Genomic DNA, 57,671 nt, shown 5'->3' with positions numbered 1-57,671 from the left:
GCTGGCATACTGGCTCGCCCGCGACGGCAAGGACATCGACTACGATTATCTGGACCATCTCCACCGGACCACCGCCCAGCGCAAGCGCTGGGACGAATTGAACGTGCTGGCGTTTGACCACCGGCAGCAATTCATGGACCTCGCGCAGGCCCATGGCGCAGGCCTGGCCGAAGTGCAGCGCCTGAAGCAAATGCTGGTCACCGCCGTGGAGCACGCCGAGGAAAAATACCAGTTGCAGGGGCGCGTCGGCGTCCTGCTGGACGGGGGCGAGCAAGGCGGCGACACGCTGTGCGCCATCACCGGCCGGGGCTGGTGGCTGGGCCGGCCCGTCGAAAAACAAATGTCCCGTCCGCTCAAATTCGACCATGCGACCTCTGTGGCCTCCCTGCTGGCGGACTGGCCGCTGGAGCAGACCGTCAAGTGCCTGGTCAGCTACCACCCCGGCGATGCCGCCCCCCTGCTTGAAGCCCAGGAAGAAAGACTGCAGGAACTCTGGGAGGCGACACGCCGGAGCGGGCACGAACTGCTGCTGGAAATCATCCCCCCTGCGGACCGGATCACGGCGGAAACCCACGACGACGTCGTGCTGGACAGCCTCGCGCGGATTTATTCTCTGGGGATCAAGCCCGACTGGTGGAAGCTCACCCCCATGGCCGCATCGGCATGGTCGAAGGTCGATGCCTTGATCCAGTCCCAGGACCCGTACTGCCGCGGCGTCGTGCTGCTGGGCCTGAACCAGCCTCTGGAACACCTCGCGACCTCATTCAGGCACGCCGCACACCCCATCGTCAAAGGTTTCATGGTGGGGCGCTCCATCTGGCAGTCGCCCGGCGCCGACTGGCTGGACAAGCGGATCGACGACCAGGGCTTCATCGAAGCCGCCAGTGCGAACTTCGCGCGCTTGATCGAAGCCTGGCACAACCGACGCTCAACCAAGGAAAACTGAGATGAAGTCACTCCTGCACAAAGCGACCCGGACCGGAAAGGACATCGTCGCGATCACCCCGGAAGAGGCCGGCTGGAAATACGTCGGCTTCCAGGCGCAACGGCTGTCGCCCGGCGAATCAACCCTGGCCGACGCGGGCGCCGGGGAGCTCTGCATCGTCGTGCTGACCGGCACCGTCGACATTCAGGTCGGCGCCGAACACTTCACGGGCCTGGGGCGGCGCGCTTCGGTCTTCGAGGAAATCCCGCCTGCGGCGGTCTATGTCACCACCGGGGCAAGCGCCCGGATCACGGCCGCCACCTCCGCGGAGGTCGCCTTCTGCCGCTCCACCCGCGGCAACCCTGCGAAGAAGACCCAGTGCCTGGACCCGGCGGCCATGCGGCGCAGCGTGCGGGGCGAAGGCTCGAACCAACGCTTCGTGTGCGATATCCTGCCTCAGGACGACCCCAGGGCCGAAAGCCTGCTGGTGGTCGAGGTGGTCACCCCTGCGGGCCATTCCTCGAGCTATCCGCCCCACAAACATGACACCGACAACGTTCCCCACGAAACCCGGCTGGAAGAAACCTACTATCACCGGATCAATCCGTCCCAGGGTTTCGCCTTCCAAAGAGTCTATACGGATGACCGGTCCCTGGACGAAACCATGTCGATCGAGAACCACGATCTGGTCGCCGTCCCGCGCGGATATCATCCCTGCGTGGCGCCCCATGGGTACGACCTGTATTACCTGAACGTAATGGCGGGTTCCGAGCGTCACTGGGTCTTCAAGAACGATCCCGCCCATGAATGGATGATCGCGCCTGCCAAGGTCTGATCCCTGGCGGTCACACAATGGGGCGGCTCGATGCCGCCCCATTCGTTGAAGCCCTCGCCGAAGACTCAATCCACCGTCTTCAGCACCTCGGCCAAGGTGCCGAAAATCTGCCCGATCTGGGCCTCGTCGATGATGAGCGGCGGCGAAATCGCGATGATGTCGCCGGTATAGCGAACCAGCACGCCTTGATCGAAGCACTTGCCGAACACCTCGGCCGCCCGGGCGCCGGGCGCGCCCGGACGGGGGGCCAGCTCGATGCCGGCCACCAGCCCCAGATTGCGCACGTCGATGACGTGAGGGCTGCCCTTGAGCGCATGCGCGGCATTTTCGAAGGCGGGCGACAGTGACTTCGCCCGATCGAACAGGCCCTCGTCACGATAAATGCCCAGGGTGGCGCGGATGGCCGCCGTCGCCAGCGGGTGGGCGGAATAGGTATAGCCGTGGAAGAACTCGATGCCGGCGGCGCTGGCCTCGATGATGGTGTCGTGCACGCTGCGGCGCACGGCGACCGCGCCGGCCGGCACCGCCGCGTTGCTGATCCCCTTGGCCAGGGTCATCAGGTCAGGCGTCACGCCGAAGAATTCGCTGCCGGTGGCTGCGCCCAGGCGGCCGAAACCGGTGATGACTTCGTCGAAGATCAGCAGAATGCCGTGCTTTTCAGTGATGGCCCGCAGCCGTTCCAGGTAGCCCTTGGGCGGCAGCAGCACACCGGTGGAGCCGGCCAGCGGCTCGACGATGACCGCCGCGATCGTCGAGGCGTCGTGCAGCGCGATGATGCGTTCGAGCGCATCCGCATAGGCTTCGCCGCCCCAGGCCGGCTGGCCCCGCGAAAAGGCATTGTGCTCCAGATCGTGCGTGTGCGGCAGGTGGTCCACCCCCGGCAGCAGCACCCCGGAAAACGCCTTGCGGTTGGGCGAGATGCCGCCCACCGAGATGCCGCCGAAACCGACGCCGTGATAGCCGCGCTCGCGGCCGATCAGGCGGGTCCGCTGGCCCTCGCCGCGCGCCCGGTGATAGGCCAGCGCGATCTTGAGCGCCGTATCGACCGATTCGGAACCCGAGTTGGTGAAGAACACCCGGTCCAGGCCGGCGGGCATCAGGGCGGCCACGTCGGAGGCCGCCCGGAAAGAGTCTTCGTGGCCGATCTGGAAGCTGGGCGCGTAGTCCAGATGCGCGGCCTGCCGGCTGATCGCGTCGATGATGGGCTGGCGGCCGTGCCCGGCGTTGACGCACCAGAGCCCGGAGGTGCCGTCCAGCACCTGATGGCCGTCCGCCGCGGTGTAGTGCATGCCCTGGGCGGCGGCAAGCATGCGGGGATGCGCCTTGAATTGCCGGTTTGCGGTAAAGGGCATCCACAGATTGGACATATCAGGGGAACGTACGGCGTCGCTTGGCATGGCAGCCTCTCAATCCAGGGTTCAGGGGGGCAGAGTGAATGGGTTCATTCTGGTCCGGCCCCCGCACGAAGGCCATAGACGGTGACAGAACAGTCGGATAACTGTATTGTTCAGATTAAGATCACTGTATTGAAAGCATGAGGATTGAACGCTTCACCATGATCCTGTTCGAGCCGGACCGCCGTCGCAATGCCGCCCCGACCCTGGTGGACCAGACCGTCACCGCCCTGGAACACGCCATCCAGGCGCACCTGCTCCGTCCGGGGATGATCCTGCCCTCGGTGCGGAAGTTCGCTCGCGACCACGGACTGAGCACGTTCACCGTCATGGCGGCCTACAACCGCCTGGTCGCCCGGGGCCTGCTGCAGTCACGCCCTGGCGCCCATTTCCGCGTCAGCCGCCAGAAACAGGCCGCGCCCGCAACGGTGCCCGAATGGGTGGCGCCGCGCATCGGCGCCTCCTGGCTGCTGGCCGACGTGTTCGCCGACCATTCGATCTCGATCAAGGCAGGCTGCGGCTGGCTGCCCCCGGACTGGCACGACCAGGCCGGCCTGCCGCATGCCATGCGCCAGCTCAGCCGCGTCCCGATCAGCCAGATCTCGTCCTACGGCCATCCGCTCGGCTACCACCCCTTGCGCGAACACATCGCGCACAGCCTGCTGGAACACGGACTCGAAGCGGCGCCCGACCAGGTGCTGCTGACCCATGGCGCCACGCAGGCGCTGGACATCGTCGTGCGCACCTTGCTGCGCCCCGGGGACCACGTGGCGGTCGAATCGCCTTGCTACGCCAACCTGCTGCAAATCCTGGCCCTGAACCGCATCACGGTGCACGCGGTCCCCAGGACGGCGGAAGGCATCCACGAAGCCACGCTCCAGGCGCTGGCGCGGCAGCATCCGATCCGCGCCCTGTTCGTCACCTCGGTGCTGCAGAATCCGACCGGCGCCAGCTTCACGATGGCCGGGGCGTTCCGCCTGCTGCAACTGGCCGAACGCCATGACTTCCTGGTCGTGGACGACGACACCTCCCGCGACCTCCTGCCCGAACCCGCCCCCATGCTCGCCGCGCTGGCAGGCGCCAGCCGGGTGATCTACGTGTCCGGCTTTTCCAAGAGCGTGATGCCCTCCACCCGCGTGGGCTATCTGACCTGCGCCAAGCCGCTGGTGGATGAATGCGCGCGCACCAAGATGTCGCTGGGCCTGACCTCGACCGAAGTCATGGAACGCGCCGTCTACCACGTCCTGCGGGACGGCCGCCACAGCACCTACCTGCGCGGCATCCGCGAGCGCCTGCGCCAGGCGCACGACCAGGTCACCGCCGCCATGCACGCGCACGGCTTCGAAGTCTGGGGGGAGCCGGGCGCCGGGCTGTTCCTGTGGGCCAGACCGCCGGCGCCGCGCCCCACCGGGGACGAACTGATCCGGCTGACCGAGCAGGCGCTGAAGGCCGGCATCTGGCTCGCCCCGGGCAACTACTTCGACCCGGAGGGCCGGGATGAAGGCTGGATGCGCTTCAATGTGGCGTACTCCGGAGACCCGCGCCTGTGGCGGTTTTTTCATCGCTGGGCCGCCCCGAGATGAAAAACGCCCCCTTGGGGGATGAGTCCGGACGTAGGGCAGTCCCCTGCGGACTGGCCTACGCCTGACGAATCCGAGTGGCATGCAGGCCACGAGGTGGACAGCAAGCCGAAGGCGCAGCGTGGGGGTCATTTTCCTCAGGAAGTGCTGGGCGGACTCAAGGCGGGATCGGCGTCGAAGCCGCCGGCAAACGCCTCCAGCAAATAATCCAGCAGGACCCGCACGTTGCGGGGCGTCCGGTGTGTATACGGACGCAGCGCGAAAATGGTCCGTCCGAAGGTGCCGATCGGACGCCACTGGGGCAGGATTTCAACGAGTTCGCCCTTGCGGACCGCGTGCTGCGCGGAAAAATCCGGCAACAGCGCGATGCCCAGCCCCGCGCAGGCCATGTCGCGCAGCACCTCGCTGTTATTGGCCACGAAACGCGGCTGCACGGGGACCGTCGCCTGCCTGTCCGTCCGCCGGGACTCCACACGCTCGAACACCCAGTGGGCCGACCCCTGTTGGCGCGGATAGTGCAGGTGCCAGTGATCCACGAGTTGCGCAGGCTCCCGGGGCATGCCCTGCGCCGCCAGGTAGGCGGGGCTGGCGACCAGCAGGGTACGGGTGCGGCACAAGACCCGGGCCACATCGGTGTCGGGCGGTGACTCGACGTGGCGCAAGGCCAGGTCGAAGCCCTCTGAGATCAAGGACACCAGGCTGTCCCGCATATCCAGTTCCACCCGGATCTTCGGGTAGCGCCGCAGAAATTCCGGCAGGCGGGCGACCAGTTGCTGGCGCGCGAAGGCCACGGGCGCCGTAATGCGCAGCAGTCCGGCAGGCACGTCGGACAGGTCCCGCACCTCCGCAAAGCTGTGCGCGATGCGTGCGTAGGCGTCGCGCGTGTCCTCGACCAGGCGCTGCCCGGCGTCCGTCAGGCGCACCGAGCGCGTCGTGCGCAGGATCAGGGGCACCCCCGCCGCCCGCTCCAGTTCAGCCATCCGCTGGCTCATGGCCGCCTTGCTGACGTCCAGCCGCCGGGCGGCCGAGGTGAAACTGCCCTGCTGCGCCAGCACGATCAGCCAGTGGATATGCGGCCAGAGCCTGTCAATGTTCTTGGAATCCATAAACCTATTGTTCACTAAAACAAACAATGATTCCAGTCTTCGTGTCTATGCAGTCGCCCGGGCCGTTCTTACACTGGCTCCATCGTGCTCCATGCGCAACGACCAACCCCCTCGGGAGACCACCATGCAAGCCTACACAGACACCGCCGACGTCGGCCATTTCATCAACGGGCAACGCACCCTGGGCCAGGGCGACCGCACCCAGGCCATCTACAACCCGGCCACCGGGCAGGCCGCGCGCCAGTTGCGTCTGGCCGGCCCTGAAGACGTCGAAGCCGTCGTCGCCGCCGCCGCTGCCGCCTTTCCCGCCTGGGCCAACACCCCGGCGCCGCGCCGCGCCCGGGTCATGTTCAAATTCCTGGCGTTGATGAACGCCCACCTGGACGAACTGGCGGCCATCATCACGGCCGAACACGGCAAGGTCTTCAGCGATGCGCAGGGCGAACTGGCCCGGGGCATCGACATCATCGAATTCGCCTGCGGCATTCCGCAGTTGCTGAAGGGCGACTACACCGAGCAAGTCGCGACCGGCCTGGACAACTGGACCATGCGCCAGCCTCTGGGCGTCGTCGCCGGGATCACGCCCTTCAACTTCCCGGCCATGGTGCCGTGCTGGATGTTCCCGCTGGCGATCGCCTCGGGGAACTGCTTCATCCTCAAGCCCAGCGAGCGCGATCCCTCCGTGTCCCTGCGCATCGCCGAGCTGCTGCGCGAGGCCGGTCTGCCCGACGGCGTGTTCAACGTCCTGCAAGGCGACAAGCAGGCGGTGGACGCCTTGCTGACCCACCCCGACGTCCAGGCCGTCAGCTTCGTCGGCTCCACGCCCATCGCCCGTTCGATCTACGAGCGCGGCGCGCAGCACGGCAAGCGGGTCCAGGCCCTGGGCGGCGCCAAGAATCACATGGTCGTCATGCCCGACGCGGACCTGAATCAGGCCGTCGACGCCCTGATCGGCTCGGCCTACGGCGCCGCCGGCGAACGCTGCATGGCCGTGTCGGTGGCCGTGCTGGTGGGCGACGCCGCCGACCGCATCGTGCCCATCCTGGCGGAACGCGCCCGCACGCTCAAGGTCTCCCACGGCATGGATCCCCAGGCCGAAATGGGTCCGGTCATCACCCAGGAGGCCCTGGAGCGCATCCGCGGCTACCTGGACATCGGCCTCGCCGAAGGCGCCCAACTGGTGCACGACGGCCGCGATCTGTGCGTCCCCGGCCACGAGGACGGCTTCTTCATCGGCGGCAGCCTGTTCGACCACGTCACGCCCGACATGCGCATCTACCAGGAAGAAATCTTCGGCCCGGTCCTGGCCTGCGTCCGCGCGCCGGACATCGATGCCGCCATCCGCATCATCAACGAGCACAGCTTCGGCAACGGCGTCGCCTGCTTCACGCGCGACGGCCACGCGGCGCGCGAATTCGCGCGGCGCATCCAGGTCGGCATGGTAGGCATCAACGTGCCCATCCCCGTGCCCATGGCCTGGCACGGCTTCGGCGGCTGGAAGAACAGCCTGTTCGGCGACATGCACGTCTACGGCGAAGAAGGCGTGCGCTTCTACACGCGCCAGAAGTCCGTCATGCAGCGCTGGCCGGACAGCGAGGCCAAGGGCGCGGAATTCGCGTTTCCGACGCATTGATGCAACGGAGAGCGTTCAGCGCCTTGCAAGGCGCTCCGATTCGCCAGGCATGAAACATCTTCAACCGTAGCATCTCCCCACGTCGCGCCTTGCAAGGCGCTCCGATTCGCCAGGCATGAAATGATCCGCAGGGATCATTTCATGTCCTGTCTCATCCCATGCGCCTGTCCAGCGCGCTCCTGAGCAGCGCCGCCGAACGGAACACCCCGTGGGCGAACTTGCCGTACGGCATGGTCAGGAAGAAGGCCATCACGGCCCCCAGGTGCAGGGCCAGCCACAGGCCCATCGCACCGGTATCCCGCCAGACAAGCAAGGCCAGGCCGGTGGCGCTCACCAGCATCAGCAGCGCGATGAAGCCCCGGTCCATGGGCTGCTGGGCCGACACGGCGTGGTCGGGATGGCGGCGGAGATTCAGCCACAGCAGGCCCGCCGGCCCGATCAGCAGACCGATCCCGCCCACGATGCCGAACAGCACCGGCACGCTGACGACGGGATACGGCGCAGGGTAGTCCAGCAGATAGTGGTACAGCGTCGCCACCGAGGTGGCGATGAAACAGCACACGAAGCCGTAGAACGTCAGGTGATGGAACGCCCGGCGCCTGTGGGTGTAGCGGTCATCCTCGTCGTTGCAGCCCTCGCCATGGCCGCCATCCAGGTATTTCAGCGTCAGGGCCTGGCCCGCCGCATCGAGGCCGGCCGCGCCCAGGACGGCCCCCGGCGCCGCCGCGGGCGACAGCATGCGCCAGAACGCGGCGACCCCCAGGCCCAGGGCCACGATCGCGTACAGGAACACCGCGCCGAACATCAGCACCAGCAGGTTATGCGGGAAGATGGCGTAAAAATTCCCGGCCAGCGGCACGTGCAGCCAGGCGCCCTGGTTGAGGATCAGGACGAGGACCAGAAACAGCGCCAGGCCGCCGGCGGTCGCCAGGGCCATCGTCAATCCGGCGCGCCGGTACAGCCGGCCCAGCGCCGGCGGCCAGGCGAACTCGGCGTACGTCAGGGGCCGCACCGCCGCCAGCGCGCGCGGCACATTGACGGCGAACTCATGGGGCTCGGCGTACTGGCAGGCATGCAGGCAGGCGCCGCAGTTGTGGCAGACGTTGGCCAGGTAGTGGATGTCGGCCTTGTTGAATTCCAGCAGGCGCGTCATGGCCGGGAACACGGCGCAAAACCCTTCGCAATAGCGGCAGGCGTTGCAGATGGTCATGACGCGGTCGACTTCGGTTTCTTCGGGCGACAGCATCAGGGTGGATACCGCGTCCCGGGTCAGGGCTTGCAGGGTCTGCATGGAAATTCCTCGGTGCTATGCGACAAGCGCGGTGGCGGGCCGCTGCAGGGCGGCTGCGGCAGCCTGGGCCCCGGCGATACGGCCGAAGGCCGTGCCGATGCTCATGCCCACCCCGGCGGTATAGCCTTGCCCCAGGACGTTGCCGGCCATGACTTCGCCGGCCGCGAACAGGTTGTCGCTGGGCTGTCCGCCGAAATGCACGGCGGCGCGCGCGTCGACCCGCACGCCCAGGTAGGTAAAGGTGATGCCGGGACGCAGGGCATAGGCGTAGTAAGGCGGCGTGTCCAGGGGACGCGCCCAGTGGGTCTTGGGCGGTTCGAGCCCCTCGGTATGGCAGTCGTCCAGGACTTCGTGGTCAAAATGCCCGGCGCGGCAGGCCGCGTTGTAGTCGGCCACGGTCCGCACGAAGACGGCCTCGTCCAGGCCCAGGCGCCGGGCCAGCGCATCCAGGGTATCGGCCTGCTCGCCCTTGAACACCGGCGGCATGAAGCGGCCCACCGCCTTGGCGTCGATGATGGAATAGCCGATCTGGCCGGGCTGCCGGGCCACCAGCCGCCCCCAGATGGCATAACGCTTGGGCCAGAAATCCTCGCCTTCGTCGTAGAAGCGCCGCGCCTGGCGATTGACCACGATCCCCAGCGACACGCAATCGATGCGCGTGCAGATGCCGCCGTCGTACAGCGGCGCGCGCGCGTCGATCGCCACCGAGTGGCACTGCGTCGGATCGCCGATCCGGTCCGCCCCTTGATCCAGCAGGTCGCGCAGCAGCACGCCCTGGTTGAAGCGCGTGCCCCGGATCAGGAAATTTTCGGCAGGCCATTCCCCTGCCTCGTTGGGGCCCCAGGCCTCGCGCAGCCATTCACGATTCGACTCGAACCCGCCCGAAGCCACGACGCAGGCGCGCGCCTCGATGCGTTCATCGCCCAGCCAGGCCGCCCGAAAATGCCCCTCTTCCAGTTCCAGCCGATCCACCGTCGCGTCATAGCGCACACGCACGCCCAGCGCCTCGGCGCTGCGATAGTAGGCGTTGATCAGGGCCTTGCCCCCGCCCATGAAAAAGGCATTGGTGCGCGCCACGTGCAGCGTGCCCGACAAGGACGGCTGGAACCGCACGCCGTGGCGGCGCATCCAGTTGCGGCAGCTCGCCGAATGGCGGATCGCAATGCGCGCCAGTGCTTCATTGGTGCGCCCGCCGGTGACCTTGAGCAGGTCCTGCCAGAACTCCTCCTCGGGATACGCATCCACCAGCACATCCTGGGGCGCATCATGCATGCAGCGCAGATTGCGCGTATGCGAGGAATTCCCCCCGCGCCACGCCCGGGGGGCGGACTCCAGGACCAGCACCTCGGCGCCCGCCTCGCGCGCCATCAGCGCAGCGCACAAGGCGGCGTTTCCGCCGCCGATGACCAGGACGTCGAGCATGATCGGCTCTCGAAGGGTTGAACACCTCCGGAAGCTTAGGCGGCGCCGGCCAAGTCCGCTAGACGTCCGTCCGGCAAGCCCTCTTCACGACTCGTGAAGGCTGCGGGCGCCGATCCACTGCCCGCTTTCGACCAGCCCGCGCACCACGTCGCGCAGCGCCACGCGGACCGCCAGGCCCGCAGGCGACAGCTCATCGTCGGACAGGCTGGCCAGCAGATTGCGGCGCACCAGGCCCGGGTCCGAGATCCGCGCCATGACCAGGTCGCGCCCCGCCATGCGGGTGATGGCGGCGCCCGGCTGGATCGTGGCCGCCAGGCCGGCGGCCACGGCGTCCATCAGCATCGCCAGGGAATCGATCTCCATCGCCACCTCGGGCCCGCGCGCCTGGCGGCGCATCGCCGAAGCCAGCACGCCGCGCAGACCGTGCATGTGCGTAGGCATAGCCAGCGGCAGGCCCGCCAGGCCGGCCAGGCGCACGGTCTTGCGGCGGGGAAAGTCCTTGAACCCCCGGGCCGCGATCACGTAGAGATTTTCTTCGAGCAAAGGCATCACCGACCACTTGCGGCCTGCCTCATCATTGAACAGGATCGCCAGATCGAGCTGACGGGCATTGAGCATGGCCGCCAGATGCCCCGACAAGGACTCGACCAGATGCAGGCGCACATCGGGATAGCGTTCGCGCATCGCCAGGATCAGGGGCAAGCCAAGCACCGCCGCCGTGGTGGGCGCCAGGCCGACGCTGACATGGCCGGACAAACGCGCCTGCTGGGCGGCGCGCGCCGCCTCGTCGATGTTGCGCAGGGCAAGCTGCGCCTGCCGGAAAAAAGCGATGCCCGCGTCCGTGGGAGCGACCCCCGCCGCCGTGCGCAGCAGCAATCGGGTCGAGAGTTCGGATTCCAGGCGGCTGATCTGCTGGCTGAGGGCCGAAGTCACCACGCCCAGTTCGCGCGCGGCCTTGCCCATGCTGCCCTGCTCGATCGCGCACACGAAATAGCGCAGTTGGCGGATTTCCATGGAGCGATAGTAGCCCAATCTGCACGGGTAAAATCTGCTGTAAGGTTATGGTCGCACCCACCTCTGGACACCGAGACATGCGCCTGCCGAGATTTTCAACCGCCCTGGCCGCCCTGCTGCTGGCCACTTCCGCCCTGAGCGCCGAGACGGCCCCGCCCTCGCCGCCCGCGGCCTCCACGGCGACCGCGCAGGCCCTCCCCGCCGGCGTCCGCCAGATCGTGATGATCGAGGGCGTGACCGAATACCGCCTGGCCAACGGCCTGCAGGTGCTGCTGGCGCCGGACGATTCCCGCGCCCAGACCACGGTGAACATGAGCTACCGCGTCGGCTCGCGCAACGAAGGGCCGGGCGAGACCGGCATGGCGCACCTGCTGGAACACCTGCTGTTTCGCGGCAGTCCCAAGCACCCGGACGCGCTGGCGGAATTCGCCCGCCGGGGGCTGGCGGCCAACGGCTCGACCACGGCTGACCTGACGAACTACTACGCGACCTTCGCCGACGACCCCGGCACGCTGCGCTGGTATCTGTCCTGGCAGGCCGACGCCATGCTGAACTCACGCATCGCCCGCGCCGACCTGGACGCGGAAATGCCGGTGGTGCGTAATGAAATGGAACGCGGCGAAAACAGCCCGTTCAGCATGCTGATGCAGCAGGTCGCCTCGGCCGCCTACGTCTGGCACCCCTACGGCCGCAGCGTCATCGGCGCGCGCTCCGACGTAGAGCACGTCGGCATCGAGCCGCTGCGCGCGTTCTACCACCGCTACTACCAGCCGGACAATGCCACGCTGATCGTCACCGGCCGCTTCGACCCCCGACAGGCGCTGCAATGGATCGCCCGGGATTTCGGCGCCATCGCCAGGCCGGCCCGGACCCTGCCGCCCGAGTACACGGTCGAGCCCGTCCAGCAGGGCGCGCGCAGCGTCACGCTGAAACGCATCGGCGGCAGCCCCATCGTGCTGGCGCAGTACCACCTGCCGGAAGCCGCCAGCGACACTTACACGGCCCTGTCCATCGGCACCGCGATGCTGGCCGACACCCCAGCCGGCCCGCTCTATCAGGCCCTGGTGGCCAAGGGCCTGACCAGCAATGTGTTCGGCTTCGCCCGCGCCATGAAACAGCCCGGCTACGCCGTATTCGGCGCGCAGGTCCAGCCCGGCGCAGATGCGCAGGCCGCCCTGTCCGCCCTGGAACACGGTCTGGAAAACGAGGGCATCGCCCAACTGGATCAGGCCGCCCTGGACCGCATCCGCACCGCCTGGATGAACGACTGGAAACAGACCTTCAACCAGTCCGGCGCGCTGGCCGGCGCCCTGTCCGACGCGGTCTCCCGGGGGGACTGGCGCCTGTTCTTCATCGAACGCCTGCGAGTCCAGGCGCTGACGCTGGAAGGCGTCCGCACGCAACTGGCCGCCTGGCTGCTGCCCAGCAATCGCACCAGCGGCCTGTATCTGCCCACGCCGGATCCGAAGGACGCGCCCGCGCCCGCCGCGGCCGATCTCGCGCCCTGGATCGGGCAACTGGCCACCGGCACCGAGCGGCCCGCCGTGGCCGCCTTCGACACCCGCCCCGAGGCCATCGACGCCGCCACCCGGCGCAGCATCCTGACCTTGCCCAACGGGCCGGTGGCCCTGGCCCTGCTGCCCAAGGCCACCGCCGGGGGACAGGTCCACGCCGTGCTGCGCATGGGCTTTGGCAGCGCCGATGAATTGCGCGGCCAGGGCCTGGTGCCTCTGGCGACCAGCGCCATGCTGCTGCGCGGCGCCGACGGCATGAGCCGCCAGCAGATCGAAGACCGCCTGAATGCGCTGGATTCCGAGCTGGGGTTCAATCTGGACGGCAACGTCCTGAGCGTGTCCATGCGCAGTTCCCGTGAACACCTGCCCGACGTGCTGGACCTGGTCTTCCACCTGCTGCGCGCGCCCGCCTTCCCGGAGGACGAGCTGGAACAGATGAAGCGCAGCCTGCGGACCGACCTGGAGGACGACGCCGCCAGCCCGGGTTTCCTGGTGCGCAACACGCTGCAACGCCACGACCAGCCCTGGGCGCCGGATGACATCCGCTACACCCCCACGAACGCCGAGGTGCTGGCCCAGGCCGACACACTGAACCGCGACCAGTTGCAACGCTTCCATGACCGGTTCTATGGCGCAGGCCATCTGTCCCTGGCCGTGGTGGGCGATTTCGATCCAGTTGCCGTGGAACAGCACCTGCGCACCGGCCTGGACGGCTGGCGCGCAGCCCCGGCCTACCAGCGCCTGGCGGACCCCTGGTATGCGATGAAGCCCGAGACCTTCCGCATCCCCGCACCCGGCAAGGCCAATGCCGAATACCGCGCCGCCCTGCCCTTGAAGCTGCGCGACACCGATCCGCGCTGGCCTGCGCTGATGCTGGCCAACTACCTGCTCGGCGGATCGGAGGATTCCCGGCTGTGGCAGGGCATCCGGGTGCGCAGCGGCCTGTCCTACGGGGTGGGCAGCGCCGTCAACGCCTCGCCCTTCGAAGACTCCGGTTCCTGGACCCTGTACGCCAGCATGGCCTCCCAGAACGCCGACGCGCTGCAAACCGCGATGCGCGCCGTGCTGGACGAGACCCTGAAGACCGGCTTCACCCAGGCCGAGGTCGACCAGGGGGTCCAGTCCCTGCAAAACTACCTGGGACTGGGGCGCTCCAACGACGCCTACCTGGCCTACCGCTGGATCGATTATCTGGACACGGACCGCAGCTTTGCCTGGCAACAGCACATCATCGACCAGTTGCGCGGCCTGAAGGCGGACCAGGTCAACGCGGCAATGCGCGACCTGCTCAAGCCCGATCAGCTCAGCATCGCCATCGCCGCCGATCCGCATCCGAAGCCCTGAGGCCCGCCGCCACGGCCCGGCGCCCGTCAGGCCCGGGCCGCCAGACCGATGTGAAAAGCACGACACGAATCACCCTAATTATTACGATATGAAATAAATCATGCTAGATTGAGCAAACGGCAGCTTCCGCGGACTCCCGTGCCGACCATGATCCATTTCACCACCGACGCCATCGCCCCCGCCGACCGCTTTGATCATTGGCGCGAGGTCCGCGGGAAAAATCTGTTCGGCATCACGATCGAATTGCCCGCCGAACACCGTCTTGCTTTCCGGGGATCATTCAAGGCACACGCCGTCGGCAATGCGGTCGTTTCGGAAATGCGCGCCTCGCCTTATCGAGCCAGCCGCACCAAGACCGACATCGCCCACATCGCCGCCGACAGTCTGTGCATCGGGTTGCTGACGCGCGGCTGCACGATGCTGGATACCGGACACGACCGGTTCCAGGTCGTCGGCAGTGGCGACATGGTCATCAGCTATTCCGACCACCCCCATAAATCGGTACCGGGCGGTACCGACGAGTTTCACTACCAGTTGCTCAAAGTGCCCGTCAACAACGAGTTGATGCTCGGCCAGTCCGTATCCGACCTATCAGCCGCGCGCTGCAAAGCCGACGCCACACTCTCCCGACCATTGGAGGCATTGTTCCGGACATTGCTCGCCGAAGGCAGCGGGATCGCCGACCCGCAGGGGGCTGTGGCGCACCTTGTCCGGCTGGCGCTGGTTGCGCGCGGGCGGATCAACCCTCGCCGGCCCGAAGTCCGCGCCGCGCTTCGAGCAGGGCTGTATCACGCCGCGCGGGAAATCACGGCCCGGCGCAAACGCCAGCAGGATCTCACGCCCGCGATGGTGGCGTTCGACCTGGGCATCTCGGTGCGCCAGCTCTATGTCGTTTTCGAGAGCGCCGAACAATCCTTCACGCACACCCTGACCCGGCTCCGGCTGGAGGACGTCAAGCAGCTTCTCGACAGCGCGCCCGCCCTGTCGATCACCCAGATCGCCGGCAGCTGCGGATTCGACAGTCTCGCGACCTTCTACCGGGCGTTCAAACGCCACTACGGGATCTCGCCCAACGCGTTCCGCGAAAAAAACTTCCTTTCCAGTTCAAATACTTGCTGACCCTCTGCGCTGGATGAGAGGCGCATTCTCTGCGTCCGGCATAGACTCCCGCGAACTTCACCTTTAACACCATTGTCCGTCCTGGCCGTGCCGCCGGCCGCCCTCGGGACGGACGGGACGGGGCGGGCTACGCATGAACAAAATTTATCGACTGATCTGGGACCGGACCGCCCAAGCCTGGGTCGTGGCCTCAGAAATCACCCGCAGCCGAGGCAAGCGCCGCGCCGGTGCGGCGCTTGCCCTGAGCCTGATCGCCGCGCCCGCCGTCGCCCTCGACGGCAACGCCCTGCCCGGCGGCGGTGTGGTCGGCGCCGGCAGCGCCACCCTGGCGACGAACGGCGCGACGCTGACCGTCACCCAGCAATCGCAGAACGCCACGATCAACTGGCAGAATTTCAATATCGGGGCCAATGCGGCGGTCAACTTCGTCCAGCCCAACAGCAGCGCCATCGCGCTCAATCGCGTGGTGGGCAGCGACGGCACCCAGATCCTCGGCCGGATGAACGCCAACGGTCAGGTCTGGGTGCTCAACCCCAACGGCGTTCTCTTCGGCAGCGGAGCCCAGGTCAACGTCGGCGGCCTGGTGGCCTCCACGCTCGGCATGTCGGACGCCGACTTCATGGCCGGCAAACGCACGTTCTCAGGCAACGGCGGCAGCGTCGTCAACCAGGGGACGATCAACGCCGGATCCGTCGCGCTGCTCGGCGGGCGGGTGAGCAACGAAGGCGTCATCGTCGCCCGGCTGGGCACAGCGGCCCTCGGGGCGGGCAAGCAGGTGACGCTGGACTTCGCCGGCGACCAGTTGCTGGGCATGCAGGTCGATCAGGGCGCACTCCAGGCGCTGGCCGCGAACAAGGGCCTGATCCAGGCTGACGGCGGCACGGTGCTGATGAGCGCCAAGGCCAAGGACGCGCTGCTCGACACCGTGGTCAACAACACCGGCATCATCCAGGCGCGCACGCTGGAGAACCGCGCGGGCCGCATCGTGCTGCTGGGCGACGCGGACGGCGGCACGGTCCATGTCGGCGGCACGCTGGACGCCGGCGCGCCCGACGGCGGCAACGGCGGTTTCATCGAAACCTCCGGCGCACATGTACAGGTGGCTGACAGCGCCACCGTCACCACCAAAGCCAAAAGCGGCAAGAGCGGCGCCTACCTCATCGACCCCAACGACTTCACCATCGCCGCCAGCGGCGGCGACATGACCGGCGCGCAAATCGGCAACATGCTGGAAAACAACGGCGGCGTCACGATCGCCACCGCCACTATGGGCACGACCGGCGGCAACGGCGACATCAACGTCAACGACACGGTGACGTGGAGCCGGAACACGCTGACGCTGAGCGCCGAACGCAACATCAACATCAACGCCCAGATGAACGCCGGCGGCACCGCCGGCCTGGCGCTGGAATACGGCCAGGGCGCGGTCGCGGCGGGCAATACCTCCACTTACAACGTCAGGGCCCCGGTCAACCTCGCCAGCACCGGCAGTTTCAGCACCAGGCAGGGCAGCGACGGCGCGACCGTCGACTACACCATCATCACCGCCCTCGGTGGGCAAGGCAGCGCCACCGGCACGGACTTGCAGGGCATCCAGGGCAATCTTGCCGGCCGCTACGTGCTCGGCGCAGACATCGACGCCGGCACCACGGCAGGCTGGAGCGGGGGCGCCGGCTTCAATCCGCTGGGCAAGAGTTCGCCGTTTACGGGCGTATTTGACGGCCTGGGCCACGTCATCAACGACCTGACCATCAACTGGAGCCACAGCGATTACGTCGGCCTCTTCGGACACACCAAGGCCTCCGCACTGCGCAATGTCGGACTGGTGGGTGCGCGCGTGACCGGAAATGCGAATGTCGGCGGCCTGGTGGGCTACCAGGAGAGCGGCAGCATCGCCAATGTGTACGTGGACGGCAGCATCACCGGAAACACCAACGTCGGCGGTCTGGTGGGTTCATTTGGCGGCAGCATCACCGATGCTTATACGACCGGCAGCGTGACCGGGGCGGCTGTGACCGCCGGCGGCCTGGTGCAGAAATCCCTGGGCATCGGCGGTCTGGTCGGAATCGCTCAAGGCAGCATCGCCAATGTCTACTCGACCAGCAGCGTGACGGGGGACCAGCAGGTCGGCGGTCTGATAGGCACATCCATGGGCAGCCTCACCAATACCTACGCGACCGGCAAGGTATCGGGGGGGACCAGTGTCGGCGGTCTGGTGGGTAGATCTTATGGCAGCATTACCGCCAGCTTCTGGGACCAGACCACCACCGGACGGAGTAACGGAGTCGGCGAGGTCATCATGGGAAACCCGAGCGGGGCGATCGGCATCGCCTCGCTTGCCGATGCGTTCAGCGAGAACACCTATACCGCCCAAGGCTGGAATTTCGGCACGACGTGGTTCATGGCCGATGGGGCGACGCGGCCATTCCTGCGCTCGGAATGGTCTACCACCATCACCAACGACCATCAGCTTCAGCTCATGGCCATGGACCTGGGGGCACACTACCGCCTCGCCGCCAATCTCGATCTCGCAGCCACTCTCGCCAACCCCTCCTCGATGTGGAAGGCGGCGGCGGATGACTCGACCCGGAGCGGCTTCAGCCCCATCGGCACGGACTTGGCATCGTTCACCGGCACGTTCGACGGGCTCGGCCATACCCTTTCCAACCTCACCATCGTGTCTCCCCTGGCCAATGTCGGCCTGTTCGGCGCCCTGGGGAGCAGCGCCGTCGTCCGCGACGTAGGCCTCGACGGCGGCTCCGTGACAGGCACCGGCGAAGCCTACGACGTCCCCTACAACACCTACATCGGCAGCCTCGCCGGCACCAACGCCGGCAGCATCAGCGGCGTGCATACGAACATTGCCGTCACGGACGGCAGCGACACCCAGCCCTCCGTCATCGGCGGCCTCGTGGGGTGGAATCTCGGCGGCAGCATCGCGAACGCCCACGCCACCGGCGCGGTCAGCGGCGCCACCGCCGGCGGCCTCGTGGGTGAAAACGACGGCGGCGGCAGCATCACGGACGCCTACGCCACCGGCAAGGTGAGCAGCACTGGCGACGCCGGCGGCCTCGTCGGCTGGAACGGCGGCAACGTCGACGCAGATTCCGGCAGCATCACGAATGCCTATGCCACCGGCAACGTGACCAGCAAGAGCTCCAGCGGCTGGATCAATGTCGGCGGCCTGGTGGGCTACAACTGGGCCACGGGCACCATCACGAATGCTTACGCCACCGGCAACGTGCAAGGAAGCGGCGACCCTGTCACTACGATCGGAGGCCTGGTCGGCCACAACGAAGGCGGCAGCATCACGAACGCCTATGCGAGCGGCACGGCGACAGGCCTCAGTAGTTACGCTGAAGTGGGCGGCCTCGTAGGCTGGAACGACTACGATGGCCACATCACGAACGCCTATGCCACCGGCGCGGTAACGGGCAGCAAAAGCAACGCCTATACCGGCGGCCTCGTAGGGATGAACGGCGGCAACGTCACGAATACCTACGCAACTGGCGCTATAACGGCTACCGGTAAAAATACAGGCGGCCTGGTGGGCTACAACGACGGCGACATCACCGCCAGCTTCTGGGACATGACCAGAACCGGCAAAACAACCGCCATCGGCAGCAACGATGGCGGCACCGTCAACGCCACGGGCTTGACCACGGCGCAGTTACAGGACACCGCCGGTTTCATGGCCCGGGCCGGCAGTTGGGACTTCACCGGCGCCTGGGCGCCGTCGAGCCTGGGCTACGACCCCGTGCTCTATGCGCTGACCCCGGTGGTGTGGGTGAACAACATCAGTTCCGCCTCGACCTATGGCGACACCACCGCCACGGTCGGCGCTGTCGGGCCGGTCCACGGCGGCGCGGGGGCCTATGTCTTCGGCCACGCGGGCGACAGCGTGACGCCCGCCGCCGGCTGGACCCTGGGCGTCAACGGCGCGCTGGGCGCAGGCAGCCACAATGTCGCCTTCGACGGCGTCAACGGCGCCGCGACCAGCTCGGATGGCGTCAACTATCGAGTGCTGTACTACGGAACCAACGAAATCAGCGTCGGCCAACGCGCGCTGACCATCAAGGCCTCGAACCAGTCCAAGACCTATGGCGACACCCTCAATCTCGGCACCACGGCCTTCACGGCGAACGGCCTGGTCAACGGCGACAGCGTAGACAGCGCGGACCTCGCCAGCCTGGGGGCGGATGCAAGCGCCACGGTCGCGGACGGTCCTTATGCAATCACCGCCTCGGGCGCGCAAGGCTTGGGGCTTGCCAACTACGCCATCACTTACGGCAACGGCAAGCTGACCATCGCCAAGGCCAACGCCACCGTCACGGCGAACAGCGGCAACGGCACTTACAACGGCCAGCAACAGCACATCACCGGCTTTACCGCGACCGGCCTGGTCAACGGCGAAACAGCAAGCGTCTTGACCGGCCTGACCGAGAGCGGCGGCGTCGGCACCAACGCCGGCAGCTATGCGCACACGGTCAGCGGCAGCGCCAGCAATTACAACCTGATCTTCATCGATGGCGGTTTGACCATCGCCAAGGCCAACGCCACCGTCACGGCGAACAGCGGCAACGGCACTTACAACGGCCAGCAGCAGCACATCACCGGCTTTACCGCGACCGGCCTGGTCAACGGCGAAACAGCCAGCGTCTTGACCGGCCTGACCGAGAGCGGCGGCATCGGCACCAACGCCGGCAGCTATGCGCACACGATCAGCGGCAACAACGGCAACTATGCGTTGACCTTTGTGGATGGCGTGCTGGACATCGCCAAGGCTGCGCTGACCATCAGCACGGGCAATGTGGCCAAGACCTACGATGGCACGACCACCGCGCTCGCCGCCCATGGCGCCGCAGCCCTGGTGACGGGCGGCACGCTCTATGGCGGCGATTCGATCTCCGGCGGCCGCTTCGCCTTTACCGACAAGAACGCCGGCACCAGCAAGACGGTCACGGTCGCGGACGTCACGGTGAACGACGGCAACGGCGGCGGCAACTACGATGTGACCTACACCGCCAACACCAGCAGCACGATCCACAAGGCCAATGCCACGGTCACGGCCAACAGCGGCAGCACCACCTACAACGGCCAGCCGCAGCGCGTGACCGGCTTTACCACGGCCGGCCTGGTCAACGGTGAAACGGCAAGCGTCCTGACCGGCCTGAGCGAAACCGGCGGCGTCGGCACCGACGTCGGCAGCTATGCGCACTCGTTCAGCGGTAGCGACGGTAACTACAACCTGGCCTTCGTCGATGGCAGCCTGACCATCAGCCCCTCCCGGAACCCCGCCGATTATGTCGCGGCCAATGTCTCCGCGCAGACTTTCGACGGCAAGCCGCGCCAGATCCAGCCCACGGACGACACCGGCGCGACCGCCCTGCTGCTCAACCGGGACCAGCCCGAGTGCCAGATGAATCTGCCCGCCAACCTGATGGATGCCTGCAAGTAAATGCCACGTATTCATGACAAGAAGCGCTGTCTGCTCGCGGCGCTCTGCCTGGCGGCGAATGTATCCATTGCCCAGCAAGTCCCCACGGCGGGGCAGCTCCTGCAACAGGCCGAGCCGCCACCGCGCCTGCCTTCCGGCGACGCGCCGCCGCCTGCCACGGTCAAAGAGCATGTCGGCGCGCCGGCGGATCACGGCGTGCGCTTCGAGCTCAAGGGCATCCATTTCACGGGCAACCAGGCATTCACCACGCCTGAGTTGCTCGCACAGGTCCAGGACGGGATCGGCAAGCGCTTGAACCTGAACGGGCTCGACGCGCTGGTCCGCCGCATCACCGACTATTACCGGGCGCACGGCTACCTCGTCGCGCGCGCCTACCTGCCCGCGCAAGAGATCGCCGACGGCCATGTCACGGTTGCCGTGCTCGAGGGCCGGATCGGCAAGGTCGTCCTGAACGACACGGCGGGCATGGCGAACAATGCGCTGGCTCCCGCCCGGCGCGTCCAGGCGGGCGACCCGATTCGCACTGATGCGCTGGAGGGCGCGCTGCTGCGCCTGGCCGATCTCCCCGGCGTGGCCGTGACCTCGACCCTGCGCCCGGGCGAGACCGTGGGCACGTCCGACTTTCTGGTGAATGTGGCGCCCGGCCGGACACTGACCGGTTCCATCGATCTCAACAATTTCGGCAACCGCTATACCGCGTCCAACCTGCTGGGCGCGAGCCTCTACTGGAACAACCCGGCAGGCATCGGCGACCAGTTGAGCGCACGTGTCCAGAGCGGCGGACGCAATTTCAATTACCAACGCCTTGGCTACCAGTTGCCGGTCGGTCAATCCGCCACGCGCGTCGGGGTCGCCGTGTCGCACATGGCTTATCGCCTGGGCCAGGAGTTCGAACCCCTGGATGCGGATGGCGACGCGACCGTGGCCAGCCTATACCTGTTGCAGCCCCTGCGGCGCAGCCGCAACAGCAGTTGGTACGCCACGCTGCAATACGACGACAAGCGCCTGCGAGATCGCATCGGCGCCGCCTCGACCGACACCGACAAGCGCGTGCAGGACGTGAGCGCCGGCATCGCCGGCCATTTCACGGACGGGCTGGGCGGCGGTGCGGTCAACAACGCCAGCCTGGTCTACACCGCGGGCAGGCTGAGCCTGGATGCCGCCAGCGCCCGGCTCGATGGCGCCAGCGCGCGCAGCAACGGGGGCTACGGCAAATGGACGGGCTCTTTCCAGAGGCTGCAACGCCTGCCGGCGGGCCTGACGCTGTTCTTCAACGCCAATGGCCAATGGGCCGACAAGAACCTGGATTCGTCCGAGAAAATGTACCTGGGCGGCGCCAGCGGCGTACGCGCTTACCCGCAGGGCGAAGCCAGCGGCGACGACGGGTATCTGATCAACGTCGAGTTGCGCCACCCCCTGGGGTATGGCTGGGAAGCCTTGGGCTTCTATGACCGGGGCCAGGTACACGTCAATCATTCGGCGTGGGACGACACGGCCCGGAACCAGCGCACGCTGGCCGGCTACGGCATCGGGGTGAGCTACACGGCGCCCGCCTTCAGCCTGCGAGGCTATGTGGCGTGGAAGGCAGGCACCGGGCAGCCGACCTCGGATACCGATCGCTCACCGCGCGTCTGGGCGCAGGCGGCTTACCAGTTCTAAAGGCCATCAGGAGAAGAAGTTCTTCACCTTGTCGGTCCAGGACTCGCTTTTGGGTGAATGGCGGTCACCGCCGCTGTGCAGGGACGACTCGAACTGGCGCAGCAGCGTCTTTTGTTCGTCGTTCAGGCGCACCGGGGTTTCCACCACGATGTGGCAGTACAGATCGCCGGGATAGCTGGATCGGACGCCCTTGATGCCCTTGCCGCGCAGGCGGAAGGTCTTGCCTGTCTGAGTGCCTTCGGGGATGGTGATTTCCCCGCGCCCGGCCAGCGTCGGGACTTCCTGCACACCGCCCAGCGCCGCCTTGGTGAAGGGGATGGTCAGCTCGCAGTGCAGATCCTCGCCCTGGCGTTCGAAAATGCCGTGGGGCTTGATGCGGATTTCCACGTACAGATCGCCCGGGGGGCCGCCGTTCAGGCCCGGCTCGCCGTTGCCGGTGGAGCGGATGCGCATGCCGTCGTCGATCCCGGCGGGGATCTTGACCTGCAGGGTCTTGTTCTTGCGGATGCGGCCCACGCCGTCGCAATCGCCGCAGGGGTCGGTGATTTCCTGGCCGGTGCCGTGGCAGGTCGGGCAGGTCTGCTGCACGCTGAAAAAGCCCTGCTGCATACGCACGGCGCCGCTGCCGCCGCAGGTGTGACAGGTACGCGGCGAGGTCCCGGGCTTGGCGCCCGAGCCGTGGCAGGTCTCGCACGGATCCCAGCTGGGGATGCGGATCTCGGTATCGAACCCGTTGGCCGCCTGCTCCAGGCTGATTTCCAGGGAATATTTCAGGTCGGCGCCGCGATAGACCTGCGGACCGCCGCCGCCCCGCCGGCCGCCTGCGCCGCCGAAGATTTCTCCGAAGATGTCGCCGAAGGCGTCGGCAAAGCCGCCCGCCCCGCCGCCCATGCCCGCGCCGGCCGCCGCATTCGGGTCCACGCCGGCATGGCCGAAACGGTCATAGGCCGCGCGCTTTTCCGCGTCGGACAGCATCTCGTAGGCCTCTTTGACCTCTTTGAACTTGTCCTCGGCCTCTTTGCTGTCCGGATTGCGGTCCGGGTGGTATTTCATGGCCAGCTTGCGGTAGGCCTTGCGAATGTCGTCATCCGAGGCGTTTTTGGCCACGCCCAGGATTTCGTAAAAATCTCGTTTTGCCATGGATTCGGATTGCCTGTGCTATGCGCTGCTGATTAAAGGACACATGCCCGGACCGGTCTAAAACCAGTTCCGGGCAGGTGCGCGCGGATCACCGCGCCCGCCCGGCAACCGCCGTCAGGCGGGCCGGTCGGACGCGATGTGCGATCAGTCGCGCTTCACTTCCTTGAAGTCGGCATCGACCACGTCATCTTCCGCCGGCTTGGCGCCGTCGGCTGCCGCCGCGCCTTCGGCCGCCTGCTGGGCCTGCATGTCGGCGTACATCTTTTCGCCGAGCTTTTGCGAAGCAGTGGACAGGGCCTCGACCTTGGCGTCGATGGCGGCTTTGTCGTCGCCCTTGATGGCTTCTTCCAGATCCTTGATGGCGGTCTCGATGGCTTCCTTTTCAGCGGCCTCGAGCTTGTCACCATATTCGGTCAGGGACTTGCGCGTGGCGTGGACCAGGCCCTCGGCCTGGTTGCGCGCCTGCGCCAGTTCGGCGATGCGGTGATCTTCCTCGGCGTTGGCCTCGGCGTCCTTCACCATGCGCTCGATCTCGTCTTCGCTCAAGCCGGAGCTGGCCTTGATCGTGATCTTGTTTTCCTTGCCGGTACCCTTGTCCTTGGCCGACACGTGCAGGATGCCGTTGGCGTCGATGTCGAAGGTGACCTCGATCTGCGGCAGGCCGCGCGGCGCCGGCGGGATGCCTTCCAGGTTGAACTCGCCCAGCGCCTTGTTGCCCACGGCGATTTCGCGCTCGCCCTGGTAGACCTTGATGGTCACGGCCGGCTGGTTGTCGTCCGCCGTGGAGAACACCTGCGAGAAACGCGTCGGGATGGTGGTGTTCTTCTTGATCATCTTGGTCATCACGCCGCCCAGGGTCTCGATCCCCAGCGACAGCGGCGTCACGTCCAGCAGCAGCACGTCCTTGCGGTCGCCCGACAGCACGGAACCCTGGATCGCGGCGCCGGCGGCCACGGCCTCGTCGGGGTTCACGTCCTTGCGCGGATCGCGACCGAAGAATTCCTTGACCTTTTCCTGGACCTTGGGCATGCGGGTCATGCCGCCGACCAGGATCACGTCGTCGATATCGGAGACTTTGATGCCGGCGTCCTTGATCGCCACACGGCAGGGCTCGATGGTACGCTCGATCAGTTCCTCGACCAGCGCTTCCAGCTTGGAGCGGGTGATCTTCAGGTTCAGGTGCTTGGGACCGGAGGCGTCGGCCGTGATGTACGGCAGGTTGATCTCGGTCTGCTGCGTGGAGGACAGCTCGATCTTGGCCTTTTCAGCGGCTTCTTTCAGGCGCTGCAGGGCCAGCACGTCCTTGGACAGGTCGGCGCCGGATTCCTTCTTGAACTCGGTGATGATGTATTCGATGATGCGCTGGTCGAAGTCTTCGCCGCCCAGGAAGGTATCGCCGTTGGTCGACAGCACTTCGAACTGCTTTTCGCCGTCCACGTCCGCGATTTCGATGATGGACACGTCGAAGGTGCCGCCGCCCAGGTCATAGACGACGATCTTGCGGTCGCCGCGCTCGGCCTTGTCCAGGCCGAAGGCCAGGGCCGCCGCGGTCGGTTCGTTGATGATGCGCTTGACCTCCAGGCCGGCGATCTTGCCGGCGTCCTTGGTCGCCTGGCGCTGGCTGTCGTTGAAGTAGGCCGGCACCGTGATCACGGCTTCGGTCACTTCCTCGCCCAGGTAGTCCTCGGCGGTCTTCTTCATCTTGCGCAGAATGTCGGCCGACACCTGCGGAGGGGCCAGCTTCTTGTCCTGGGCTTCGACCCAGGCGTCGCCGTTTTCGGCCTTGGTGATGCGGTAGGGCATCAGGTCGATGTCCTTTTGCACGGCCTTTTCTTCGAACTTGCGACCGATCAGGCGCTTGACGGCGAAGATGGTGTTCTTCGGGTTGGTGACGGCCTGGCGCTTGGCCGGGGCGCCCACCAGAATTTCACCGTCCTGCATGTAAGCGACGATGGAAGGCGTGGTGCGCGTGCCTTCGGAGTTTTCAATGATCTTGACCTTGGAGCCGTCCAGCACTGCGACGCAGCTGTTGGTCGTGCCCAGGTCGATGCCGATGATCTTGCCCATGTTGAGTCCTGTCGATATTTGAATGAGTGGGCGGGCCACATGCCCGCCGATGAGTCGAATATGGGGCCGCCGGGGCCGGTTTCAAGACCCGGGCGGATGCCTTCAGGCCGGGCCGGCCGAGACCATGACCAGCGCCGGACGCAACACGCGGTCGGCGATCAGGTAGCCCTTTTGCAGCGTCTGGGCGACAGCGCCCTGGGGATGTTCCGAAGGCACGTTGGAAATCGCCTGATGGCGGTGCGGGTCGAAGGTCTCGCCGGGCGCCGGGGCGATCTCGCGCATCTGGTTGCGTTCGAAGGCGGTGTTCAGTTGCCGCAAGGTGGCCTCGACGCCGCTGCGCCAGTCCTCGGCGGTCTGGTTTTCCTGGGCCAGCGCGGCCTCCAGGCTGTCGCGCACGGGGATCAGGCTCTCGGCGAAGGATTCCGTCCCGAACTTGCGGGCTTTGGACACATCGTCCTGGGCGCGGCGGCGGACGTTCTCGACTTCGGCGTGCGCGCGCAGCAACTGGTCGTGGTAATCAGCGACCTGCTTCTGGGCTTCGTCCAGCAGCGCGGCGAGGTCCTCGCCCGGTTGGGCGGCGACGGGCTCAGCGGCGGCATCCGCCGGCTTCTGGCCTTCGGCCTGGGGTGCTTCGGCGCTCGGCGCGGCTTGCGGATCCAAGTCTTCCTGGGGAGCCGACATGGTGAAATCTCCAATGCTGAAATGAGGGAACGAAGGGGTAAATGGGGATGAGGCGGCGGTTCTTCAAGACCTGAACTGCGCAGGAGCACCACCGGCATACGGATGCGGGTGGCGCAGCGGGACAACGGTTTGCTACTTCCAGCCGCCCAGATTGTCGGCGATCAGCCCGGCAAAATCCCGCGCCCAGGCCGGATCGGCATTCAGGCAGGGGATGTAGCGGAAGGTCTGGCCGCCCGCCGCCAGAAAGGCCTCGCGACAGCCCATGTCGATTTCTTCCAGCGTCTCCAGGCAATCCGCCAGGAAACCCGGACACATCAGATCCACCGTGCCGACGCCTTCCCGCCCCCAGGCCTCCAGCGTGGGCTGGGTATAGGGCTGCAGCCAGGGCGCCGCCCCGAAGCGGCTCTGGAAGGCGACGTGCAGGCGATCGCCGTCGACGCCCAGGCGGGCGCGCAGGGCCCGGGCGGTCTGCTGGCAATCGCGGAAATAAGGATCGCCCTGGCGCACCGACTGCTGCGGCAGGCCATGAAAACTGAGCAGCAGCCGGTCGGGCTTGCCGGCCTGATCCCAATGCGCGCGCACCGCACGGTGCAGCGCATCGATATAGGCATCGTCCGTCGGAAAACGGTCCAGGAAACGCAGCGTGGGCTGATGGCGCAGCCGGGCCAGATACGCAGCGACGGCATCGACCGCCGTGGCCGTGGTGCTGGCGGCGTACTGGGGATACATCGGCACCGCCAGGATGCGGCCGCAGCCGGCCGCGCGCAGCGCATCCAGCGCGTCGGGCAGGGCCGGCCGGCCGTAGCGCATGGCCAGCTCGACGCGCACGTCCAGCCCCCGATCACGCAGAGACGCCGCCACGGCGTCCGTCAGGTCCTGGCTATGCACCAGCAGGGGCGATCCCCGATCCAGCCAGACCTGGGCGTATTTCGGGGCGATGGCCGCCGGCCGACGCGTCAGCACGAACAGGCGCAGGATGATCTGCCACAGCGCGGCCGGCAGCTCCACTACTCGGGAGTCGGACAGGAATTCGCCCAGGTAGCGGCGCACGGCCGCCGGGGTCGGCGCGTCAGGCGTGCCCAGGTTGATCAGCAGAACGCCCAGCGGCCCGCGTTCGGGTCCGGGCGCATCCGGGTCCAGCGCCCGGGGATCGGGGGCTTCGGAAAGAAAACGGCTCATGAGGGAAATACTTGAAACGCTTGAAATACTTGAGATTCTTGGAACACGGCAGGCATCAGGACGCGGCCTGGCCGAGGGCATTGGACAGCATGCGGGCCGTGATGTCCACGATGGGAATGACCCGGTCATAGGCCATGCGGCTGGGGCCGATGACGCCCAGCGTGCCGATCACCTGCCCGTCCACCCCGTAGGGCGCGGTGATGACCGAGACGTCTTCGAGCGGCACCAGGCGGGAATCGCCGCCGATGTAGATCTGCACGCCCTGGGCGCGGCTGGAGACGTCCAGCAGATGCAGCAGGTCGGTTTTTTGTTCGAACAACTGGAACAGGCGGCGCAGCCGGTCCATGTCGGCCGTCATTTCGGATACGTCCAGCAGCTTGCCTTCGCCGGAGATGACCACGGCCTCGTCGTCCGTGTCCGGCGTGTCCAGGCCGGCGTCCACGGCCTGCTGCATCAGGCGGGAAATATCGGTGCGCAGCGTGGCCAGTTCGTCGGCCAGCGCCAGGCGCACGGCATGAAAGGACTTGCCGGAAAACTGCCGGTTGAAGAAATTGGAGGCCTCCAGCAGTTCGACCTCGGTATATTCGCGCGACACGAACAGGATGCGGTTCTGCACGTCGCCGTTGGGCGTGACGATGATCAGCAGCACCCGCCGGTCCGACAGGCGGATGAATTCGATGTGGCGAAACACCTGGGTGCGCTTGGGCGTGAGCACCACGCCCGCGAACTGCGACAGATTCGACAATAGCGAAGCGGCGGCGGTCACGGCGCGGCCGGGTTCGGCCGCCGGCAGGCAGTCCGCGATCAACAGGTCGGGACTGAGCGCGTACGGCTGGGCGGTCAGCAGGCTGTCGACGAACATGCGGTAGCCGCGCGGCGTGGGCACGCGGCCCGCCGAGGTGTGCGGGCTGTGGATCAGGCCCAGGTCTTCCAGGTCGGCCATGACGTTGCGGATCGTGGCCGGCGACAAGTCAAAGACTTTTGACAGCGTGCGCGACCCCACGGGCTGGCCGTCCGCGATGTAGCGTTCGACCAGCGCCTTCAGCAATGTCTTGGCTCGATCATCCATGTCCAGTGTCCAGCATGGGATGAAAACGGCCCACCGGCATCGGCAACCGCGTCCTCATCCCCCTATAATCGGCGGATACGCCCAATGGGCGTATCCATATTATTCCATTAATTCCGGGAGCCTCCCCGCCCATGCACTTCAAGACCGTCGCCTTGATCGGCCGCCACCAGGACAGCGGCATGGACGCACCCCTGCGCCGGCTGGGCCAGGCCCTGTCCGCAGCGGGATGCACCATCCTGATCGAGGCCGAAACGGGCCGCAATACCGGCGTCGCCGACTTTCAACTGGCCTCGTACGAGGACATCGGCACGCGCGCCGACCTGGCCATCATCATGGGCGGCGACGGCACCATGCTGGCGGCGGCGCGGCAACTGGCCACCTCCGGCGTGGCCATGATCGGCATCAACCACGGCCGCCTGGGCTTCATCACCGACATCCCCCTGGGCAGCGCCGACGAAGCCATCACCCGCGTGCTGAACGGCGCCTTCGTCCAGGACGAGCGCATGCTCCTCGAAGGCCGCGTCATGCGCGGCGACGAAACCATCTTTTCCGGCCTGGCCCTGAACGACGTGATCATCAACCGCGCCGGGCGCGGCGGCATGATCGAACTGCGCGTCGAATGCAACGGCGCCTTCATGCACAGCCAGCGCGCCGACGGCCTGATCATCGCCACGCCCACGGGATCGACGGCCTACGCCCTGTCGGCCGGCGGGCCGATCCTGCACCCCCAGGTCAATGCCCTGGTGCTGGTGCCCGTGGCGCCGCAGACCCTGTCGAACCGGCCCATCACCCTGCCCGACGACAGCGTGCTGAACATCACCATCCGCGCCCTGGGCCGGGTGGAATCGGGCGCCAGCGTCCACTTCGACATGCAGGCCCTGTCCAACTGCCAGGAAGGCGACCGCATCGACGTGCGCCGCAGCCCGCACCGCGTCCGCTTCCTGCACCCCCAGGGCTACAGCTATTTCTCCACCCTGCGCAGCAAGCTGAACTGGAACCGCATGCTGCACCCCTGGGACGAACCCGATCAATAGCCTCCGCCTCCATCATGCTGCGCGCGCTGCACATCCGTGACTTCGTCATCGTCGAACAGGCCGACATCGCCTTCGACACCGGCTTCACCGTGTTTTCCGGCGAGACCGGGGCCGGCAAGTCGATCCTGATCGACGCCCTGGCGCTGGCGCTGGGGGGCCGGGGCGAGGCCTCGCTGATCCGCCAGGACGTCCCGCGCGCCGACATCAGCGCCGTCTTCGACGCGCCCGAGGCCGCCGCCGGCTGGCTGGCCGAACAGGCCCTGGAAGGCCCGGAACTGATCCTGCGCCGCGTCATCGACGCCCAGGGACGCAGCAAAGCCTGGATCAACGGCGTACCCGCCACCCTGGGCCAGTTGCGCGACCTGGGCGCCTTGCTGGTGGACATCCACGGCCAGCACGCCCACCAGAGCCTGCTGCAGGCCGCCAGCCAGCGCGAACTGCTGGACACCCATGGGGGGCATGCCGATCAGGCGCGCGCCCTGCTGCAGGCCTGGACCGACTGGCGCCAGGCGCAAGCGGCGCTGGATGCCGCCCGCAGCGACGCCGCCGGCCAGACGGTCCTGCTGGAACGCCTGGCCGCCGACGTTGCCTGGCTGGACGATCTGGCGCCCGAACCCGGCGAATGGCCGGACCTGTGCGCCCGCCAATCCCGCCTGGCGCACGCGCAGGCCCTGCTGGCCGGCGCCGGCCAGGCCGTCGAGGCGCTGGATGGCGAATCCGGCTCGGCGGCCCAGGCCCTGCACGCCGCAATCCAGTCGCTGCAATCCCTGGCGCGCCACGACCCCGCGCTGGAAGAACACCTCCAGTCCCTGGAATCGGCCCGCATCCTGTGCGCGGAAACCGTGTCCGGCCTGAACGCCTACGCCGACCGGCTCGAACCCGACCCCGCCGCGCTGGAGCAGGCCGACGCCCGCATGGGCCGCATGTTCGAGGCCGCCCGGCGCTTCCACGTCGAACCCGAGACCCTGGCCGAACACCACGAAGCCCTGCGCACCCAGCTACGCCAGGCCGAAGCCGGCCAGGACCTGGAAGCGCTGGAACAGGCCTGCCGCCGGGCCGAATCGGATTACATGGCACAGGCCCGCGCCCTGGGCGCCGCCCGCCGGGCCACGGCCGTCCAGCTCGCTGGACAGGTGACGGCCGCCATGCAGACCCTGTCCATGGACGGCGGCGTCTTCGACATCACCCTGGCGGACTGCAAGCCCTCCGCGCACGGCCTGGAAACCGTGGAATTCCTGGTCGCCGGCCACGCCGGCGTCCCGCCCCGGCCGCTGTCGCGCGTGGCTTCCGGCGGCGAACTGGCGCGCATTTCCCTGGCCCTGTCGGTGATCGCCAGCCAGGCGGCCCGGGTGCCGACCCTGATTTTCGATGAAGTGGATGCCGGCATCGGCGGCGCCGTGGCCGAAGTCGTCGGCCGCCTGCTGCGCGAACTGGGCGCGCGCCACCAGGTCCTGTGCGTCACCCACCTGCCCCAGGTCGCGGCCTGCGCCGCCCGGCATTTCCAGGTCAGCAAGACCACCCGTGCGGGCCACACCCTGTCGGCCATCCAGCCGCTGGACGCCCAATCCCGCACCGAGGAAATCGCCCGCATGCTGGGCGGGCTGAAGATGACGGATGCCACGCGCACGCACGCGCGCGAAATGCTGGCGTCGGGACAGACGGGTTGAGGAACCTCTTTCAGAGGTTCCTCAGGCCCTCTTAGAAGCGGAGCACTTCGGGCAGATGCCGTAGAGCATCATGTTGTGGCTTTCGAGCGTGAAGCCGTTTTCCTTGGCGATCCGATGCTGGCGCTTTTCGATTTCCGCGTCGGAAAACTCCACCACCCGGCCGCAGTTGGTGCAGATCAGGTGATCGTGGTGGTCGCCGTCGTTCAGTTCGAATACGGCCTTGCCGCCGTCGAACTGGCTGCGCAGCAGAATGCCCGCCTGCTCGAATTGGGTCAGCACGCGATACACCGTGGCCAGGCCGATGTCCACGTCTTCGGCGATCAAGGCACGATAGACGTCTTCGGCACTGTGGTGACGGGTTTCCGCCTTGCGGAATACATCGAGGATCTTCAGGCGCGGAAACGTCGCCTTCAGGCCCATGTTCTTGAGTTCAATCTGATCGTTCATGGTTGAAGTATCCCGGGGAACGCGGCGAAAGGCAAGCGGGCCGGAAACCCCCCGCATACAGCCGCGGTCATGCGCAATTCCGAATTCCCTTTATGATAGCGGTTTTAGCGGCCGCGGATGCGCGGCCCTTGTATCCATCACGGGGACTTTCGTGCACATCGTATCCAGCGCTCATTCCCATCGGCTGACCTTATGCCTGGCCGCCAGCGTCCTGGCGCTGGGCCTCGCAGGCTGCGGCTCGACCAACTGGGGCTTCCCCTATCGGGCCACCATCCAGCAGGGCAACTGGATCACCACCGAACAGATCGCCAAGCTTGAAACCGGCATGACCCGCGACCAGGTGCGCTTCATCCTGGGCACCCCGACGCTGCAGGACGTCTTCCACGCCGAGCGCTGGGACTACCCCTATTACAACCAGCCCGGCTACGGCAAGGACGAACTGCGCAAGTTCACCGTCTGGTTCGAAAATGACCAGTTGACGCGCTGGACGGGCGACGAACAGCCCGACCGCCAGCCCTTCCAGAAGGCCGACAGCGGCAAGGAAGCCGTCCAGTCCGCTGACACCGCACGCGCCGCGCAACAGGCGTCGTCTCCGGGCCTGGACACGTCGGCCTCGCCCAGCGGGCAAAGCGTCGTGCCGCAGGCCACCATCGACACCGCCCCCATCGGCACGACCCGGAAGGAGGGTCAGGAATAATGCGTATCGCCATCGCAGGCGCCTCGGGCCGCATGGGACACATGCTGATCCAGGCCGTCCTGGAATCCCAGGACCTCACCCTGGCCGTCGCGCTGGACCGCACCGGCCATGACGCCCTCGGCCAGGACGCCGGCGCGTTCCTGGGCACCGATACCGGCGTGCGCATCACCGACGACCTGAACGCCCTGGCGGGCGCCGACTGCCTGATCGACTTCACCCGTCCCGAGGGCACCCTGACCCACCTGGATGCCTGCGTCGCGCACAGCGTCAAATGCGTCATCGGCACCACCGGCTTCGATGCCGAAGGCAAGCAGGCCATCCGCGCCGCCGCCCAGAAAACCGCCATCGTTTTCGCCCCCAACATGAGCGTGGGCGTCAACGCCACGCTGAAGCTGCTGGACATGGCCGCCCGGCTGCTGAACAGCGGCTACGACGTCGAAGTCTTCGAGGCGCACCACCACAACAAGGTCGATGCGCCTTCCGGCACTGCGCTGGCCATGGGCGAGGCCGTGGCGCGCGCCTGGGGCAAGCCGCTGGACGACATCGCCGACTGGGCGCGCCACGGCGAAACCGGCGCGCGCGAGACCGGCCACATCGGCTTTTCCGTGCTGCGCGGCGGCGACATCGTCGGCGACCACACCGTGTATTTCTGCGGCACCGGCGAGCGCATCGAAATCAGCCACCGCTCCAACAGCCGCGTCTCCTACGCCCAGGGCAGCCTGCGCGCCGCGCGCTACCTGGCGCGCCGCGAGTTCGGCCTGTTCGACATGCAGGACGTGCTGGCGAGTTGAGGTTGGCTCGTTGGTCCTGGTTGGAAGATGAAGGGCCTTCGTTGATGCGAAGGCCCTTTTTTTGGGGCTGGGATCAGTCCAGGATCACGGGTTCCTGCTCGAGTTCGACCCCGAATCGCATCCGCACGTCAGCGCGCACAGCCTGCGCCAGCGCCAGCACATCCGCTGCCTGCGCACCGCCGTGGTTCACCAGCACCAGCGCCTGGCGCGCGTGCATGCCCACCGGCCCCAGGCGACGCCCCTTCCAGCCCGCCTGCTCGATCAGCCAGCCGGCCGCCAGCTTGACCCGGCCATCGGCCTGGGGATACGTCCGCAGATCGGGGAACCGCTGTTTCAGCGCTGCCGCCTGATCAGCGTCGATCACAGGGTTTTTAAAGAAGCTGCCCGCATTGCCCAGCACCGCCGGATCAGGCAGCTTGCGGCGGCGGATCTCGCAGACGGCGTCGAAGATCCGGCGCGGATCGTCTTTTCGCAGGCCGGGAAAATCGCGCAGATCCGGGTAGTCCAGGCGTGGCACCCAGGCCTTGGGCAGCGCAAAACGCACCCGCACGATCAACCAGCGCCCTGCCCCGTCGCGCTTGAACAGACTGTCGCGGTAGGAGAAGCCGCATTCCTCTGGAAGCAGCGTGCGCTCCCGCCCAGCGTGCAAGTCCCAGGCCACCACCGAATGCAGGCGCTGGTCCAGTTCCAGCCCGTAAGCGCCGATATTCTGCACCGGCGCCGCCCCCACCGTCCCCGGGATCAGCGCCAGATTTTCCAGCCCCGGCCAGCCCTGGGCCAGACAGTGATCCACAAAACCGTGCCAGGACTCTCCTGCGGCCGCCTCGACGATCCAATGATCGGCGGTCTCATCCCACAGGCGGATGCCGCGCAGCGCGACCTGCAGGATGCAATGGCGCGGACGAGCTGCGATCACCAGGTTGCTGCCGCCGCCCAGGACGAATAGCGGGGCATCGGCTTGCTGGTCTTTTTGGCTCGCGGCCAGGGCTGCGCACAAGGCCGGGACGGCGGATTCGTCATCCAGCACCGCCACAGCCGCCCGCGACGGCAGGCCCAGGGTGTTGCGGGCTTGCAGGTCTTGATCAGTGAAGACGGGGGGTTGGGTGGACATGGAAACAGAGGATCGCAGCGGAAGGCGTAAGCATACCGCGCGGGGTTCGATTTGACAGGCCCTGATATCGTGCTTTATAGTTCTGCCTCTTGCTTGATTGTGCATCGGCAACAGCCCCCGGCAAGGGACTGAAGCCCGGCCTGAAAGATCACACGATTTGACAGACTGAAAAACACACCTTACAATGCAAGGCTTAGCTGAATAGCTAAACAACGCGGGAATAGCTCAGTTGGTAGAGCGCAACCTTGCCAAGGTTGAGGTCGCGAGTTCGAGACTCGTTTCCCGCTCCAGATTCTAAAAAGGCCCAAACTTCGGTTTGGGCCTTTTTGCTTTTGCTGGCTCCAGCGCGCACCTACGCGATTGCTTACCATCAAAGAAGATGGCCTGTGACTGACCTCCTCCCAAAATATGGGGTTGCCATTGAAGCCAGCAATGATGCGGAGAAACTCTGGCCGTACCACCCCAGCGCGGTAGAAAACACGGATACTTACCTGCGACCGAGCATCCTGCTTGAATTTGGCGGACGCAATGCTACGCTACCCAGGGCACCACGACAATCGCGCCGGATGTCGACATACATGCGCCGGGGCTAACCTTCCCGACGGTTCATGCAGAAACTCTTTGACTGACTTCGAAGCATGGCGGATGCTGTTGCAGCGCCTATGCACAAAGAATGTCCTATGAAAAATCAAAAAAAACATACACAAGAACCAATTGATATAAATTACCGCCTGGAGCTTGGAGAGTTTACGGATATCGCTCGTCGCATTGAGCACAACAATATGGTTCTTGTGCGAAAGCACTGTTCTGACAGCGTAACTTTGATTGAGAGAGCACTGAATCTTTTATATAGAATCACCTCGCATTATGCATGGCTACTCCATGCCTCTCATATAGCGAAAATGAACGAAGCCAGCAAAGGAATTTTTGCTGCCATACACAAGAACCAAGTTGCCTTATACAGCAGCCTGAGACTGACTCAGCGTGGACTCCACGGTCCTGCTCGGGCAATTCTTCGACATGTCTTTGAGGCACAAATAATTGCAAAGTATTGTGCAGTAAGCGATGATAGAGACCTCTATACACGCTGGAGAACTGGCGAAGAAGTTCGTTTTTCCCCAGGAATTCTTAAGAAAATCAAAAAGCCTAGCGTGGATGCATTCCGAACTTTTTGGGGTGACATGTCCAGTTTTGTACATGCCACGGTCTATGCACAACAGGTGACTATCAACATCAGAAATTCACCCGAAGATATTGATGTGAACTTTGTTTTTCTGAAAACCCTTTTAAACTGCCAAGCACATTTACTTACAGCGCATCTTATTACACCTTCCATGCACTATTACGCCAAAAGATACTCAGGAGCAGGGGCCGTTCCCGCCTTGAAAAAAGAGCTGAGGTACTTGCTGTCTGAGACAAAAATGCAAGTATCCCCATTGCCCCGTAAGATCATTCGAAATTACTGCGCAACTTGGGAAATAGCTCCTCAAGGACGCTAAATTCAAAGTTAGCTATACCTCGATGAATTCTGTTAGTTCTTACTTCGATTACCCAACAACTCCGACCGCCCAATCACCTCTCGCCCACTTTCCGCCTTCTCAGGCTCCGAAAACCCTGCCCGCTCCATCGCCTCATCCAGCCCCTGGAAGGCAACCGAGCCCTTCGCCTCCCTCAACGATCCCATCCCCTCATTCCAGGCATACACCATCTGCTTGGCAACGGTATGCCAGCGCGGCTCATTCCTGGCGGCCTCGATCACTTCCCGCCCCACTTCCACCGCCGACTCGCACAAACGCTCCACCATCTCCGCATACTGCTTCGGCGCAATACCCAGCCGAGATTTGAAAAAACGTTCCAGCGTTCTCCCCACCACCCAGGTCTGCCGTCCCTCCACCGACAATCCCGGCGGATTGGCTGCATAGCGTGGATACGCCTGAGTCGTGACAAGGTCATAAACCGGCGTATAAGCGACATCTTTCAAGCCGGTGTAATACAGCGCAATGTTCTTGGCATGGCAATCGGCATTGCGCACCACATAGTTGATCAGCAAGTGCCAACCGAACTGCTCCAACTGCCCTCGTATCGCCGTGACAGGCACATACGCACGAGTCGCATTCAGCACCCGCTCGGTCGTCGTCGCATATTTCTCATGCGGCGGCAGCCCCAGCAGGCCGCAGGCATCTTCGACCCCATGCGTGGCAACGCCCTGCGTATCCACGTCGAACCGGTCCACGACCAGAACACGCCCGTCCTCCGACATTCGTGTCTTGGCGACTGGCACGACATTCAGGCGCTCCAGGACCCGCATGGTGTAGAACTCGTTGAACCCGAGATAAGGCGTACTGTCGTCCGAGCCCTTGATGATGTGCAGACTGGTGCGCAGTGTCGGTTTGCCCAGGACCTGGGCAAGCTCATCCGACCCCTCTTCCGGCGCAATGAACTTAGGCACCATGCCGGAGACGGACGCGCGGGCATATCGACGCACCAGGCTGGCAAAATGCGCTGTGGTGTTCTCGGCCTTGAGCAAGGTCTCGATCTGCAACGGCTCCATGTCACCGACCGGTCCACCGCTCTCCGACGTGACGGTGACACGTCCAATTCCCATTCCGCCGACGATCGCTAATAAAGAAAGATCCGTGCCATCCAGCAAAGGCCCGAATTCTTCACGGATGATGCTCAGCAGGTAGCCTTCGGGCAAGTTCTGGCGAAAAAAAGGATGTAGATCCCGTGGCCAGCGCCACGATTCTGCGCGCACCGGCATCGTCAGGCTGACGAAATCGGCGGGATCGGTATCCGGCAGATAGCTCAGGACATACTCGTCCCGCTCCCGATAGAGCTTGGCGACTGCTCTTCCGCACACACGTACATCGAGCTTCATGACGCTTCACCCCGACGCTGCTCGGCCAGGATATCCTCAATCGTCCGGGCATGGCCCTGCTTGACGGGCTTGAGGTCATAGCCTGCGGCCTCCAGCAGTCGCAGCAAGGCAGAGACACTCATATCGCCTTTGGCAAGCGTTTCCATGCGGGCAACGGTCGTACGGGAGACCCCGGCTCGTCGAGCCAAAGCATCCTGGCTCAGGCCGGCTTCCCGGCGCACGTTACGCAGCAGATCTGCGACGTCAGCAAGTGTTGTCACTGTATCTCCTGGGCATCAAAAAACCACTTTAATACTAAAAATGTAGCCCATAAGACACATCACTACAATAGAGGCATTCGAACACCCCCATCCCAATCGACAGAAATCGCTATCCCAGAGTATTTTGTAGCCCATAAGCATCAAATCAGCCCATACCGACTCAGTCTGGTGCTTAAGAGCCACAGGCGGATGATGTTGCCGAGGGCGAAGAACAAGGCTACAGTTGAGGTGCCTGCAGTTCATTGCGGTCAAGGAAGTATTTTCGAAACAACCACTTAAAACACTAAGTCAAGACTCGTTTCCCGCTCCAGATTCTAAAAAAGCCCAAACTTCGGTTTGGGCCTTTTTGCTTTTGCTGGCTCCAACGCGACTCCGGGCCATCGTTTACTACCCGTCGCAAGCATTCACCGCCTCACGCCATCGGAATTTTCATGACAACCTTGGACGAATTGGGCCCCCGCATCTGCATTCTTGGTCCATCCAACAGCGGCAAATCCACCCTCGCCCACGCGATTGCACGTCATCAAGAACTGCCCGCGATCCATCTCGACCAGCTTTTTCATACGCCAAATACAGACTGGGTCCCTCGGCCGGTAGAGGAATTCCGTCAATTGCATCATGACGCAATCACGCAGGCCCGCTGGGTCATGGACGGCAACTACAGCCAGACGCTCCCGCAACGCTTGGCTCGGGCGACCGGGCTCATCCTGCTGGACGTACCGACAGGCATCAGCCTATGGCGTTACTTGCGCCGCACATGGTTCGAAAGGGACAGGAAAGGTGCGCTCGCCGGAGGACGCGATAGTGTGAAATGGGACATGCTGCATCACATTGTCGTCGCCACCCCGCCCAATCGCCGCCGCTATCTCGAACTGCACGAGCGTGTTGCCTTGCCCAAGTGCAAACTGCTGACGCCTCGGGAACTGAACCGTTTTTATCGGACGGAACGGCTTGGTGAGTATTGAGAGCCAGACCGCCCCCGACCACGAACACCTCCTCCCCCAGTCCCTACTCATAACTCCGCGCATCCTCAATGACCTTGCCGTCATTGGGTAAACTGCCCGGGGGCAGCATCTGCACCTCGCCGCGCAGCTTGGTGACTTCGCGCAGCACCTCCATCAGCAGATCGGCCATGCCCGGGGCAGTCTCGCGCGTTTCCACCTGCAGCAGCATCTGGTCGTTGGCCATGGAGCCGCTGACCACCAGCCGCGCCTTGAGCACCTGCGGAAAGCGCCTGGCGACCTCGGCCACCTGGCCCGGCTGCACGAACATGCCGCGCACCTTCGTGGTCTGGTCGGCGCGCCCCAACCAGCCCTTGATACGGGTGTTGGTGCGCCCCGTGGGGCAAGGACCGGGCAGCACGGCCGACAGGTCGCCGGTGCCGAAGCGGATCAGCGGGTAGTCGGGGTTGAGCGTGGTGACCACCAGTTCGCCCACCTCACCCTCGGGCACCGGGTCGCCCGTGCCGGGGCGCACGATCTCGACGATCACGCCTTCGTCGATCACCAGGCCCTCGCGGGCGCTGGTCTCATAGGCGATCAGGCCCAGGTCGGCCGTGCCGTAGCACTGCATGCCGTGCACGCCGCGCGCGGCGAACCACTGGTGCAGCGACGGCGGGTAAGCCTCGGCCGAAAACAGCGCCTTGGTCAGGCTGGGCAGCGGCACGCCCATCTGCCCGGCCTTCTCCAGGATGATTTTCAGAAAGCTGGGCGTGCCGATGTAGCCGGCCGGCTGCAGGTCGGCCATGGCCTGCACCTGCTGCTCGGTCTGGCCGGTGCCGCCGGCGAACACGCTGCAGCCCAGCGCGTGGGCGGCGGTCTCCATCATGAAGCCGGCGGGCACGAAGTGGTAGGAGAAGCAGTTGTGCAGCAGTTCGCCGGCACGAAAGCCGGCCGCATACAGCGCGCGCGCCATGCGCCAGTAGTCGCGCCGCGCGCCCTCGGGTTCGTACAGCGGACCCGGGCTGCAGAACACGCGCGGCAACGCCGCACCGAAACCGGCAGTGGCAAAGCCGCCAAACGGGTTGCCGCCGCCACGCGCTTGCTGCTGGCGCTGCTGCAGCGCGCTCTTGCGCGTCACGGGCAGTTGCGCCAGCACGGCGCGGCTGGTGACGGCGCTCGCATCGACGCCGACCAGGATGGCGGCAAACGCCGCGCTGTGGCGCTGGGCGTGGTCGATCTGCCGAGGCAGGGCCCGCATCAGCGCCGCCTCGCGCGCCTCGGGGCTGCGGGTTTCCAGGTCGTCGTAGAAGGTGCTCATGCCGTGGGCCTCTGAAGTGAAGTCATCGAATGTGAAGCCATCGAATTCGAAAGGGTGCGCGCTCGACCGATCGCATGCGCCGCATCAGGCCAGCCAGCGCTTGCGCCGCTTGTAGCTCTTCACGTCGCGAAAGCTCTTGCGCGCGCTGCCGCCCATGCCCAGGTAGAACTCCTTGACGTCCTCGTTGCGGGCCAGATCGTGCGCGCTGCCGTCCATCACGATGCGCCCGCTCTCCATGATGTAGCCGTAGTCCGCGTACTTGAGCGCCATGCTGGTGTTCTGCTCGGCCAGCAAAAAGGTGGTGCCTTCCTTGGTGTTGAGGTCGTGCACGATGTTGAAGACCTCCTCGACGAGCTGGGGCGCCAAGCCCATCGAGGGTTCGTCCAGCAGCACCAGCGACGGGCTGCTCATGATGGCGCGCCCAATGGCGCACATCTGCTGCTCGCCGCCCGAGGTGTAGGCCGCCTGGCTGGCGCGCCGGGTCTTCAGGCGCGGGAAGTAGGCATAGACCTTCTCCAGGTTGGCGGCGATGTCGGCGCGGTCGCGCAGCGTATAGGCGCCTGTGAGCAGATTTTCCTCGATGGTCAGGTGGGCGAAGCAATGGCGTCCCTCCATGACTTGCACCACGCCGCGTTTGACGAGTTCGGAGGGCGTGAGGTTCTCGATGCGCTCGCCGCGCAGTTCGATCGAGCCCTTGGTGACCTCGCCGCGCTCGCCCTTGAGCAGGTTGGAGATGGCGCGCAGCGTCGTCGTCTTGCCCGCGCCGTTGCCGCCCAGGATGGCGACGATGGCCCCCTGGGGGACGGCGAGCGAGACGCCCTTGAGCACCAGGATCACATGGTTGTAGATCACCTCGATGCCATTGACTTCAAGCATCGAGGAAATCGAGGAAGGGGCCTGTTCGCTCATCCTGTCTTTCCCGTTTCCAGACTGTGAGGGAACCGGGACAGGCAAAGCCCGCCCCGGCACCGCGTCGCGCGATCAGTCAGCGCACTGGCGCAGTTCGATCTTGTTGTCGGCGGCGTATTTCTCGGCAAACTGCTTGATCAGCGGATCGATGATCTCGCGGTTGCCCTGGTACCAGTCGCCGTTGATCTTCCACTCCTTGCCATCCCACACCGACATCCGCGCGGCGTAGGAGCCCATGTGCTGCGAGCAGGTGGTCTTCATCGGCAGCACGATGCCGGTGAAGCCGAGTGCTTCAATCCGCTCGGGCGTCAGCTCAAAATGGTCCAGCGCCCACTGCGCCTGCTCGCCCGTGACGGGCTTGCCCTTGCCGAATTTCTCCTGGGCAATGCGGACCGTCTCGGCCGTGAGCATGCCGGTGATCAGGCCGCGCACATAGAGCACGTCGCCCACGGTCTTGGGGTCTTCCGCCGTGCCCAGGCCCTTGGCGTAGAGCGTGCTTTGCACGTCCTTGATGACCTTGGCGTCGCGGTTGGCGCTGGCCAGCAGGGCCGTGGCGTTATAGCCCTTGGAGGCCTCTTCGACGCCCTTGACGTCGGATTCCGAGCCGGCCCACCAGAAGGCATAGATCTTGTCGCGCGGGTAACCCACGGCCTGCGCTTCTTTCAGGGCGGTGGGATTCATCACGCCGTAGCCCACGTAGAGCACGTAGTCGGGCTTGTCGCGGCGCACCTGCAGCCAGGTGGATTTCTGGTCCAGCCCCGGTGCGGTCACGGGCAGTTTGCCCAGGGTGAAGCCGTACTTGGCGGCGTAGGCATCGAACACCGGCATGAACTCGTGGCCGAACGGCGCGTCCATGTAGACGTAATGGATCTTCTTGCCCTTGAGCTTGTCCAGGCCCCCGACCTGCTTGCCGATGGCCTGCATCATCACGTCGGCCGACACGAAGTAGTTGGGCACCATGGGGAAAATCCACTTGAAGACCCTGCCGTCGGCCGCTGCGGGCGTCCCGTAGCCGGCGATGATGAGTGAGATCTTGTCTTCGGGCGCCTTCTTGAGCAGGGCATTGGTCACGCCGGTGGAGATCGACTGCACGATCGCGGCGCCGCCATGCTGCCCCTTCATGCGTTCGTAGCACTCGATGCCCTTGGCGGTGTCGTAGGCGAATTCGCATTCCTCGATCTTGAACTTGACGCCGTTGACCCCGCCTTGGGCGTTGACGAGCTTGAGATAATCCACGGTGCCGTTGGCGACCGGGATGCCGTTGGGCGCATAGGGCCCGGTGCGGTACGAGAACACAGGCGCGTACTGCTGCGCCTCCTGGGCCTGGACGGGCGCCCCGACCATGCCCGCTGCAACCAGCAGCGTGGCCAGCAAGGTATTGATGGGTTTCATGCTTGTCTCCTTCGTAGTGTGCTACCAGGGTAAAAAACCACTGAATCCGTGCGCCTCGCTCTTAATGAGGGAAGGGCCACAGACGCAACTTCTGCTTGCCGGTGGACCACAGGCGCGCCAGCCCGTGCGGCTCCACGATGAGAAACCAGACGATGAGCACGCCGAACAGCATCAGTTCCAGGTGCGCGGCGGCCGCCGTGCCCAGCGGCAGGCCCACCAGTTCGCCCAGCGCGGGCAGGACCAGGCGGATCAGGATGGGCAGGACCACCATGAAGGCGGCGCCGATGAAATTGCCCATGATGGAGCCCAGCCCGCCGATGATGACCATGAACAGGAGTTCCAGCGACATGTTCAGGCCGAAGGCCGCGGGCTCCCAGGAGCCCAGGTAAAAGAAGCCCCAGAGGGCGCCCGCGACGCCGATGATGAAGCTGCTGACCGCAAACGCGGTGAGCTTGGCATAGACCGGGCGTATGCCGACGACGGTGGCGGCCACGTCCATGTCGCGGATGGCCATCCATTCGCGTCCGATGGCGCCGCGCACCAGGTTCTTGGCGGCCAGGGCCAGAACCGCCAGCAGCGTCAGGCAGAACAGGTATTTGGCGGGGTAACTCTCCAGCGACACACCGAAGATGCTCAGATCGGGCGCGGCCACCGAGATGGACGGGCTGTCCATGGTGAACCACTTGACGCGGTAGAACATCCAATCGGCGAAGAACTGCGCGGCCAGCGTCGTCACCGCCAGGTACAACCCCTTGACGCGCAGGCTGGGCAGGCCGAACAGCACGCCGAAAACGGCCGCAGCGATGCCGCCCAGCAGCAGCGCGCCGAGGAGCGGCATGCCGGGGATGCGCATGATGGCGTTGTAGGCGCCGTAGGCGCCCACGGCCATGAAGGCGCCCGAGCCCAGCGAGATCTGTCCGCAGTAGCCGATCAGGATGTTGGTGCCCAGCGCCGCCAGCGCGAGGATGACCACCGGGATCAGGATCGCGGAAAACAGGTAGCTGCCGGCGGTGAACGGCACCACGACGAACACCAGGACCAGCAGCATGAGCATGACGATGCGGTCTTGCCGGATGGGAAAGATCTGCTGGTCCGAGCGGTAGTTGGTCTTGAATTGGCCGTTTTCGCGGTAGAGCATGGTGTATTTCCTTCAATCCCGGGTCATACGCGATCAATGATTTTTTCGCCGAACAAGCCCTGGGGCCGGATCAGCAGCACCACCAGGGCCAGCACATAGGCGAACCAGACCTCGATCCCGCCGCCGATGAAGGGGCCCAGGTAGATTTCCGAGAGCTTTTCGCCCGCGCCCACGATCAGGCCCGCGACGATGGCGCCGGACACCGAGGTCAGCCCGCCCAGGATCACCACGGGCAGCGCGCGCAGCGCCAGGGTGGAGATGGAAAACTGCACCCCCAGCTTGCTGCCCCAGACCATGCCGGCCACGAGGGCGCTCAGGCCCGCGACGAACCAGACGATGACCCACATGCGCGCCAGAGGAACGCCCACCGACTGCGCGGCCTGGTGATCGTCGGCGACGGCGCGCAGCGCCCGGCCGGTGGACGTTTTCTGGAAGAACAGCACCAGCGCCGCCACCAGCAGCGTGGCAATCAGCGCCGCCACGAGTTCCTGCGAATCGATGAGGATGCCGCCCTCGAACAGGCCCTCCAGGACGAAGATGGGATCCTTGGGCATGCCGATGTCGATGTTGTAGACGTTGCTGCCGAACACCGACTGGCCGAAGCCTTCTAAAAAGAAGCCGATGCCGATGGTGGCCATGAGCAGCGTGGCCTCGGGCTGGCTCACCAGATGGCGCAGCACCAGGCGCTCGATCAGCCAGGCCAGGACGAACATCAGCGCGGCGGCGACGGCGAACGCCAGCACATTGGCGAGCACCTTGCTTTCCAGCCCTGTCCACTGCGGTATCCATTCGGATAGGCGCGCCATGGCCAGCGCCGCGAACAGCACCATCACACCCTGCGCGAAATTGAACACGCCGGAAGCCTTGTAGATCAGCACGAAGCCCAGCGCGACCAGCGAATACAGCACGCCGGTCATCAGGCCGCCAATCAGGGTTTCAAGAAAAAATCCCATGCCCGTCTCCGTCTCAAGCCGCTGTGCCCAGGTAGGCGCGGATGACTTCTTCGCTGTGCTGCACCTCGTCCGGCGCGCCATCGCCGATCTTCTTGCCATAGTCCAGCACCACGACGCGGTCGCTGATGTCCATCACCACGCCCATGTCGTGCTCGATGAGCACGATGGTGGTGCCGAACTCGTCGTTCACGTCCAGGATGAAGCGGCACATGTCCTGCTTCTCCTCGACGTTCATGCCGGCCATGGGCTCGTCCAGCAGCAGCATGCGCGGCCCCATGGCCAGGGCGCGGCCCAGGTCGACGCGCTTTTGCAGGCCGTAGGGCAACTGGCCCACCGGGATCTTGCGGTAGGCCTGGATTTCCAGGAAGTCGATGATGCGCTCCACCGCCGCGCGGTGCGCGATCTCCTCGCGCCCGGCCGGGCCCCAGCGCAGCGCTTGCAGCAGCAGGTTGCTTTTGATCTTGAGGTTGCGCCCGGTCATGATGTTGTCGATCACGCTCATGCCCTTGAACAACGCCAGGTTCTGGAAGGTGCGCGCCACGCCCATCTCGGCCACCTGGCGCGGGTTCATGTGGCTGAAGGTCTTGCCGCAGAAGGTGATGGTGCCTTCGCGGGGCGTGTACACGCCGTTGATGCAGTTGAGCATGGAGCTCTTGCCCGCGCCGTTGGGGCCGATGATGGCGCGGATCTCGTGCTCGCGCACGTCGAACGAGATGTCGGTCAGCGCCTGCACGCCGCCAAAGCGCAGGCTGATGTTCTTCACGTCGAGGAGGACGTCGCCGATCTTCTTGCTGGTCATGCCGGTAGGCCCTGCGTCAGGCGGCCGCGCGTACCGCGGCCGGGAATGTCTTGGCGTCGACGATGACGAGCGTGGCGCTCACCACGCCGGTGCGCCCGTCCTCGAACTTCACCTGCGTCTCGATGAACTGTTCGGTCTTGCCGCCATACAGCGCGTCGATCAGCACGCCGTACTTGTCGGCAATGAAGCCGCGGCGCACCTTGCGCGTGCGCGTGAGTTCGTCGTCATCGGGGTCGAACTCCTTGTGCAGCACCAGGAAGCGCGCGATCTGCGTGCTCTCCATGCCTTCCTCGGCGGCCAGGTCGGCGTTGACCTTGGCCACGCACTCGCTCATCAGCGCCAGCACCTGGGGCTTGGCCGCCAGGTCCACGTAGCCGCCATAGGGGATGCCCTGGCGCTCGGCCCAGTTGCCCACGGCTTCGTAGTCGATGTTCAGGAAGGCGCAGACCTGATCGCGCTGATCGCCAAAGCACACCGCCTCCTTGATGTAGGCGAAGAACTTGAGCTTGTTCTCGATGTAGTTGGGCGCGAACATCGCGCCCCCGTTGGTGCGGCCCACGTCCTTGGCGCGGTCGATGATGCGCAAGTTGCCCTGGCTGTCGATCAGGCCGGCATCGCCGGTGTGGAAGAACCCCTGCGCGTCGATCACCTCGGCGGTGGCGTCCGGTCGCTTGTAGTATTCCTTGAAGATCGAGATGCCGCGCACCAGCACCTCGCCGTTGTCGGCGATCTTCAGCTCGATCCCGGGCGCGGGCTTGCCCACGCTTTCGATCTGCACCTCGCCGTCGCGCTGCAGGCAGACGTAGGCGCAGGTCTCGGTCTGGCCGTACAGTTGCTTGAGGTTGACGCCGATCGAACGGAAGAACCGGAACAGGTCCGGCCCGATGGCCGCGCCTGCGGTGTAGGCAATGCGGATGCGCGACAGCCCCATCACGTTCTTGAGCGGCCCGTAGATGGCCAGGTCCGCCAGGCGGTACTTGAGGCGGTCCCAGGCGCCGACCGGCTTGCCGTCCAGGATGTCCAGGCCGACACGGTGCGCGAGCCGCATGCAGCGCTCGAACAGCCACCGCTTGGGCGCGGCCGCGTCCTCCATGCGGATGGACACCGAGGTCAGCAGCCCCTCGAAGATGCGCGGCGGGGCGAAGTAATACGTCGGTCCGATCTCGCGCAGGTCGATGGCCACCGTGCCGGCCGACTCGGGGCAGTTGATCGTGAAGCCCGCCACCAGCCACTGCGCGAAGGAGAACAGGTGGTCGCCCACCCAGGCCGGGGGCAGGTAGCAGACCACGTCCTCGTGTTCGGTCAGGCGGTCCACCTGCACGCCGCCGCGCGCCGACTCGACGAGGGTCTGGTGCGTCAGACACACGCCCTTGGGCTTGCCGGTGGTGCCCGAGGTGTAGAGGATGACTGTGACGTCCTCGGGCGAGAGCTGCTCCAGCATCTGCTCCCAGGCGCCCGGATGGTCGCGGTCCCAGACACGGCCGCGCTCGACCAACTGCTGCATGCCGACCAGCCCGGGCTGGCCGTAGTGGCGCAGTCCGCGCGGGTCGTCGTAAATGATAGTGTCCAGGCCCGCGATGGACTCGCGCACTTCCAGCAGCTTGTCGACCTGCTCCTGGTTCTCGGCCAGCGCGAAGGCGATCTGCGCGTCCTCGATGACGAAGGACATCTCGCCGGCCACCGCGTCCTGGTACAACGGAATGGACACACCGCCCGCGCACTGCGCGGCCAGAAAGCCCATGTAGCCGTACGGCCGGTTGTCGCTGATGAGCGCCAGGTTCTGCCCGCGCGTGAATCCGAGCGCCCGCAGGCCGCAGGCCATGGCGCGCACCTCGTCCGCCACGGCCTGCCAACTCCAGGTCTGCCAGATGCCGTATTCCTTCTCGCGCAGCGCCGACGCGCCCGGCCGCTGGGCGGCGTGATGCAGCAGCAAATGGGGGAACGTCGTCTTCATTCCTCGTCCTATCGCTTCTTGGGAATCCGTGGCGACCCGGGCCGGCAAGGGCCTGGTCGGACCGTAGGCTTCTATCCTAGAAACACCTTGGACGCGAGGGTTGTCTTTACGACGACAATTTACGGGTAAATCCCCAAGGATGTAACCCTGATTGCGGGCGGAAGGTCCGCGGGGCGGACAGCTCCGGCCAGACGCAAGACCCGGAATGTCCTCATGCGAGCGCCCATATACGCCACACCCTCGTCAATCCAGCCTTGCTCGACGCGGCGCTGCTGCTCGCGCATCTTGGCATCGAAGGCCATACCGGAATAGATAGGCTGGCTTTGGCTTGGCCATAGCAGTACATTGAGCAAAAATACAGTCGAAACAAATTGTGTACTTTCTGGCTCTCATAAAGGTGCCCCCACATGAAGCCACATCGCGTGATTGTGACGATACATGGCATTCGAACCTATGGACAATGGCAGCATCGACTGGCCACTCAGCTGAAAGGGAAAAGCCCAGCCATTGAGATAGAAACCTATGGCTATGGATATTTCTCGGTGCTAGCCTTTTTGTTTCCACCGCTTCGATGGCTTGCAACACTGCAGTTCAGAAGAGAGCTCATCCGCATATTGGCAAAATATCCCCTTGCACAAATCGATCTGGTTGCGCACAGCTTTGGAACTCATCTTGTCGGCTTCAGTATCCGCAAGCTTGATCCAATATATCGCAAGCGCATTCATACTGTACTTCTTGCAGGAAGTGTTCTTCGGTCAGACTTCCCCTGGGCACAACTCATCGATTCCGAGTACGTACAGCGTGTCGTTAATGACTGTGGGGTTGACGACAAAACTCTGATCCTGAGTCAGTTTTTCGTATTATTTACAGGCATGGCCGGACGTGTTGGCTTCATAGGAACCACAAACCACTGCCTGATCAATCGATATTTTCGAGGTGGACACAGCCATTACTTTGAGCAGCATAGAGAAGTGCAATTTATGGAAATGTATTGGATATCAATTCTGTCATCCCATAATCATGAAATTTTACCTATCGATGAACGAGAGGCACTGGGCCCGACACAGGGACTGCTGCTGGCTGCGATGCAGATGGCTGAACCCATTAAGTTACTATTTTATATAGGCATTCCCTCTTTGCTTGTATTCTTCTTTCATTTACAGCCAATAGCTGATGCACGTGCCAAAGCAGTCTATGAAAGCGAACTACGCGAAAAAGAAACCAAGCGCGCAAATGCCGAGAAAGCAAAAGCTGATGCGCTCGATGTAGCTCGCCAAGCCCTTGCCGAGAAAGCCGAGGCTGAAGCCGCATCATACCAACTGATCCAACAGATTGCTGCGCAGCAGAGAAAAACTGCTTTGAAAGCCTGGAACCGACAAGCTCGATTAATTGCCGCACTCCCTGCCGATGCGAGGCTTGCAGCTTTCAGCGAGAGTTTGCCATTGCTCGACAGTACCATCGTCTTCGATTATGACCACTCCAGCCTGACCCAGAATTCAAAGGAAGCCCTCAATCAATTTATTGCAGGCTACAATGAAGCCAACATCCCAAATGGCCGCATCATATTATCCGGCCATACAGGAAAATTCTGTCATAACAATAAAAACGAATTACTACCGGATTCTAGTCCCATTTCGAAATGCGCCAACGACTTAAGCGAGGCCTATGCCCAGAAGCTATCCGAAAGGCTGACCGGGGCGACGAAAGCTTATTTAGTCAGCAAGGGAGTGCCACCAAATCGAATCTATATAAAAGGTTACGGCCTGAGCGAAGCAGAGCTACCCTATCCTACCAGCGGATATGCCAAATCCTGGAATTTGATCGCCAATCAGAACAATCAAGTCATCATCCGTTTAATGCAATAAGCACATCGTTTCTGGGTCGAATAAGGTGGGCCACTTGCTTGCAGCCTTTGACGGGATCGCAACCCGCCGGATACCATCGCATCCCACTCCTGCCGAGTTCGGCATCAATGGCTACTCCTTTCACTACGAACAGCACTCCGTCTACTGGCACCGGATGTCGAACAGCGATATCGGTATCGTGACGATCCTGCACATGCGGATGCATCAGGTCGTCCTGTTCGGGGAAGATAACAAATCCTCGCTTACTAGTGATGCTAATCGAGATAGTGGTACCACGTTGTGAGAGGCTCAAAAAATGTCACCGCCATCAATACCGCCAAGGCCACACAGAAAAAAGGAATGAGCTCTTTTAACATCGGCAACAAGTTCGCCGAATTTATCTTCTGCGCCACATAAATATTGACTGCCAGCGGCGGAGTAATCAACCCGATCTCGATATTCATGACCAACAAAACCCCAAAATGCACCGGATCAATGCCATAAGCATGCGCTGCCGGAGCCAACAAGGGCCCCATCAACATGGTTGCCGCATTGGTTTCCATAAACATCCCAATCAGCAGCAATACCGCATTTACGAGCAGCAGAAAAATCAACGGATTATCTGTCAATGCCACCGTGCTGGCCGAGATGGCCTGCGGCCATTGCTCCAACACAAGCGCCCGGTTCAAAATGCTCGTAAAAGCAATGATGGTCAAAATGGCAGCTCCCACCACCACGGCGCCATGCAACCCCTGGATGCTCTGCTTGAGCGGCATTTTCACTCTTATGAAAATAATCAAGAGTGCGTACAAGGCGGCAATCCCCGCTGCTTCTGTGGGCGTCGCTATCCCACCGTAAATACTGCCCAACACCAAGATCGGAAGTGCCAAGGCAGGAAGATCCCGTACGATCTTCCATTTTTTGATATCCTTGGTCGAAGACTTTTGTTCCGAGGATTCCATCGCTCGGTTTGTTGATTCCGCGTCTACACCTGCTGCCAGCAGACCCTTTGATCGCCACATGTGCACGCACGCAAAACCAATCATGCACAACAGCCCTGGCAGCATCGATGCCAGAAAAAGCTTCTTGATAGAAACCTCTACAATCGATCCGTACAGAATCAGGGGGATAGACGGCGGAATGAACACCCCTAGCAAGCCGGTTGCAGCATTGAGGGCAGCAGCATACGGTGCGGGATAGTTCCGCTTTCGCATTTCAGCTCCTAGCGTTCCCCCCATAGCGGCAACCGTCGCAACAGATGATCCCGTAATAGCCCCCATCAAGCCACTCGCCAAGATCAGCACATACCCTAATTTCGCCTTCAACTTATACAGTGTGAAGCTGGCTAGCTCAACAATGCTGCGCGTCAATCCACTTCGATTCATCAACTCGCCAACCAGGATGAATAACGGAATGGCAATCAAGGGGGATAAAATGATGACATCAAACGGCAGCTCACCCAACGTATAAGCTGCCAAATCCCAATGAGCATTGCCTAGAATCACAACCAAGGCAAAGGCCAGGCCGATCGGCATTCCGACCAGTAGTAATGCTAACGCGGTGATCAACGATCCCATGTGACTGCTCCCTTTGATGTTGACGCCCTGTCACTCCTGGATGACAGGCACACCATTCCGCAACGCGTCTCTTTCTTGATTTTCACTTCGATCGACGCGCCGCTACCAAACCACATCCGAATTTATTCAGGCCGCCTGACAAGCAATGCCAGGCTATGCACCACAACCCCGACCATACCCACAAAATAGAATATGGCGGGAATATAAATCAGAATCCCGAGATCCAGCCATCTCTCTTGTGAATTCCACATGGCACGCAACAACAAGGAACTGTAATATATATACAGAACACCAAAAACAAGCGTGCATACCGTGGCGATCTTGCGCAAGAAACCGATGATCCTTTTATCCTTTATCAAAAGATGGAGATCTATCACGATATGCTCGCCCAGATGGACCAGCAATGAACAGCCGACGAACGTCAAAGGAACCAGCGCCGCCAAGGCCAGTTCCGTGGCATCGGGAAGGAACAGGCCCAGATTCCGCACGATGACGCTGTAGGAAACGGCCCCCAGCATGACAATGAGGCTTATGATGCAAACAGTCTTCTCACACAATGCCAACCAGGTACTAACGCAGTTAGTCATATGGCGCATTTCGATCCTCCATCCAATCCATCCGTGCGGGTTTTCCAATTCCGCACAAAATGAACCATCATCAATTTTCTATGAATTTTAGAATTTCATCACACACGAAATCCGGGGCTTCTTCGGGCAACCAATGCCCCACGTCCGGGACGCTGCCCCCGATGACATCTCTGGCGACCCGCTTCAAGGACTCAACGGCACTGTCTCCTCGTCCGTATGCATGAGCACCACCAAGCGCTAATGTAGGAGTAGCAATCGGCCCCCGCTGTTTCAAGTACGACTGTACCCACTGGGTGTCTTCTGGAATGCTCCGATAGTACGCAAGGCCAGTCCTCAACGTACCTGCCATCCGATATGTCCGCAGATACTCTTGCTTATCGGATTCAGCAATGGCACCGGCCTTATATCCGTAATTGTCCCAAAACCAACCATAATATTCCGCTTCCCGTCCTTGTATCAGAATCTCAGGAAGATCATTTATTTGGTGAAGCGCATGATGCCATCTGCGGCCGCGCTGAGAATAATCATCACGGCCATCCCCAGGTATCGTGATGTCCAGCGTGACCAAATGCGTGACCAGCTCTGGATAAGAAGCGGCCAGACAAAAAGCCACCACGCCGCCCCAGTCATGGCCGACGACGACACAGCTTTCCACCTTTAAATATGACAATAGCCGTCGAATCCAGGCAGCAATATCGGCCTTTGCATACGTCCCCAGCGCGCGATTCGAATCACCCAGCCCAGGCAAATCCGGCGCGATCACACGATGAGCCCGACTCAATACCGGGATGACATGACGCCAGGCGTGCAGGCTTTCCGGCCAGCCATGGAGAAGAAGGATCGTTTGGCCTTGGCCTCGATCTATGTACGCAATGTGCTGCTCGCCGTCGACTTGCCAATATTTACGCTCAGATGCATATAAATCCATTTTCTTTCTCCAGCACTGTCGTGCACGGGGCACCGACACATCCCTATTTTCTCTAAGAAAAACCGCTCCCCGGCAAGAGCCGGGGGTTCGTCATATCAATCGGACAGGCCTCGCAGACCTCACGCTTATTTTGTGTTCTCCGCGCTCGCTGCTTCGACCTCTTTGAGAAGCGCTGCGATGCGCTCTTTCCCGTAGACATCCGCTCGTTGCTCCCACACTTTCTGGCCAGCGGCCTTGAACGGCTTCATCTCGTCATCCGTCAGCGTGACGATGGAAATCCCGGCTTCCTCCAGCTTTGTGATGTAGGTGCTGGTCATCTGGCGGCTGGCCTGGATCTGTCCCTTGGAGACCTCTTCGGCTATCGCCTGAAACAGCGCTCGATCAGCGGGAGACAGTTCATTCCAGAACTGCCCGCCAGCGACAATGGTGGCGATGTCATAGACGTGGTTGAGACTCGTAAAATACTTCTGGGCCTCAAACAGCCTCGACGGGTAAAACAGATTGATGCCGCCCTCCTGGCCATCAACCGTTCCTTGCTGCAAGGCATTGAACAAATCGGGATATGGAATGACTGTATTCTGCACTTTCAAGGCATTAAAGAATGCGCGTATATTGGCCAACCCGGGTACTCTTATCTTGATCCCACGCATATCCTCCTGGGTATGCACCGGACGCTTTGAGTTGGAAAACCCCCTAAATCCGATTTCCAATGGCGCCAAGCTGATGATATTGTGCTTTCCCAATGCCTCGCGCAGGGTAGATTGAATAACCCCATCCGAGCGAAGAATCAGCGCATCGGCAGTCTGATATGTGGGGGCAATATAGGGCAAAGCATAGAAATCCAACAGGGCATCCACACCAGACAGCGACCCTTGGCTCAGGAAGCTCAAATCCAACGTATTATTAGCCAGCGCTCTACCGAGCGCTTCGTCACCACCAAGCTGACCGTTAGGGAAGAGGGTCACGGTAAACCTTTTATTGCTGCGCTCCTCGACCAACTGGGCAAAGCGCTGGGCGGCCTCGTGTTGGGTACTCGTCGTAGAGAAGACATACGCCAAGCGCAAATTATGTGGTTCCGCGTGAGCAGCGAATGAGGGCGCCACCGTCATGAACAGCGCCAGGCACTTTATCAGAAAATTTTTCATCGAAATGAAACTCCAAATTGAGACGATAAATAGAAACGAGGAACGATCTATCGAAGATCTAACCCGGGAAAATCGATAAAATCCTCCAATTTCAATGATTGAATAGCTGAAATCAGGCCTGTCGCCCGACTTCATCCCATACTCGATGGCGCCTTGCGATCGCCGAACATCAGTCCCGCTGCACGAAAACCTCCGTCGACATTGAGCGTGTGGCCCTGTACGTAGCGGGCCTCGTCCGAGCAAAGGAATACGGCAGCATCACCAATTTCTTCCGGCGTGCCATAGCGAACCATCGGAACCAGGTAGTTGTAGGCAGCCCGCGTGGCGGCATCGTGCGCCGTAGCAGCCATTTCGGTTTCAATGGCGCCGGGCGCGATGTTGTTCACATTGATTCCGTGCGGCGACAGTTCTACCGCCATCACCTTGGTCAACAGTTCAAGACCAGCCTTGGCCGCACCGTAGGCACCGCGGCCGTTACCGCCCCGCTGCCCCGAAAGCGATGCGATATTGATGATTTTCCCCCCATGGCCTTGCTCCACCATGCGCTTGGCACAGGCCTGCGCCACGATGAAAGCACCGGTGAGGTTGATGGCGATCGTACGGTTCCAGGTCTCCAACGTAATGTCCAGGAACGCGGTGTTACCGCCGATACCGGCGTTGTTGATGAGAATATCGAGCCGACCAAGCTGGGAGGTGACCTCCTCCAGGAGCGTTTCAACTGAATGAGCATCGGCCACATCGACCATGAAGCCTTGGGCCTGGATACCTATCTCGCGAAGCTTCACCGCTGCAGCATCGGCGCCTTGGGCGTTGATGTCCGCGATAGCGATATGGGCGCCTTGGCGCCCGAGCGCCGTAGCGATGGCAAAACCGATTCCACGCGCTCCTCCGGTGATAAGTGCGATCTTTCCTTGCAGTCTCATGGCATGTCCTGTCACAGTGGTAAGTGATGTCAGTGCTGATCCCTGACAGTTACAAAAAAATCGACATGGCCGGTCTGCCCCCCCTTGAGGGCGATCTCCAAACCATCAATGGCGGGGTCGAGCGAATGGGCGCGGCATAGCGGTACCCCTGGCGATATCGGTGCGATGGCAGTCAGCGCGTCAATTCCGAGCCGGGTGGTTGCGTGGCCCGAAGTATCGCCCCCGGAAATCACGACACGCCGCAGGCCGCACTGGCGCACCAGTGCATCGAGGACATCACCCAACGCAGCACCGAGCCGATCATTGGCGGTAGTGATTTCCACGTTGCTGGCCCTGACAGCCTCGCGGAACGCCACGACACGGGGGTCGTCAGGACCAGTGGCCGTGAAAATCAGCGGGTTGCGGCCTCGTTCGAGTGCTTGGCGCCCCAGATCGATGACGCGCTGTACCTCTACCGCAAGCAGGTCTGTGTCGATCGCCAGTTGCGCCTCCAGCACGATCGGTTCGAAACCTTGCGCGCGCGCGTGACGGATCTGTGCCGCCGTAATCGGAGACACAGATCCTGATACGGCCGCAACACGCTCAACCCGTGCGCATTGCGCACCGACACCCGTGGAGGGGACCAGCCCGGAGGCGCGCCAATATGCGATCAACGCCTGCTCGACACCTTGAGAACCCAGCACGAACTGCTGCGCAGCGCCACGTTCCCAGATCAGGCGCCCAGCCTCGCGCAGTGTCTCTAAATCCAGCAGGTCCAACGACACGATGGCCATACCGCGCTCGAGTTCCCGTGCCAGCAGCGCATCGGCTTGACCACGCTTCATGGTGACGAAATCCACGAGCCCCACAGGCAGGCGAGTCTGTGCAGCCAAGTGCCGGCCCAGGTCAGCTTCATGCATGGGGGTGACGGGGTGAGCCGACATGGTGGGATGGCGGTCCAGTCGGTAGCCGACGCCGTCGGCATGCGCGAACAGATTGCCAAATGCCTGAAAGCGGCCCATACCCAGGTCTGAAACGACGAGTGGCGTCCAGCCTCGAAAACGCCGTTGACCGATCTCAGCCGCACGACCGATGCTGCCCACATGGGGTGCGGAGTCGAAGGTTGAGCAAACCTTGTAGTGAACGATGGGCGCCCCAGTGCTTGCCAGTTGCTCGAAGGCTGCTGGCAGGTGTTTATCCATCCATTCAGGTGACCGTGACCGCGCCACGCTTGCAATACCAATCCCACGGTAATGAGAGAAGTGAGCCAAGCGCTCGGGCGTGGGCGGGGAAAGGAATAAGATCGTTTCGAAACCCGCGAAGGCTAGCGCCTCCATGGCCGCCGACGATCCGGTGAAGTCGTCGCCGTAGAACGCAACCAAAGGCCCCTCTGGAAGCACGCGGCCCGAATTCATACGGCTGCCCTCATGGCCATGGACAGCGCAGGATGCGTACGCGCATAGTCCGCCTGCGGGACACCCTGCAGCGCTGCATCCCAAGCTTCACGCAGCGCCCTCACGCCAGCCTCGGGCCCGCCCGGGTGGGCAAGGATGCCGCCGCCGGCCGTCACGATCAGGTCCGTGGTGTTGACGGCGGCATAGGTGCCCGGCATCTGTGTCACCCCCTGGCCCGAAGAAAATACGGGCATCACAGTACAGGTCTTCGACGCGAACATGGGTTCAAAGCACGAGCGGGCCGACTCGATCACGCTGTCGTCGGGCTCCGAGAACTTGTTGGCCAGGCCGTTGACGTGCATGTGATCCGCCCCGGCCAGGCGCCAGATCTTGCTCCAGGCAGTAAACGACCAACCCAGCAGCGGATGACGCGACAGATAGCCCCAGCCGTTGCGATGCGCGTGGATGGGCAACTGCGAGAACTTCGCCAGCTCAATCATGCCCGCCAGGCCCACGGAGTTGATGCTGGCCATCAGGCAGGTCGCACCATGCCTGAGTAGAACCTCGTGGCGTCGCTTCATCTCCTCGACGTCGCCCGTGAGATTGAAGGCATACATAGTCTTCTTGCCGGTGCGATCAGCGCAGGCATTCACCTCGCGCATCACCGCGGCCACACGGTCATTGAATGGACAGTTGGGTCCATCGGCCTGCAGCTCGTCATCCTTGATGAAGTCGATGCCGGCGGCGCATAGCTTGGCCACTAGCGCCGCCGTGTCTTGAGCGGAAAAACCGACACTGGGCTTGATGATGGTACCGATCAGGGGCCGCCCTTGCACGCCAGCCAGATGCCGTGTGCCTGCAGCCCCAAACCTCGGCCCTGAATACGCCGCAGCGAACGGCTCAGGCAAACGGATGTCCAGCAGGCGCAAACCGCTGACCTGGCGAAGCTCGAAGAGGTTGCCAGCCACTGTCGCCATCAGGTTGGGCAACGAAGGCCCCAGTGTGGCCAGCGGCCATGAGAGCGTGAACTTGGCACGCGTGAGGTGCTCCTGATCCGGGGTCGGGTGCGCTGTGGGCAGCGCACGCCGGCCGACGAAGCGGTCGATGACCTCGAACTTCACCACCCGCGCCGCTGCGCGCTCGAGCAGCTTGGGTGTCTCTCCCGGTACACGGACAAATGTGCCGTTGGATTGTTCGCCGGCAATGGTGGCTACCGTACGCTCGGGATCATCCGGTGTTTCAACGAGGTAGTCCGCCTCTATACGGTGCTGTGACATGGCGCTCTCAAGAATAGACTGCACGATTCGACGACGATGAACAACCTATGAGCCAGCATGATGAAGCCTGTCCGTCGGCTGAAATGGACTCATAGCAAAAGAACTCTGGATCCGCACTAGGCAGCCAACGAGTTATCAATAGCTAAAGCAGTTTTTGGTGAAAGTACGAATTTTTAGATGAAGATGTTTGTAAATTGATTCCATCCTAACTACACTCTCCCAGGCTGTCATTTGATTTTTCTTCGCTTACCTGTGAGTTTTACTGATGGCCTCAGAGATCCGTACCGATGATCCCAAGCAGCATCTGCACTTGACCTCTCTGCGTGCTTTTGAGGCGTCAGCTCGTCTTGGCTCCATGACAGCCGCAGCCAAAGAGTTATGTGTCACACATGGCGCAGTCAGTCGGCACATCCGCCTGCTGGAAGAACAATTCGGTGTGCCGCTGCTGGTGCGCTTACCTCGCTCCGTGACCCCGACACCAGAGGGTGGGGGTCTCGCCAAGCAACTGACGGAGGCGTTCCGCCTGATGCGAGAGGCGGTGGCGCAGTTGGCGCCTGGGCCGCTCACCCTGTCGTGTTCGGCGACCATCATGATGAAATGGCTCATCCCGCGCTTGAGCGAGTTCAAACGCGCCAATCCCAGCGTGGAGATCCAGCTCGATATGAACCATGGTGAAGTCAACTTCATCCGGGACCAGATCAGTCTGGCGATCCGCACCAGCATGAACCAGCCGCCGCGAGACGCAATCATCGAGCCGCTATTGCACGAGCAGATCGGCCCTGTGTGTCATCCGGAATATCTCGCGCGCATGGGCATTTCATCCATTGCATCGCTCGCGCGTGCACGCATTCTGGAAACCGCGACACGGCCCTACGCCTGGAAAGAGTGGGCGGCGTCGATGCACTGCGAAGAGATCGATTTGACCTCGACCGAACGCTACGAGCACTTTTATCTGGCGATCGAGGCAGCCATATCCCGATTAGGTATTGCCCTCGTGCCTCATTACCTGGTGAAAGATGAACTCGAATCGGGACGACTCGTGGCACCGTTCGGCTTTATCGTGAGCCCCTATACGCTTAATCTGTGGATCGCACCGCACGAGCGCATGCGCACGGATGTGCGCAAGCTGGCCCACTGGATCCGCGAGCGCATGGAGTGAAGGCCGCAATTCGTACGAAAAAACATCGTCAACTTGTCCTGCCCATTCCCTGCCCACATCCCAATCACTCTGAATCGACCCGGATTTTCTAGACAGTCCCGGTTTTCAAAAAATGGCGTCTCTCAAATTCTACCGGGGA

44 protein-coding genes and 1 tRNA gene (1 of these 45 running past the window's edge) are annotated in these 57,671 nt (G+C 63.6%); 17 read left to right on the top strand and 28 right to left on the bottom strand.

The window, feature by feature from the left end; translation table 11 throughout:
* Together ACFO0J_RS17740 and iolB are read left to right on the top strand one after the other, a co-directional pair.
* Positions 1-946: the end of a bifunctional 5-dehydro-2-deoxygluconokinase/5-dehydro-2-deoxyphosphogluconate aldolase gene (locus ACFO0J_RS17740; protein WP_376814424.1), read on the top strand. The gene continues 995 nt to the left of window position 1, outside the view; the window shows 946 of its 1,941 coding nt (coding positions 996-1,941); the start codon falls outside the window, past its left edge; the stop codon is at positions 944-946.
* A gap of 1 nt (position 947) precedes the next feature.
* A complete protein-coding gene (gene iolB / locus ACFO0J_RS17735; RefSeq protein WP_376814423.1) occupies positions 948-1,760 on the top strand; it encodes a 5-deoxy-glucuronate isomerase in 813 nt (270 codons plus the stop codon).
* A gap of 65 nt (positions 1,761-1,825) precedes the next feature.
* On the opposite strand, the gene aptA is transcribed toward iolB, so the two are convergent.
* On the bottom strand, positions 1,826-3,157 hold the full coding sequence (gene aptA, locus ACFO0J_RS17730) for an omega-aminotransferase AptA (RefSeq protein WP_465251290.1): 1,332 nt from the start codon (positions 3,155-3,157) through the stop codon (positions 1,826-1,828).
* A gap of 158 nt (positions 3,158-3,315) precedes the next feature.
* On the opposite strand from aptA, the gene ACFO0J_RS17725 reads away from it, so the two are divergent.
* Positions 3,316-4,737, top strand: coding sequence for an aminotransferase-like domain-containing protein (locus ACFO0J_RS17725; RefSeq protein ID WP_376814460.1), 1,422 nt, complete (start codon positions 3,316-3,318; stop codon positions 4,735-4,737).
* Positions 4,738-4,871: 134 nt separating this feature from the next.
* On the opposite strand, the gene ACFO0J_RS17720 is transcribed toward ACFO0J_RS17725, so the two are convergent.
* Positions 4,872-5,840, bottom strand: a complete 969-nt coding sequence (locus ACFO0J_RS17720) for a LysR family transcriptional regulator (RefSeq protein WP_376814421.1) — start codon at positions 5,838-5,840, stop codon at positions 4,872-4,874.
* Between the two features lie 124 nt (positions 5,841-5,964).
* Here ACFO0J_RS17720 and ACFO0J_RS17715 point away from each other — a divergent pair, with 124 nt between their 5' ends.
* Complete coding sequence (locus tag ACFO0J_RS17715) at positions 5,965-7,473, top strand: CoA-acylating methylmalonate-semialdehyde dehydrogenase (protein ID WP_376814420.1); 1,509 nt, start codon at positions 5,965-5,967, stop codon at positions 7,471-7,473.
* Between the two features lie 151 nt (positions 7,474-7,624).
* Here the strand turns inward: ACFO0J_RS17715 and tcuB are convergent, their stop codons facing one another.
* The 3 genes from tcuB to ACFO0J_RS17700 form a co-directional block, all read right to left on the bottom strand.
* On the bottom strand, positions 7,625-8,764 hold the full coding sequence (tcuB, locus tag ACFO0J_RS17710; RefSeq protein ID WP_376814419.1) for a tricarballylate utilization 4Fe-4S protein TcuB: 1,140 nt from the start codon (positions 8,762-8,764) through the stop codon (positions 7,625-7,627).
* 15 nt (positions 8,765-8,779) lie between these two features.
* Complete coding sequence (gene tcuA / locus ACFO0J_RS17705; RefSeq protein ID WP_376814418.1) at positions 8,780-10,186, bottom strand: FAD-dependent tricarballylate dehydrogenase TcuA; 1,407 nt, start codon at positions 10,184-10,186, stop codon at positions 8,780-8,782.
* 84 nt (positions 10,187-10,270) lie between these two features.
* On the bottom strand, positions 10,271-11,200 hold the full coding sequence (locus tag ACFO0J_RS17700) for a LysR family transcriptional regulator (protein ID WP_376814417.1): 930 nt from the start codon (positions 11,198-11,200) through the stop codon (positions 10,271-10,273).
* 77 nt (positions 11,201-11,277) lie between these two features.
* Here ACFO0J_RS17700 and ACFO0J_RS17695 point away from each other — a divergent pair, with 77 nt between their 5' ends.
* The 4 genes from ACFO0J_RS17695 (at position 11,278) to ACFO0J_RS17680 (ending at position 22,294) form a co-directional block, all read left to right on the top strand.
* Positions 11,278-14,058: a M16 family metallopeptidase gene (locus ACFO0J_RS17695; RefSeq protein ID WP_376814416.1), complete on the top strand. Its 2,781-nt coding sequence runs from the start codon at positions 11,278-11,280 to the stop codon at positions 14,056-14,058.
* 147 nt (positions 14,059-14,205) lie between these two features.
* On the top strand, positions 14,206-15,177 hold the full coding sequence (locus ACFO0J_RS17690) for an AraC family transcriptional regulator (protein WP_376814415.1): 972 nt from the start codon (positions 14,206-14,208) through the stop codon (positions 15,175-15,177).
* A 133-nt stretch (positions 15,178-15,310) separates the two neighbouring features.
* The gene (locus tag ACFO0J_RS17685) at positions 15,311-20,635 is read left to right on the top strand and encodes a GLUG motif-containing protein (protein ID WP_376814414.1); all 5,325 of its coding nucleotides are present in this window, start codon (positions 15,311-15,313) and stop codon (positions 20,633-20,635) included.
* Positions 20,636-22,294 (top strand): ShlB/FhaC/HecB family hemolysin secretion/activation protein, encoded by a 1,659-nt coding sequence (locus tag ACFO0J_RS17680; protein WP_376814413.1) that lies wholly within the window; start codon positions 20,636-20,638, stop codon positions 22,292-22,294.
* A 6-nt stretch (positions 22,295-22,300) separates the two neighbouring features.
* On the opposite strand, the gene dnaJ is transcribed toward ACFO0J_RS17680, so the two are convergent.
* The 5 genes from dnaJ to hrcA form a co-directional block, all read right to left on the bottom strand.
* The gene (dnaJ, locus tag ACFO0J_RS17675; protein ID WP_376814412.1) at positions 22,301-23,434 is read right to left on the bottom strand and encodes a molecular chaperone DnaJ; all 1,134 of its coding nucleotides are present in this window, start codon (positions 23,432-23,434) and stop codon (positions 22,301-22,303) included.
* A gap of 144 nt (positions 23,435-23,578) precedes the next feature.
* Positions 23,579-25,501 (bottom strand): molecular chaperone DnaK, encoded by a 1,923-nt coding sequence (dnaK, locus tag ACFO0J_RS17670; RefSeq protein ID WP_376814411.1) that lies wholly within the window; start codon positions 25,499-25,501, stop codon positions 23,579-23,581.
* Between the two features lie 102 nt (positions 25,502-25,603).
* Positions 25,604-26,182 (bottom strand): nucleotide exchange factor GrpE, encoded by a 579-nt coding sequence (gene grpE, locus ACFO0J_RS17665; RefSeq protein WP_376814410.1) that lies wholly within the window; start codon positions 26,180-26,182, stop codon positions 25,604-25,606.
* A gap of 132 nt (positions 26,183-26,314) precedes the next feature.
* Positions 26,315-27,361: a ferrochelatase gene (gene hemH / locus ACFO0J_RS17660; RefSeq protein WP_376814409.1), complete on the bottom strand. Its 1,047-nt coding sequence runs from the start codon at positions 27,359-27,361 to the stop codon at positions 26,315-26,317.
* A 55-nt stretch (positions 27,362-27,416) separates the two neighbouring features.
* Positions 27,417-28,430, bottom strand: a complete 1,014-nt coding sequence (hrcA, locus tag ACFO0J_RS17655) for a heat-inducible transcriptional repressor HrcA (RefSeq protein WP_376814408.1) — start codon at positions 28,428-28,430, stop codon at positions 27,417-27,419.
* A gap of 131 nt (positions 28,431-28,561) precedes the next feature.
* Between hrcA and ACFO0J_RS17650 the strand changes: the two genes are divergently transcribed.
* Together ACFO0J_RS17650 and recN are read left to right on the top strand one after the other, a co-directional pair.
* A complete protein-coding gene (locus ACFO0J_RS17650) occupies positions 28,562-29,464 on the top strand; it encodes an NAD kinase (RefSeq protein WP_376814407.1) in 903 nt (300 codons plus the stop codon).
* Between the two features lie 14 nt (positions 29,465-29,478).
* The gene (gene recN / locus ACFO0J_RS17645) at positions 29,479-31,131 is read left to right on the top strand and encodes a DNA repair protein RecN (protein WP_376814406.1); all 1,653 of its coding nucleotides are present in this window, start codon (positions 29,479-29,481) and stop codon (positions 31,129-31,131) included.
* 21 nt (positions 31,132-31,152) lie between these two features.
* Here the strand turns inward: recN and fur are convergent, their stop codons facing one another.
* A complete protein-coding gene (gene fur / locus ACFO0J_RS17640; RefSeq protein ID WP_376814405.1) occupies positions 31,153-31,578 on the bottom strand; it encodes a ferric iron uptake transcriptional regulator in 426 nt (141 codons plus the stop codon).
* A 157-nt stretch (positions 31,579-31,735) separates the two neighbouring features.
* On the opposite strand from fur, the gene ACFO0J_RS17635 reads away from it, so the two are divergent.
* Together ACFO0J_RS17635 and dapB are read left to right on the top strand one after the other, a co-directional pair.
* Entirely contained in the window at positions 31,736-32,275 is a 540-nt protein-coding gene (locus ACFO0J_RS17635; RefSeq protein ID WP_376814459.1) for an outer membrane protein assembly factor BamE, read from the top strand.
* Positions 32,275-33,066, top strand: coding sequence for a 4-hydroxy-tetrahydrodipicolinate reductase (gene dapB / locus ACFO0J_RS17630; RefSeq protein WP_376814404.1), 792 nt, complete (start codon positions 32,275-32,277; stop codon positions 33,064-33,066). The genes ACFO0J_RS17635 and dapB overlap by 1 nt, the downstream gene beginning before the upstream one ends.
* Positions 33,067-33,139: 73 nt before the next feature.
* On the opposite strand, the gene murB is transcribed toward dapB, so the two are convergent.
* Positions 33,140-34,177 carry a UDP-N-acetylmuramate dehydrogenase gene (gene murB, locus ACFO0J_RS17625; protein ID WP_376814403.1) on the bottom strand — a complete coding sequence of 346 codons (1,038 nt, stop codon included), beginning with the start codon at positions 34,175-34,177 and terminating at the stop codon, positions 33,140-33,142.
* A 214-nt stretch (positions 34,178-34,391) separates the two neighbouring features.
* On the opposite strand from murB, the gene ACFO0J_RS17620 reads away from it, so the two are divergent.
* Positions 34,392-34,467, top strand: a tRNA-Gly gene (locus ACFO0J_RS17620).
* A gap of 348 nt (positions 34,468-34,815) precedes the next feature.
* On the top strand, positions 34,816-35,676 hold the full coding sequence (locus ACFO0J_RS17615; RefSeq protein ID WP_376814402.1) for a hypothetical protein: 861 nt from the start codon (positions 34,816-34,818) through the stop codon (positions 35,674-35,676).
* A gap of 32 nt (positions 35,677-35,708) precedes the next feature.
* Here the strand turns inward: ACFO0J_RS17615 and ACFO0J_RS17610 are convergent, their stop codons facing one another.
* Together ACFO0J_RS17610 and ACFO0J_RS17605 are read right to left on the bottom strand one after the other, a co-directional pair.
* The gene (locus tag ACFO0J_RS17610) at positions 35,709-37,055 is read right to left on the bottom strand and encodes a type II toxin-antitoxin system HipA family toxin (protein WP_376814401.1); all 1,347 of its coding nucleotides are present in this window, start codon (positions 37,053-37,055) and stop codon (positions 35,709-35,711) included.
* Positions 37,052-37,315: a helix-turn-helix domain-containing protein gene (locus tag ACFO0J_RS17605; protein WP_376814400.1), complete on the bottom strand. Its 264-nt coding sequence runs from the start codon at positions 37,313-37,315 to the stop codon at positions 37,052-37,054. The genes ACFO0J_RS17610 and ACFO0J_RS17605 overlap by 4 nt, the downstream gene beginning before the upstream one ends.
* Positions 37,316-37,746: 431 nt before the next feature.
* On the opposite strand from ACFO0J_RS17605, the gene ACFO0J_RS17600 reads away from it, so the two are divergent.
* Positions 37,747-38,280 (top strand): P-loop NTPase family protein, encoded by a 534-nt coding sequence (locus ACFO0J_RS17600; RefSeq protein ID WP_376814399.1) that lies wholly within the window; start codon positions 37,747-37,749, stop codon positions 38,278-38,280.
* A 43-nt stretch (positions 38,281-38,323) separates the two neighbouring features.
* Here ACFO0J_RS17600 and ACFO0J_RS17595 read toward each other — a convergent pair whose 3' ends face one another.
* The 7 genes from ACFO0J_RS17595 to ACFO0J_RS17565 all read right to left on the bottom strand — a co-directional run bounded on the left by ACFO0J_RS17595 (position 38,324) and on the right by ACFO0J_RS17565 (position 46,719).
* Positions 38,324-39,574, bottom strand: coding sequence for a phenylacetate--CoA ligase family protein (locus ACFO0J_RS17595; protein ID WP_376814398.1), 1,251 nt, complete (start codon positions 39,572-39,574; stop codon positions 38,324-38,326).
* Between the two features lie 84 nt (positions 39,575-39,658).
* Complete coding sequence (locus ACFO0J_RS17590; RefSeq protein WP_376814397.1) at positions 39,659-40,483, bottom strand: ABC transporter ATP-binding protein; 825 nt, start codon at positions 40,481-40,483, stop codon at positions 39,659-39,661.
* A gap of 72 nt (positions 40,484-40,555) precedes the next feature.
* Positions 40,556-41,875 (bottom strand): ABC transporter substrate-binding protein, encoded by a 1,320-nt coding sequence (locus ACFO0J_RS17585; protein ID WP_376814396.1) that lies wholly within the window; start codon positions 41,873-41,875, stop codon positions 40,556-40,558.
* 61 nt (positions 41,876-41,936) lie between these two features.
* Complete coding sequence (locus ACFO0J_RS17580) at positions 41,937-43,013, bottom strand: branched-chain amino acid ABC transporter permease (RefSeq protein ID WP_376814395.1); 1,077 nt, start codon at positions 43,011-43,013, stop codon at positions 41,937-41,939.
* Between the two features lie 23 nt (positions 43,014-43,036).
* Positions 43,037-43,966, bottom strand: a complete 930-nt coding sequence (locus ACFO0J_RS17575; protein WP_376814394.1) for a branched-chain amino acid ABC transporter permease — start codon at positions 43,964-43,966, stop codon at positions 43,037-43,039.
* 13 nt (positions 43,967-43,979) lie between these two features.
* Entirely contained in the window at positions 43,980-44,765 is a 786-nt protein-coding gene (locus ACFO0J_RS17570; protein ID WP_376814393.1) for an ABC transporter ATP-binding protein, read from the bottom strand.
* A gap of 16 nt (positions 44,766-44,781) precedes the next feature.
* Positions 44,782-46,719: an AMP-dependent synthetase/ligase gene (locus tag ACFO0J_RS17565; RefSeq protein WP_376814392.1), complete on the bottom strand. Its 1,938-nt coding sequence runs from the start codon at positions 46,717-46,719 to the stop codon at positions 44,782-44,784.
* 407 nt (positions 46,720-47,126) lie between these two features.
* Between ACFO0J_RS17565 and ACFO0J_RS17560 the strand changes: the two genes are divergently transcribed.
* A complete protein-coding gene (locus tag ACFO0J_RS17560) occupies positions 47,127-48,584 on the top strand; it encodes an OmpA family protein (RefSeq protein WP_376814391.1) in 1,458 nt (485 codons plus the stop codon).
* 254 nt (positions 48,585-48,838) lie between these two features.
* Here ACFO0J_RS17560 and ACFO0J_RS17555 read toward each other — a convergent pair whose 3' ends face one another.
* The 7 genes from ACFO0J_RS17555 to ACFO0J_RS17525 all read right to left on the bottom strand — a co-directional run bounded on the left by ACFO0J_RS17555 (position 48,839) and on the right by ACFO0J_RS17525 (position 56,373).
* A complete protein-coding gene (locus ACFO0J_RS17555) occupies positions 48,839-50,140 on the bottom strand; it encodes a TRAP transporter large permease (protein ID WP_376814390.1) in 1,302 nt (433 codons plus the stop codon).
* Between the two features lie 122 nt (positions 50,141-50,262).
* Positions 50,263-50,736, bottom strand: coding sequence for a TRAP transporter small permease (locus tag ACFO0J_RS17550; RefSeq protein WP_376814389.1), 474 nt, complete (start codon positions 50,734-50,736; stop codon positions 50,263-50,265).
* Between the two features lie 61 nt (positions 50,737-50,797).
* Positions 50,798-51,655: an alpha/beta fold hydrolase gene (locus ACFO0J_RS17545; protein WP_376814388.1), complete on the bottom strand. Its 858-nt coding sequence runs from the start codon at positions 51,653-51,655 to the stop codon at positions 50,798-50,800.
* A 125-nt stretch (positions 51,656-51,780) separates the two neighbouring features.
* Positions 51,781-52,935 (bottom strand): TRAP transporter substrate-binding protein, encoded by a 1,155-nt coding sequence (locus ACFO0J_RS17540; protein ID WP_376814387.1) that lies wholly within the window; start codon positions 52,933-52,935, stop codon positions 51,781-51,783.
* Positions 52,932-53,723 carry an SDR family NAD(P)-dependent oxidoreductase gene (locus ACFO0J_RS17535; protein ID WP_376814386.1) on the bottom strand — a complete coding sequence of 264 codons (792 nt, stop codon included), beginning with the start codon at positions 53,721-53,723 and terminating at the stop codon, positions 52,932-52,934. The genes ACFO0J_RS17540 and ACFO0J_RS17535 overlap by 4 nt, the downstream gene beginning before the upstream one ends.
* Positions 53,724-53,752: 29 nt before the next feature.
* Positions 53,753-55,117 carry a four-carbon acid sugar kinase family protein gene (locus ACFO0J_RS17530; RefSeq protein ID WP_376814385.1) on the bottom strand — a complete coding sequence of 455 codons (1,365 nt, stop codon included), beginning with the start codon at positions 55,115-55,117 and terminating at the stop codon, positions 53,753-53,755.
* Entirely contained in the window at positions 55,114-56,373 is a 1,260-nt protein-coding gene (locus tag ACFO0J_RS17525) for a ribulose-bisphosphate carboxylase large subunit family protein (protein WP_376814384.1), read from the bottom strand. The genes ACFO0J_RS17530 and ACFO0J_RS17525 overlap by 4 nt, the downstream gene beginning before the upstream one ends.
* 265 nt (positions 56,374-56,638) lie before the next feature.
* On the opposite strand from ACFO0J_RS17525, the gene ACFO0J_RS17520 reads away from it, so the two are divergent.
* Positions 56,639-57,532, top strand: a complete 894-nt coding sequence (locus ACFO0J_RS17520; RefSeq protein ID WP_376814383.1) for a LysR substrate-binding domain-containing protein — start codon at positions 56,639-56,641, stop codon at positions 57,530-57,532.
* The last annotated feature ends 139 nt before the right edge of the window (positions 57,533-57,671 follow it).

This window comes from Castellaniella hirudinis (assembly GCF_042651965.1).
GTDB classification, from domain to species: Bacteria; Pseudomonadota; Gammaproteobacteria; order Burkholderiales; family Burkholderiaceae_B; genus Castellaniella; species Castellaniella hirudinis.
The sequence above is the reverse complement of the archived record's forward strand: the minus strand, read 5'-3'. Positions and strand labels throughout refer to the sequence as shown.

What these genes read in the sequence shown, in the direction of transcription:
- ACFO0J_RS17560 (WP_376814391.1), top strand. Translation starts at nt 47,127, where the DNA reads ATGAAGCCACATCGCGTGATTGTGACGATACATGGCATTCGAACCTAT.
- grpE (WP_376814410.1), bottom strand. Translation starts at nt 26,182, where the DNA reads ATGTCGGCTCCCCAGGAAGACTTGGATCCGCAAGCCGCGCCGAGCGCC.
- aptA (WP_465251290.1), bottom strand. Translation starts at nt 3,157, where the DNA reads ATGCCAAGCGACGCCGTACGTTCCCCTGATATGTCCAATCTGTGGATG.
- ACFO0J_RS17580 (WP_376814395.1), bottom strand. Translation starts at nt 43,013, where the DNA reads ATGCTCTACCGCGAAAACGGCCAATTCAAGACCAACTACCGCTCGGAC.
- tcuA (WP_376814418.1), bottom strand. Translation starts at nt 10,186, where the DNA reads ATGCTCGACGTCCTGGTCATCGGCGGCGGAAACGCCGCCTTGTGCGCT.
- ACFO0J_RS17540 (WP_376814387.1), bottom strand. Translation starts at nt 52,935, where the DNA reads ATGAAGTCGGGCGACAGGCCTGATTTCAGCTATTCAATCATTGAAATT.
- ACFO0J_RS17685 (WP_376814414.1), top strand. Translation starts at nt 15,311, where the DNA reads ATGAACAAAATTTATCGACTGATCTGGGACCGGACCGCCCAAGCCTGG.
- hrcA (WP_376814408.1), bottom strand. Translation starts at nt 28,430, where the DNA reads ATGGATGATCGAGCCAAGACATTGCTGAAGGCGCTGGTCGAACGCTAC.
- ACFO0J_RS17535 (WP_376814386.1), bottom strand. Translation starts at nt 53,723, where the DNA reads ATGAGACTGCAAGGAAAGATCGCACTTATCACCGGAGGAGCGCGTGGA.
- ACFO0J_RS17695 (WP_376814416.1), top strand. Translation starts at nt 11,278, where the DNA reads ATGCGCCTGCCGAGATTTTCAACCGCCCTGGCCGCCCTGCTGCTGGCC.
- ACFO0J_RS17595 (WP_376814398.1), bottom strand. Translation starts at nt 39,574, where the DNA reads ATGAGCACCTTCTACGACGACCTGGAAACCCGCAGCCCCGAGGCGCGC.
- fur (WP_376814405.1), bottom strand. Translation starts at nt 31,578, where the DNA reads ATGAACGATCAGATTGAACTCAAGAACATGGGCCTGAAGGCGACGTTT.
- ACFO0J_RS17575 (WP_376814394.1), bottom strand. Translation starts at nt 43,966, where the DNA reads ATGGGATTTTTTCTTGAAACCCTGATTGGCGGCCTGATGACCGGCGTG.
- ACFO0J_RS17715 (WP_376814420.1), top strand. Translation starts at nt 5,965, where the DNA reads ATGCAAGCCTACACAGACACCGCCGACGTCGGCCATTTCATCAACGGG.
- ACFO0J_RS17550 (WP_376814389.1), bottom strand. Translation starts at nt 50,736, where the DNA reads ATGCGCCATATGACTAACTGCGTTAGTACCTGGTTGGCATTGTGTGAG.
- ACFO0J_RS17720 (WP_376814421.1), bottom strand. Translation starts at nt 5,840, where the DNA reads ATGGATTCCAAGAACATTGACAGGCTCTGGCCGCATATCCACTGGCTG.
- recN (WP_376814406.1), top strand. Translation starts at nt 29,479, where the DNA reads ATGCTGCGCGCGCTGCACATCCGTGACTTCGTCATCGTCGAACAGGCC.
- ACFO0J_RS17585 (WP_376814396.1), bottom strand. Translation starts at nt 41,875, where the DNA reads ATGAAACCCATCAATACCTTGCTGGCCACGCTGCTGGTTGCAGCGGGC.
- ACFO0J_RS17525 (WP_376814384.1), bottom strand. Translation starts at nt 56,373, where the DNA reads ATGTCACAGCACCGTATAGAGGCGGACTACCTCGTTGAAACACCGGAT.
- ACFO0J_RS17555 (WP_376814390.1), bottom strand. Translation starts at nt 50,140, where the DNA reads ATGGGATCGTTGATCACCGCGTTAGCATTACTACTGGTCGGAATGCCG.
- ACFO0J_RS17700 (WP_376814417.1), bottom strand. Translation starts at nt 11,200, where the DNA reads ATGGAAATCCGCCAACTGCGCTATTTCGTGTGCGCGATCGAGCAGGGC.
- ACFO0J_RS17590 (WP_376814397.1), bottom strand. Translation starts at nt 40,483, where the DNA reads ATGAGCGAACAGGCCCCTTCCTCGATTTCCTCGATGCTTGAAGTCAAT.
- dapB (WP_376814404.1), top strand. Translation starts at nt 32,275, where the DNA reads ATGCGTATCGCCATCGCAGGCGCCTCGGGCCGCATGGGACACATGCTG.
- iolB (WP_376814423.1), top strand. Translation starts at nt 948, where the DNA reads ATGAAGTCACTCCTGCACAAAGCGACCCGGACCGGAAAGGACATCGTC.
- ACFO0J_RS17610 (WP_376814401.1), bottom strand. Translation starts at nt 37,055, where the DNA reads ATGAAGCTCGATGTACGTGTGTGCGGAAGAGCAGTCGCCAAGCTCTAT.
- hemH (WP_376814409.1), bottom strand. Translation starts at nt 27,361, where the DNA reads ATGAGCCGTTTTCTTTCCGAAGCCCCCGATCCCCGGGCGCTGGACCCG.
- ACFO0J_RS17530 (WP_376814385.1), bottom strand. Translation starts at nt 55,117, where the DNA reads ATGAATTCGGGCCGCGTGCTTCCAGAGGGGCCTTTGGTTGCGTTCTAC.
- tcuB (WP_376814419.1), bottom strand. Translation starts at nt 8,764, where the DNA reads ATGCAGACCCTGCAAGCCCTGACCCGGGACGCGGTATCCACCCTGATG.
- ACFO0J_RS17570 (WP_376814393.1), bottom strand. Translation starts at nt 44,765, where the DNA reads ATGACCAGCAAGAAGATCGGCGACGTCCTCCTCGACGTGAAGAACATC.
- ACFO0J_RS17615 (WP_376814402.1), top strand. Translation starts at nt 34,816, where the DNA reads ATGGCGGATGCTGTTGCAGCGCCTATGCACAAAGAATGTCCTATGAAA.
- ACFO0J_RS17650 (WP_376814407.1), top strand. Translation starts at nt 28,562, where the DNA reads ATGCACTTCAAGACCGTCGCCTTGATCGGCCGCCACCAGGACAGCGGC.
- ACFO0J_RS17565 (WP_376814392.1), bottom strand. Translation starts at nt 46,719, where the DNA reads ATGAAGACGACGTTCCCCCATTTGCTGCTGCATCACGCCGCCCAGCGG.
- ACFO0J_RS17545 (WP_376814388.1), bottom strand. Translation starts at nt 51,655, where the DNA reads ATGGATTTATATGCATCTGAGCGTAAATATTGGCAAGTCGACGGCGAG.
- ACFO0J_RS17680 (WP_376814413.1), top strand. Translation starts at nt 20,636, where the DNA reads ATGCCACGTATTCATGACAAGAAGCGCTGTCTGCTCGCGGCGCTCTGC.
- ACFO0J_RS17690 (WP_376814415.1), top strand. Translation starts at nt 14,206, where the DNA reads ATGATCCATTTCACCACCGACGCCATCGCCCCCGCCGACCGCTTTGAT.
- murB (WP_376814403.1), bottom strand. Translation starts at nt 34,177, where the DNA reads ATGTCCACCCAACCCCCCGTCTTCACTGATCAAGACCTGCAAGCCCGC.
- ACFO0J_RS17600 (WP_376814399.1), top strand. Translation starts at nt 37,747, where the DNA reads ATGACAACCTTGGACGAATTGGGCCCCCGCATCTGCATTCTTGGTCCA.
- dnaK (WP_376814411.1), bottom strand. Translation starts at nt 25,501, where the DNA reads ATGGGCAAGATCATCGGCATCGACCTGGGCACGACCAACAGCTGCGTC.
- ACFO0J_RS17725 (WP_376814460.1), top strand. Translation starts at nt 3,316, where the DNA reads ATGATCCTGTTCGAGCCGGACCGCCGTCGCAATGCCGCCCCGACCCTG.
- ACFO0J_RS17520 (WP_376814383.1), top strand. Translation starts at nt 56,639, where the DNA reads ATGGCCTCAGAGATCCGTACCGATGATCCCAAGCAGCATCTGCACTTG.
- dnaJ (WP_376814412.1), bottom strand. Translation starts at nt 23,434, where the DNA reads ATGGCAAAACGAGATTTTTACGAAATCCTGGGCGTGGCCAAAAACGCC.